This window comes from Rhodoferax sp. RT5P35, from assembly GCF_056521385.1.
The window spans coordinates 110,730-166,280 of record NZ_JBWMAX010000008.1; the positions used below are offsets into that span (position 1 = coordinate 110,730).

The 55,551-nt window shown below is 61.1% G+C and carries 59 protein-coding genes (2 of these 59 running past the window's edge); 36 read left to right on the plus strand and 23 right to left on the minus strand.

Annotated features, from left to right (window positions below; all coding sequences use genetic code 11):
- The 12 genes from AC097L_RS14315 to AC097L_RS14370 all read left to right on the plus strand — a co-directional run.
- Positions 1 to 564: the final stretch of a PilT/PilU family type 4a pilus ATPase gene (locus AC097L_RS14315; RefSeq protein ID WP_479587095.1), read on the plus strand. Its footprint begins 591 nt before the window's first position; the window shows 564 of its 1,155 coding nt (coding positions 592–1,155); the start codon falls outside the window, past its left edge; the stop codon is at positions 562 to 564.
- A gap of 28 nt (positions 565 to 592) precedes the next feature.
- Positions 593 to 1,786 (plus strand): succinyl-diaminopimelate desuccinylase, encoded by a 1,194-nt coding sequence (gene dapE / locus AC097L_RS14320; protein ID WP_479587096.1) that lies wholly within the window; start codon positions 593 to 595, stop codon positions 1,784 to 1,786.
- Positions 1,783 to 2,649, plus strand: coding sequence for a 50S ribosomal protein L3 N(5)-glutamine methyltransferase (prmB, locus tag AC097L_RS14325; RefSeq protein ID WP_479587097.1), 867 nt, complete (start codon positions 1,783 to 1,785; stop codon positions 2,647 to 2,649). Before dapE ends, prmB begins: the two co-directional genes overlap by 4 nt.
- Positions 2,650 to 2,829: 180 nt before the next feature.
- Positions 2,830 to 4,773: an ABC-F family ATP-binding cassette domain-containing protein gene (locus AC097L_RS14330; protein ID WP_479587333.1), complete on the plus strand. Its 1,944-nt coding sequence runs from the start codon at positions 2,830 to 2,832 to the stop codon at positions 4,771 to 4,773.
- 53 nt (positions 4,774 to 4,826) lie between these two features.
- Positions 4,827 to 5,075 (plus strand): GlsB/YeaQ/YmgE family stress response membrane protein, encoded by a 249-nt coding sequence (locus AC097L_RS14335; RefSeq protein WP_315226500.1) that lies wholly within the window; start codon positions 4,827 to 4,829, stop codon positions 5,073 to 5,075.
- A 204-nt stretch (positions 5,076 to 5,279) separates the two neighbouring features.
- A complete protein-coding gene (locus AC097L_RS14340) occupies positions 5,280 to 6,071 on the plus strand; it encodes a transporter substrate-binding domain-containing protein (protein WP_479587098.1) in 792 nt (263 codons plus the stop codon).
- A gap of 18 nt (positions 6,072 to 6,089) precedes the next feature.
- Positions 6,090 to 6,761 (plus strand): amino acid ABC transporter permease, encoded by a 672-nt coding sequence (locus AC097L_RS14345; RefSeq protein WP_479587099.1) that lies wholly within the window; start codon positions 6,090 to 6,092, stop codon positions 6,759 to 6,761.
- 8 nt (positions 6,762 to 6,769) lie between these two features.
- Positions 6,770 to 7,504 (plus strand): amino acid ABC transporter ATP-binding protein, encoded by a 735-nt coding sequence (locus tag AC097L_RS14350; RefSeq protein ID WP_479587100.1) that lies wholly within the window; start codon positions 6,770 to 6,772, stop codon positions 7,502 to 7,504.
- A gap of 8 nt (positions 7,505 to 7,512) precedes the next feature.
- Positions 7,513 to 8,745 (plus strand): cysteine desulfurase-like protein, encoded by a 1,233-nt coding sequence (locus AC097L_RS14355; protein WP_479587101.1) that lies wholly within the window; start codon positions 7,513 to 7,515, stop codon positions 8,743 to 8,745.
- Positions 8,742 to 10,154, plus strand: coding sequence for a dihydropyrimidinase (gene hydA / locus AC097L_RS14360; protein WP_479587102.1), 1,413 nt, complete (start codon positions 8,742 to 8,744; stop codon positions 10,152 to 10,154). Before AC097L_RS14355 ends, hydA begins: the two co-directional genes overlap by 4 nt.
- A 147-nt stretch (positions 10,155 to 10,301) precedes the next feature.
- Positions 10,302 to 11,186: a MurR/RpiR family transcriptional regulator gene (locus tag AC097L_RS14365; RefSeq protein WP_479587103.1), complete on the plus strand. Its 885-nt coding sequence runs from the start codon at positions 10,302 to 10,304 to the stop codon at positions 11,184 to 11,186.
- A 1-nt stretch (position 11,187) separates the two neighbouring features.
- A complete protein-coding gene (locus AC097L_RS14370; protein ID WP_479587104.1) occupies positions 11,188 to 11,691 on the plus strand; it encodes an ureidoglycolate lyase in 504 nt (167 codons plus the stop codon).
- Here the strand turns inward: AC097L_RS14370 and AC097L_RS14375 are convergent.
- Positions 11,681 to 12,577: a polysaccharide deacetylase family protein gene (locus AC097L_RS14375; protein WP_479587105.1), complete on the minus strand. Its 897-nt coding sequence runs from the start codon at positions 12,575 to 12,577 to the stop codon at positions 11,681 to 11,683. The genes AC097L_RS14370 and AC097L_RS14375 overlap by 11 nt on opposite strands.
- Before the next feature lie 32 nt (positions 12,578 to 12,609).
- The gene (locus AC097L_RS14380) at positions 12,610 to 13,947 is read right to left on the minus strand and encodes an MFS transporter (protein WP_479587334.1); all 1,338 of its coding nucleotides are present in this window, start codon (positions 13,945 to 13,947) and stop codon (positions 12,610 to 12,612) included.
- A gap of 157 nt (positions 13,948 to 14,104) precedes the next feature.
- Between AC097L_RS14380 and cyoA the strand changes: the two genes are divergently transcribed.
- From cyoA to AC097L_RS14415, 7 genes are all read left to right on the plus strand, one after another.
- Positions 14,105 to 15,175 carry a ubiquinol oxidase subunit II gene (gene cyoA, locus AC097L_RS14385; protein ID WP_479587106.1) on the plus strand — a complete coding sequence of 357 codons (1,071 nt, stop codon included), beginning with the start codon at positions 14,105 to 14,107 and terminating at the stop codon, positions 15,173 to 15,175.
- Between the two features lie 87 nt (positions 15,176 to 15,262).
- A complete protein-coding gene (gene cyoB / locus AC097L_RS14390) occupies positions 15,263 to 17,266 on the plus strand; it encodes a cytochrome o ubiquinol oxidase subunit I (protein WP_479587107.1) in 2,004 nt (667 codons plus the stop codon).
- Positions 17,259 to 17,897 carry a cytochrome o ubiquinol oxidase subunit III gene (cyoC, locus tag AC097L_RS14395; protein ID WP_479587108.1) on the plus strand — a complete coding sequence of 213 codons (639 nt, stop codon included), beginning with the start codon at positions 17,259 to 17,261 and terminating at the stop codon, positions 17,895 to 17,897. Before cyoB ends, cyoC begins: the two co-directional genes overlap by 8 nt.
- Positions 17,897 to 18,304, plus strand: coding sequence for a cytochrome o ubiquinol oxidase subunit IV (cyoD, locus tag AC097L_RS14400; RefSeq protein ID WP_479587109.1), 408 nt, complete (start codon positions 17,897 to 17,899; stop codon positions 18,302 to 18,304). The genes cyoC and cyoD overlap by 1 nt, the downstream gene beginning before the upstream one ends.
- Positions 18,305 to 18,375: 71 nt before the next feature.
- On the plus strand, positions 18,376 to 19,119 hold the full coding sequence (locus tag AC097L_RS14405; protein WP_479587110.1) for an SURF1 family protein: 744 nt from the start codon (positions 18,376 to 18,378) through the stop codon (positions 19,117 to 19,119).
- Positions 19,103 to 20,428: an ATP-binding protein gene (locus AC097L_RS14410; RefSeq protein ID WP_479587111.1), complete on the plus strand. Its 1,326-nt coding sequence runs from the start codon at positions 19,103 to 19,105 to the stop codon at positions 20,426 to 20,428. The genes AC097L_RS14405 and AC097L_RS14410 overlap by 17 nt, the downstream gene beginning before the upstream one ends.
- Positions 20,418 to 20,954, plus strand: a complete 537-nt coding sequence (locus AC097L_RS14415; protein ID WP_479587112.1) for a response regulator transcription factor — start codon at positions 20,418 to 20,420, stop codon at positions 20,952 to 20,954. Before AC097L_RS14410 ends, AC097L_RS14415 begins: the two co-directional genes overlap by 11 nt.
- A gap of 82 nt (positions 20,955 to 21,036) precedes the next feature.
- Here the strand turns inward: AC097L_RS14415 and AC097L_RS14420 are convergent, their stop codons facing one another.
- Together AC097L_RS14420 and AC097L_RS14425 are read right to left on the minus strand one after the other, a co-directional pair.
- Positions 21,037 to 21,723 (minus strand): flagellar brake protein, encoded by a 687-nt coding sequence (locus AC097L_RS14420; protein WP_479587113.1) that lies wholly within the window; start codon positions 21,721 to 21,723, stop codon positions 21,037 to 21,039.
- Positions 21,724 to 21,834: 111 nt separating this feature from the next.
- The gene (locus tag AC097L_RS14425; protein ID WP_479587114.1) at positions 21,835 to 22,764 is read right to left on the minus strand and encodes an FHA domain-containing protein; all 930 of its coding nucleotides are present in this window, start codon (positions 22,762 to 22,764) and stop codon (positions 21,835 to 21,837) included.
- Between the two features lie 316 nt (positions 22,765 to 23,080).
- Between AC097L_RS14425 and AC097L_RS14430 the strand changes: the two genes are divergently transcribed.
- Positions 23,081 to 23,425 carry a hypothetical protein gene (locus tag AC097L_RS14430; RefSeq protein WP_479587116.1) on the plus strand — a complete coding sequence of 115 codons (345 nt, stop codon included), beginning with the start codon at positions 23,081 to 23,083 and terminating at the stop codon, positions 23,423 to 23,425.
- 15 nt (positions 23,426 to 23,440) lie between these two features.
- On the opposite strand, the gene AC097L_RS14435 is transcribed toward AC097L_RS14430, so the two are convergent.
- From AC097L_RS14435 to AC097L_RS14450, 4 genes are all read right to left on the minus strand, one after another.
- Positions 23,441 to 24,460, minus strand: a complete 1,020-nt coding sequence (locus AC097L_RS14435) for an LD-carboxypeptidase (protein ID WP_479587118.1) — start codon at positions 24,458 to 24,460, stop codon at positions 23,441 to 23,443.
- A gap of 29 nt (positions 24,461 to 24,489) precedes the next feature.
- Positions 24,490 to 25,596: a YeiH family protein gene (locus AC097L_RS14440; protein ID WP_479587119.1), complete on the minus strand. Its 1,107-nt coding sequence runs from the start codon at positions 25,594 to 25,596 to the stop codon at positions 24,490 to 24,492.
- Between the two features lie 93 nt (positions 25,597 to 25,689).
- Positions 25,690 to 26,931 carry a tRNA adenosine(34) deaminase TadA gene (gene tadA / locus AC097L_RS14445; protein ID WP_479587120.1) on the minus strand — a complete coding sequence of 414 codons (1,242 nt, stop codon included), beginning with the start codon at positions 26,929 to 26,931 and terminating at the stop codon, positions 25,690 to 25,692.
- A 66-nt stretch (positions 26,932 to 26,997) separates the two neighbouring features.
- Entirely contained in the window at positions 26,998 to 27,204 is a 207-nt protein-coding gene (locus tag AC097L_RS14450; RefSeq protein WP_479587122.1) for a hypothetical protein, read from the minus strand.
- A gap of 401 nt (positions 27,205 to 27,605) precedes the next feature.
- Here AC097L_RS14450 and AC097L_RS14455 point away from each other — a divergent pair, with 401 nt between their 5' ends.
- Entirely contained in the window at positions 27,606 to 28,184 is a 579-nt protein-coding gene (locus AC097L_RS14455; RefSeq protein ID WP_479587123.1) for a DNA-3-methyladenine glycosylase I, read from the plus strand.
- A gap of 13 nt (positions 28,185 to 28,197) precedes the next feature.
- The gene (locus AC097L_RS14460; RefSeq protein ID WP_479587124.1) at positions 28,198 to 29,274 is read left to right on the plus strand and encodes a DUF72 domain-containing protein; all 1,077 of its coding nucleotides are present in this window, start codon (positions 28,198 to 28,200) and stop codon (positions 29,272 to 29,274) included.
- 87 nt (positions 29,275 to 29,361) lie between these two features.
- On the opposite strand, the gene guaA is transcribed toward AC097L_RS14460, so the two are convergent.
- Positions 29,362 to 30,972: a glutamine-hydrolyzing GMP synthase gene (guaA, locus tag AC097L_RS14465; protein WP_479587125.1), complete on the minus strand. Its 1,611-nt coding sequence runs from the start codon at positions 30,970 to 30,972 to the stop codon at positions 29,362 to 29,364.
- A 136-nt stretch (positions 30,973 to 31,108) separates the two neighbouring features.
- The gene (guaB, locus tag AC097L_RS14470; protein ID WP_479587126.1) at positions 31,109 to 32,578 is read right to left on the minus strand and encodes an IMP dehydrogenase; all 1,470 of its coding nucleotides are present in this window, start codon (positions 32,576 to 32,578) and stop codon (positions 31,109 to 31,111) included.
- Between the two features lie 171 nt (positions 32,579 to 32,749).
- On the opposite strand from guaB, the gene AC097L_RS14475 reads away from it, so the two are divergent.
- Positions 32,750 to 33,196 (plus strand): DUF4124 domain-containing protein, encoded by a 447-nt coding sequence (locus AC097L_RS14475; protein WP_479587127.1) that lies wholly within the window; start codon positions 32,750 to 32,752, stop codon positions 33,194 to 33,196.
- A 15-nt stretch (positions 33,197 to 33,211) separates the two neighbouring features.
- On the opposite strand, the gene AC097L_RS14480 is transcribed toward AC097L_RS14475, so the two are convergent.
- Together AC097L_RS14480 and AC097L_RS14485 are read right to left on the minus strand one after the other, a co-directional pair.
- Entirely contained in the window at positions 33,212 to 33,556 is a 345-nt protein-coding gene (locus AC097L_RS14480; protein ID WP_479587128.1) for an RnfH family protein, read from the minus strand.
- Positions 33,549 to 33,998 (minus strand): type II toxin-antitoxin system RatA family toxin, encoded by a 450-nt coding sequence (locus AC097L_RS14485; protein WP_479587129.1) that lies wholly within the window; start codon positions 33,996 to 33,998, stop codon positions 33,549 to 33,551. Before AC097L_RS14485 ends, AC097L_RS14480 begins: the two co-directional genes overlap by 8 nt.
- A 61-nt stretch (positions 33,999 to 34,059) precedes the next feature.
- On the opposite strand from AC097L_RS14485, the gene smpB reads away from it, so the two are divergent.
- From smpB to AC097L_RS14525, 8 genes are all read left to right on the plus strand, one after another.
- Positions 34,060 to 34,533 carry an SsrA-binding protein SmpB gene (smpB, locus tag AC097L_RS14490; RefSeq protein ID WP_479587130.1) on the plus strand — a complete coding sequence of 158 codons (474 nt, stop codon included), beginning with the start codon at positions 34,060 to 34,062 and terminating at the stop codon, positions 34,531 to 34,533.
- 135 nt (positions 34,534 to 34,668) lie between these two features.
- Positions 34,669 to 36,261, plus strand: coding sequence for a methyl-accepting chemotaxis protein (locus AC097L_RS14495; protein WP_479587131.1), 1,593 nt, complete (start codon positions 34,669 to 34,671; stop codon positions 36,259 to 36,261).
- Between the two features lie 36 nt (positions 36,262 to 36,297).
- Positions 36,298 to 36,705 (plus strand): hypothetical protein, encoded by a 408-nt coding sequence (locus tag AC097L_RS14500; RefSeq protein WP_479587132.1) that lies wholly within the window; start codon positions 36,298 to 36,300, stop codon positions 36,703 to 36,705.
- Between the two features lie 80 nt (positions 36,706 to 36,785).
- Positions 36,786 to 37,055, plus strand: a complete 270-nt coding sequence (locus AC097L_RS14505; protein ID WP_479587133.1) for a hypothetical protein — start codon at positions 36,786 to 36,788, stop codon at positions 37,053 to 37,055.
- Positions 37,052 to 38,458, plus strand: a complete 1,407-nt coding sequence (locus tag AC097L_RS14510) for a TolC family protein (protein WP_479587134.1) — start codon at positions 37,052 to 37,054, stop codon at positions 38,456 to 38,458. The genes AC097L_RS14505 and AC097L_RS14510 overlap by 4 nt, the downstream gene beginning before the upstream one ends.
- Position 38,459: 1 nt before the next feature.
- On the plus strand, positions 38,460 to 39,824 hold the full coding sequence (locus tag AC097L_RS14515; RefSeq protein WP_479587135.1) for a multicopper oxidase family protein: 1,365 nt from the start codon (positions 38,460 to 38,462) through the stop codon (positions 39,822 to 39,824).
- Between the two features lie 90 nt (positions 39,825 to 39,914).
- A complete protein-coding gene (locus AC097L_RS14520) occupies positions 39,915 to 40,403 on the plus strand; it encodes a cupredoxin domain-containing protein (RefSeq protein WP_479587136.1) in 489 nt (162 codons plus the stop codon).
- Positions 40,404 to 40,418: 15 nt separating this feature from the next.
- A complete protein-coding gene (locus AC097L_RS14525; RefSeq protein WP_479587137.1) occupies positions 40,419 to 40,718 on the plus strand; it encodes a copper-binding protein in 300 nt (99 codons plus the stop codon).
- A 51-nt stretch (positions 40,719 to 40,769) separates the two neighbouring features.
- Here AC097L_RS14525 and AC097L_RS14530 read toward each other — a convergent pair whose 3' ends face one another.
- Positions 40,770 to 41,183, minus strand: coding sequence for a MerR family transcriptional regulator (locus tag AC097L_RS14530; protein WP_479587139.1), 414 nt, complete (start codon positions 41,181 to 41,183; stop codon positions 40,770 to 40,772).
- 57 nt (positions 41,184 to 41,240) lie between these two features.
- Here AC097L_RS14530 and AC097L_RS14535 point away from each other — a divergent pair, with 57 nt between their 5' ends.
- Together AC097L_RS14535 and AC097L_RS14540 are read left to right on the plus strand one after the other, a co-directional pair.
- The gene (locus tag AC097L_RS14535; RefSeq protein ID WP_479587335.1) at positions 41,241 to 43,541 is read left to right on the plus strand and encodes a heavy metal translocating P-type ATPase; all 2,301 of its coding nucleotides are present in this window, start codon (positions 41,241 to 41,243) and stop codon (positions 43,539 to 43,541) included.
- A 20-nt stretch (positions 43,542 to 43,561) separates the two neighbouring features.
- Complete coding sequence (locus AC097L_RS14540) at positions 43,562 to 44,254, plus strand: heavy-metal-associated domain-containing protein (RefSeq protein ID WP_479587141.1); 693 nt, start codon at positions 43,562 to 43,564, stop codon at positions 44,252 to 44,254.
- A 22-nt stretch (positions 44,255 to 44,276) separates the two neighbouring features.
- Here the strand turns inward: AC097L_RS14540 and AC097L_RS14545 are convergent, their stop codons facing one another.
- From AC097L_RS14545 to mltG, 6 genes are read right to left on the minus strand one after another with little or no spacing between them, the layout of a single operon-like run.
- Positions 44,277 to 44,894: an ankyrin repeat domain-containing protein gene (locus AC097L_RS14545; protein WP_479587142.1), complete on the minus strand. Its 618-nt coding sequence runs from the start codon at positions 44,892 to 44,894 to the stop codon at positions 44,277 to 44,279.
- A gap of 38 nt (positions 44,895 to 44,932) precedes the next feature.
- Complete coding sequence (locus tag AC097L_RS14550; protein WP_479587143.1) at positions 44,933 to 45,727, minus strand: TatD family hydrolase; 795 nt, start codon at positions 45,725 to 45,727, stop codon at positions 44,933 to 44,935.
- Between the two features lie 39 nt (positions 45,728 to 45,766).
- The gene (locus AC097L_RS14555) at positions 45,767 to 46,126 is read right to left on the minus strand and encodes a PilZ domain-containing protein (protein ID WP_479587144.1); all 360 of its coding nucleotides are present in this window, start codon (positions 46,124 to 46,126) and stop codon (positions 45,767 to 45,769) included.
- A complete protein-coding gene (locus AC097L_RS14560) occupies positions 46,123 to 47,124 on the minus strand; it encodes a DNA polymerase III subunit delta' (RefSeq protein ID WP_479587145.1) in 1,002 nt (333 codons plus the stop codon). The genes AC097L_RS14555 and AC097L_RS14560 overlap by 4 nt, the downstream gene beginning before the upstream one ends.
- Complete coding sequence (gene tmk, locus AC097L_RS14565) at positions 47,121 to 47,774, minus strand: dTMP kinase (RefSeq protein ID WP_479587146.1); 654 nt, start codon at positions 47,772 to 47,774, stop codon at positions 47,121 to 47,123. The genes AC097L_RS14560 and tmk overlap by 4 nt, the downstream gene beginning before the upstream one ends.
- On the minus strand, positions 47,771 to 48,766 hold the full coding sequence (mltG, locus tag AC097L_RS14570; protein WP_479587148.1) for an endolytic transglycosylase MltG: 996 nt from the start codon (positions 48,764 to 48,766) through the stop codon (positions 47,771 to 47,773). Before mltG ends, tmk begins: the two co-directional genes overlap by 4 nt.
- A gap of 47 nt (positions 48,767 to 48,813) precedes the next feature.
- Between mltG and ygfZ the strand changes: the two genes are divergently transcribed.
- Positions 48,814 to 49,713: a CAF17-like 4Fe-4S cluster assembly/insertion protein YgfZ gene (ygfZ, locus tag AC097L_RS14575; protein ID WP_479587150.1), complete on the plus strand. Its 900-nt coding sequence runs from the start codon at positions 48,814 to 48,816 to the stop codon at positions 49,711 to 49,713.
- Here ygfZ and AC097L_RS14580 read toward each other — a convergent pair.
- Positions 49,696 to 50,160 carry a GNAT family N-acetyltransferase gene (locus AC097L_RS14580; RefSeq protein WP_479587152.1) on the minus strand — a complete coding sequence of 155 codons (465 nt, stop codon included), beginning with the start codon at positions 50,158 to 50,160 and terminating at the stop codon, positions 49,696 to 49,698. The genes ygfZ and AC097L_RS14580 overlap by 18 nt on opposite strands.
- 234 nt (positions 50,161 to 50,394) lie before the next feature.
- Positions 50,395 to 51,321, minus strand: a complete 927-nt coding sequence (locus AC097L_RS14585) for an alpha/beta hydrolase (protein WP_479587154.1) — start codon at positions 51,319 to 51,321, stop codon at positions 50,395 to 50,397.
- An 83-nt stretch (positions 51,322 to 51,404) separates the two neighbouring features.
- On the opposite strand from AC097L_RS14585, the gene trhA reads away from it, so the two are divergent.
- Together trhA and AC097L_RS14595 are read left to right on the plus strand one after the other, a co-directional pair.
- A complete protein-coding gene (gene trhA, locus AC097L_RS14590) occupies positions 51,405 to 52,028 on the plus strand; it encodes a PAQR family membrane homeostasis protein TrhA (RefSeq protein WP_479587156.1) in 624 nt (207 codons plus the stop codon).
- A gap of 89 nt (positions 52,029 to 52,117) precedes the next feature.
- Positions 52,118 to 52,402 (plus strand): hypothetical protein, encoded by a 285-nt coding sequence (locus AC097L_RS14595; RefSeq protein ID WP_479587158.1) that lies wholly within the window; start codon positions 52,118 to 52,120, stop codon positions 52,400 to 52,402.
- A gap of 87 nt (positions 52,403 to 52,489) precedes the next feature.
- Here the strand turns inward: AC097L_RS14595 and AC097L_RS14600 are convergent, their stop codons facing one another.
- Complete coding sequence (locus tag AC097L_RS14600) at positions 52,490 to 53,314, minus strand: HDOD domain-containing protein (protein WP_479587336.1); 825 nt, start codon at positions 53,312 to 53,314, stop codon at positions 52,490 to 52,492.
- A 69-nt stretch (positions 53,315 to 53,383) separates the two neighbouring features.
- Positions 53,384 to 55,551 carry the 3' portion of a Tex family protein gene (locus AC097L_RS14605; protein WP_479587160.1) on the minus strand. Its footprint extends 190 nt past the window's final position, so only the last 2,168 of its 2,358 coding nucleotides appear in the window; its start codon lies off the right edge, out of view — the gene reads right to left on this strand; its stop codon occupies positions 53,384 to 53,386.

Genomic DNA, 55,551 nt, shown 5'->3' on the forward strand with positions numbered 1-55,551 from the left:
CCCGACGTGATTTTGATCGGCGAAATCCGCGACCGCGAAACCATGTCGGCGGCGATTGCCTACGCCCAGACCGGCCATTTGTGCATGGCCACCCTGCACGCCAACAACTCCTACCAGGCGCTAAACCGCATCGTCAACTTCTACCCCGTGGAAGTGCGTGCCACCATGCAGGCCGACTTGTCGGTGGCGCTGAACGCCATCGTCTCGCAGCGCCTGGTGCGCACGCCGTCGGGCGAACGCGTACCGGCGGTGGAGATCATGCTCAACACCTTGCTGGTGGCCGACATGATCGAAAAAGGCGATATTGGCGGTGTCAAGGATGCCATGGAGAAGTCGCTGGCCGAGGGCTCGCAAACCTTTGAGAGCGACCTGGCCCGCCTGATCACCAACGGCACCATCGACCGCAAGGAAGGATTGGCCAACGCCGATTCGGCCACCAACCTGATGTGGCGGCTGCAAAACGACTTTGCCCGCGCCAGCCAGAAGGCCGAGGTTGCCGTGTTGCAGGCCGAGGCCGACGACGAACCCAGTTTTACCGACTTCACGTTGGATGTTCGGCCATAAGCTTTGCGGCCTTAATTTCCCCTCATTTATGTCCCAAACCCTGTATCTGGCCGAGCAACTGATTGCCCAGCCCTCCGTCACCCCGGACGACGCGCAATGCCAGCCCCTGATCGCCGAGCGCCTGGCCCCGCTGGGCTTTGTGTGCGAAACCATCCGCAGCGGCCCCGAGAACTCCCGCGTCACCAACCTGTGGGCGATCCGGCATAGCATTTTCAAGGGTTTTAGCCCTCTAGCGCAGGTAGTATCTGCGCCAGCAGCTAGCAAACTCATAGCATTCGCAGGCCACACCGATGTGGTACCTACCGGGCCGCTGGCACAGTGGAGCAGCGACCCCTTCACCCCCACGCACCGCGACGGCCGTCTGTTTGGCCGGGGCGCGAGCGACATGAAAACCTCGATCGCCGCCTTTGTGGTGGCGGTGGAAGAGTTCCTGGCGGCCCAGCCCGAGACCCCACTGTCTATCGCCCTGCTGCTGACCAGCGACGAAGAAGGTCCCTCAGTCGATGGCACGGTGGTGGTCTGCAAGCTGCTCAAAGAGCGCGGCGTGCAGATGGACTACTGCATCGTCGGCGAACCCACGGCTGTGGAGCGCACCGGCGACATGGTCAAAAACGGCCGCCGCGGCAGCATGAGCGGCAAGCTCACCATCCGCGGCGTGCAAGGCCACATCGCATACCCGCAACTGGCCAAAAACCCGATCCACCTGGCCATGCCTGCCCTGGCCGAGCTGGTAGCTACCCAGTGGGACGGCGGCAACGCCTTTTTCCAGCCCACCAGCTGGCAGATGAGCAACATCCACGCGGGAACCGGTGCCAACAACGTTATTCCCGGCACCGTGGTGGTGGACTTCAACTTCCGCTTCTGTACCGAATCCACACCGGACGGCTTGCAAAAACGCGTCCACGAGGTGCTGGACCGCCACGGCCTGGGCTACGACATCGCTTGGACTGTCGGTGGCCTGCCGTTCCTGACCACACCCGGCACGCTGGTGGACGCGGTACGCGCAGCCATCCTGGCCGAGACCGGCATCAGCACCGAGCTGTCCACCACCGGCGGCACCAGCGACGCGCGCTTCATCGCCCAGATCTGCCCGCAAGTGATTGAGTGCGGTCCGCCCAACGCCACCATCCACCAGATCGACGAGCACATCGTGGTGGCCGACATCGAGCCGCTGAAAAACATTTACCGCCGTACGCTCGAAATTTTGTCCCGCCAGCCATGAACGTCCTCACCCTCATCGAGCAATCCGCCGCCCAGCTCGCCGCCGCAGGCGTGTCCTTCGGCCACGGCACCACCAACGCATTCGACGAAGCCGCCTGGTTGGTGATGTGGAAACTGGGGCTCCCGCTGGACGATCTGGATTCTGTAGAAAATCAGCCTGTAGCGCAGGAGCAGCTTAAGCAAGTAGCTACACTTTTGGAAGCACGCATCCTCAGCCGCAAGCCCGCTGCCTACCTCACGCAAGAGGCCTGGCTGCAGGGCGTGCCGTTTTACGTGGACGGGCGTGCCATCGTGCCACGCAGCTTCATCGCTGAGCTGCTGGTGGACGGCGGCATCGACTACTGGCTGCTGGAGACCACCCACCGCGTGCTCGATCTGTGCACTGGCAACGGCAGCCTGGCCGTGCTGGCGGCCATGGTCTACCCCGACGTGCAGGTCACCGCCGCCGACATCAGCGGCGATGCCCTGGCCGTGGCCCGCATCAACGTGGACAAACACAGCCTGCAGGCGCGCATCACCCTGGTGGAATCGGACGGCCTGGCCCAGGTGGGTGGCCCGTTTGACCTCATTGTGTGCAACCCGCCCTACGTCAACAGCCAGAGCATGGCCGCCCTGCCCGCCGAGTACCAAGCCGAGCCCGCGCTGGCACTGGAGGGCGGGAAAGACGGTATGGACTTTGTTCGCAAACTGTTGCATGGGGTTTCTGCGAAAATGGCCCCTCTCGCGGTGCTGGTTTTGGAAATCGGCAACGAGCGCGAACACTTTGAAGCCGCGTTCCCCGCGCTCGAAGTGGTGTGGTTAGACACCAGCGCAGGCGAAGACCAGGTTTTGCTCGTAACACGCGAAGCCCTCGAAGCGCTTTAACGCTCACCCCCAGGCTACAGCGCTACGCGTCTTTCGCCAACCCCCTTGCAGGGGGCAATGCCAGTGGCCCGGCAAAGCCGGTTCCACGGCATTTCTGGAAGGCGTGCGTTCTGGCTGTTTACGGGGTTGAGGCTTTATTTTTTTATTTTTTGATCATCACCCGTGGTGATCACGCTCACCATGATCACCCTGAAAAATGTCGTTCTGCGCCGCAGCGCCAAGGTCCTGCTAGACAGCGCTAATGTCACCATCAACCCCGGCGAAAAAGTCGGCCTGGTAGGCCGCAACGGCGCGGGCAAATCCACCCTGTTTGCGCTGCTTAACGGCACGCTGCACGAAGACGGCGGCGACTTCTACGTGCCGTCGCAGTGGCGGCTGGCCCAGGTGGCCCAGGACATGCCTGAGACCGACCAAAGCGCCACCGACTTTGTGGTCGAGGGCGACACCAACCTGCTGGCCGCCCAGCAGGAAGTCGATGCATCCGAGCTGACCGAAGACGGCGAACGCATGGCCAACGCCTACATGGCCCTGTACGACGCGGGCTCTGGCGACGCACAGGCCCGGGCGCAGGCCTTGATTTTGGGCCTGGGCTTCAAAACCACCGAACTGGACAACCCGGTGAACAGCTTCTCGGGTGGCTGGCGCATGCGCCTGCAGTTAGCACGCGCGCTGATGTGCCCGTCCGACCTGATGCTGCTCGACGAGCCGACCAACCACTTGGACTTGGACGCACTGGTGTGGCTGGAAGCCTGGCTTAAGCGCTACACCGGCACCATGCTGGTCATCAGCCATGACCGCGAATTCCTGGATGCCATCACCGACGTGACGGTGCACATCGAGACCGCCAAACTCAACCGCTACGGCGGCAACTACAGCAAGTTTGAAGACATGCGCGCCGAGAAGATGGAGCAGCAGTCGGCATCGTTCAGCAAGCAGCAGGACAAGATTGCCCACCTGCAGAAATTCATCTCGCGCTTCAAGGCCCAGGCCAGCAAGGCCAAGCAGGCGCAAAGCCGGGTCAAGGCCCTGGACCGCATGGAAAAGATTGCGCCGCTGCTGGCCGAAGCCGAATTCACCTTCGAGTTCAAAGAACCCGCCAACCTGCCCAACCCGATGCTGTCGATGTCGGATGCCACCTTTGGCTACCCGCCTGCCGAGGACGCGCCCGAGGGTACCGGCCCCACCGTCATCGTGCAAAAGGTCAACAAATCGGTATTGGCAGGCCAGCGCATCGGCATTCTGGGTGCCAACGGCCAGGGCAAATCCACCCTGGTGAAAACCGTGGCCCGGGCGCTCACGCCCATCCACGGCGAAATTCTGGAAGGCAAGGGCCTGAACATCGGCTACTTTGCCCAGCAGGAACTGGACGTGCTGCGCCCCGCCGACACCCCGCTGGAGCACATGATCCGCCTGGTGAAGGAAACCACCGCCGCGGGCAAACTGGCCGGCCAGGGCACGCGTGAGCAAGACCTGCGCAGCTTTCTGGGCACCTTCAACTTCAGCGGCGACATGGTCAAGCAGGCAGTGGGCAGCATGAGCGGCGGCGAAAAAGCCCGCCTGGTACTGTGCATGATCGTTTGGCAGCGCCCCAACCTGCTGCTGCTGGATGAGCCGACCAACCATTTGGACCTGGCCACCCGCGAAGCCCTGGCCATGGCGCTGAACGAGTTCGAAGGCACCGTGATGCTGGTCAGCCACGATCGCGCTCTGCTGCGCTCGGTGTGCGACGAGTTCTGGATGGTGTCGCGCGGCGGTGTCGAGCCGTTTGACGGCGACCTGGACGACTACCAGCGCTACCTGCTGGACGAAGCCAAGCGCATGCGCGAAGCGGCCAAGGAAGCCGGTAAAGCTGCCACACCTGCGCCAGCGCCTGTAGTGGTGGCAGCGCCGGTCGTCAATACCAAGACGCTACAGCGTGACCTGGACAAGATCGACCTTGAAATGGCCGCCCTGCAGCTGGAAAAAGACGGCCTGGACGAAAAACTGGCAGCGGCCAAAAATCCGTTTGAGATCGGCCAGGCCAGCAAGCGCCTTAAAAAGGTCACCGCCGACATGGCTGCGCTGGAAGTGCGCTGGATGGCGCTATCTGAGCAGCTGGAATCCGCGGGTGCCATGGCGAGTTAACAAAGACAAGGTACAGTTGTACTTCTTGCAAACTTTGTATACGGAGATTTTCTATGTTTTCTTTGATCGGCACCATCATCGTAGGTTTGATCGTGGGTTTGATCGCAAGGGCCGTGAAGCCCGGTGACGACAAGCTGGGCTTCATCATGACCGCGATTTTGGGTATTGCAGGTTCGTTCGGCGCCAGCTACATAGGCCAAAGCATGGGCTGGTACGCGCCCGGTGCAGCGGCAGGCTGGATTGCATCGGTAGTAGGAGCCATCGTCTTGCTGGTGATTTACGGCATGGTGGCCAAAAAGTAATTCCGCACTTGGTGCAAAAAAAAGAGGGGTTTGCGCCAAACGGGTGCAAGCCCCTTTTCTTTGCACCGTTTTGGATCAAATAATTCATTTTAATTTTTATTGATTTATTTGATTCAATTTGCTATCTTTGTGGCTCCAGACATTTGCAATGCACACCGCTGTCGGAAATGCATTTTTCAACCCGTTTCTTCAGGAGTAGCCCGCATGAAACTCACATCTCTTGCAGCCACCGTCGCATTGACCGTGGCCACATTCACCGCCGCCACCTCGGCCCTCGCAGCCGACTGGACCGTCGGCGCCAACATCGGCAACGTGCCCTGGGAATTCCAGGACGCGACTGGCAAGTTTGTCGGCTTCGAGATCGACCTGGTCAACGAGGTCGCCAAACGGGCAGGCAAGTCGGTGCAAATCGAGAACATTCCGTTCAACGGCCTGTTCCCCGCCGTGCAGTCGGGCCGCATCCAGATCGCGGTGTCCAGCATCACCATCACGCCCAAGCGCCTGGAGTCGCTGGCCTTTGCCCAGCCCTACTACGACAGCGACCAGTCCCTGTCGGTGCTGAAATCTACCAAGATCGACAAACTGGAAGACTTGGCTGGCAAAACGGTGGGCGTGGACACCGCCTCTACCGGCGACATCTACGCCACGCAAAACACCGCCAAGCTGAAGATCGCCACCATTTCCCGATACGAAGGCCTGGCCCCCGCCATGCTGGACCTGGCCTCGGGCCGCATCGACGGCTACATCAGCGACATCCCGGCCGTGGAGTACTACATCAAGGACAAACCGCAGTACCGCATTGCTGCCCGCATTCCCACCAACGAACGCTATTCCTTCATGTTTGCCAAAAACTTCGCCGATGCCGCCAAGGTGAACGAGATCCTGACCACGCTAAAGAAAGAGGGATTTGTCTCTGCCACGCACAAGAAGTGGTTTGGCACCACGCCGCCCGATACATCGTCCAGCGTGATGGTGATGGACGTACCGAAACTGTAAACACTTGACGGCCCCCGCATGGATCTGCTCGACACCTTCTTCAACTGGCCGGTTTTCCGGGATGCACTTCCCTTGCTGCTGCAGGGGCTGTGGACCACGATTATTCTGGGGGCCGTGAGCATTCTGCTGGGCTTTGTGGGCGGCTTGGTGCTAGCGCTGGTTCGGCTGTACGGCCCGGCCTGGCTGCGCACCGTGGCCCGCATCTACATCGACGTGTTCCGCTCGATTCCGCTGCTGGTCTTGCTGGTGCTGGTGTACTACGCCCTGCCCTTTGTGGGCATACGGCTGACATCATTTGCCGCTGCCACGGCGGCACTGTCGCTGGTGTCGTGCGCTTACACGGCCGAGATCATGCGGGCGGGCATCGAGGCGATTCCCAAAGGCCAGTTCGAGGCGGCCGATGCGATCGGCCTGGGCTTTTTCAGCAGCATGCGCGACGTGGTGCTGCCCCAGGCGCTGCGCATCGTGGTGCCACCGCTGACCAGCAACTGCATCAATGTGCTCAAAGACACGGCCCTGGCTTCGGTGGTGGCCATGCCCGATCTGCTGAAGCAGGCCACCCAGGCCCAGGCCCTGGCCGCCAACCCCACGCCATTGATTGGCGCGGCAGTGCTGTACTTGCTGCTGTTGCTGCCCCTGGTGCGGCTGGTGGGCTTTTTTGAAGCGCGGCACCGTGCTGCCACACGCTGAAGAACGATATGACGACTCTTATCCAAATACGCGGGCTGTGCAAGTCCTACGGCGCATTCCAAGCCCTGCATGGCATCGACCTCGACGTGAGTACCGGGGAGGTGGTGGTGGTGATCGGGCCGTCGGGCTCGGGCAAATCCACGCTGATCCGTTGCATCAACCTGCTGGAGGATTACCAGGGGGGCGAGATTCTGGTAGACGGCGAAAAAGTAGTGCGCGGCAAGGCTCTGGCCAAGGTGCGCGCCGAGGTCGGCATGGTGTTCCAGAGCTTCAACCTGTTTCCGCACCTCACGGCCCTGGCCAATGTGGCGCTGGGCCCGCTGCGGGTGCGCCACATGCCCAAGCGCGAGGCCGAAGCCCGCGCTCTGGCGCTGCTGGACAAGGTGGGCCTGGCCGCGCACGCGCACAAGCTGCCGGGCCAGTTGTCGGGAGGCCAGCAACAACGGGTGGCGATTGCGCGGGCGCTGGCCATGGAGCCCAAGGTGCTGCTGTTTGACGAGCCCACCTCGGCCCTGGACCCGGAAATGGTGGGCGAGGTGCTGGACGTGATGCAAGCCCTGGCCCGCACCGGCGTGACCATGGTGATCGTGACCCACGAGATGGGCTTTGCCCGCCGCGTGGCCGACCGGGTGATTTTTATGGAAGCCGGGCGAGTAATAGAACAAGCCCCGCCCGCTGAATTTTTCAGTGCGCCCCGCGAGGAGCGCACCCAGGCCTTTCTGCAAGCCATTCTTCAACATTGATGTCTCCTATGCCGAACGCACTCAACCTAGACCACATCCGCGCCGAGTTTCCGGCCCTGCACAACGACTGTGCCTACCTGGACAACGCCGGTGGCTCCCAAGTGCTGCGCCGCGTGGCGGACAGGGTGCGCGACTACCTGCTGACCAGCAGCGTGCAGCTGGGTGCCAGCTACGCCCAGTCGCAGGACGCGGGGGCCAAGGTGCTGGCCGCGCGCCGCGCGGTTGCCGAGCTGATCAACGCCCCGTTTGACGACGAAGTGGTAATGGGCGGCTCCACCACCTCGCTGATGTTCCAGGTGACGCAGGCCATCCAGTTGGGCATCCGTCCCGGCGACGAGGTCATCGTCAGCAACACCGACCACGAGGCCAATATCGGCGGCTGGATGCGGCTGACGGCAGCGGGCGCGGTGGTCAAGGTGTGGGAGGTGAACCCCGAAACCCTGGCGCTGGACCTGGCCGACCTGGACCGCCTGCTGTCGCCCTGCACAAAATGGGTGGCGGTGACGCATGCCTCTAACATTCTGGGCACTATCAATCCGGTGGCCGAGATTGCCCGCCGTGTCCACGCCGTGGGCGCGCGCCTGTGCGTGGATGCAGTGGCCTACGCGCCGCACCGACTGGTGGACGTGCAGGCCAGCGGGGCGGACATGGTCGTGTTCAGCTTCTACAAGGTGTTTGGCCCGCATTACGCCGTGCTGTGGGTGCAGCGCGAGTTGCTGCTGTCGCTGCCCAGCCTGAACCACTATTTCATCGGCGCCGACGTGCTGCCCTATAAGCTGCAGCCGGGCAATGTGAACTACGAACTGTCGTACGGCTGCATGGGGATTAATGACTACTTGGTGGCGGTGGGCAGCCAGCTTGGCTCTACCGGCACCGCACGGCAAAAGATGCAGTGCGCCTTCGATGCGTTTGAGCAGCATGAGGACGCGCTGGCCGAGCGGCTGCTGGCATATCTACGCGGCAAAAAGTCGGTGCGCACCATCGGCATGGACAGCGCCGCCCAGGGTGGCCGGGTGCCCACCATCAGCTTTATGGTGGCCGGGCAGATGTCGGAATCCATCGTGCGCCATACCGACCGGTTTGGCATCGGCATCCGCTTTGGCGACTTCTACGCCAAGCGCCTGGTGGAGTCGCTGGGTCTGCACACCCAGGGTGGCGTGGTGCGCGTGTCCATCGCCCACTACAACACCTTTGCCGAGATCGACAGACTGATTCAACATCTGGACGAGGTGATTGCATGAGCACAACGTTAATTCGCAATGGCCGCATCATCACGGCCACCGACGACTACGTGGCCGATGTGCTGATGCAAGACGGTGTGATCCACACCATTGGCCGCAACATCCAGGTGGGCGAAGACGTAGCCATCGTCGATGCCACCGGCCTGTATGTGCTGCCCGGCGGCGTAGACACCCATGTGCACCTGGAAAACGTGATCGGCCCCACGATCACCTGCGACACCTTCGCCAGCGGCACCAAGGCCGCGGCCTTTGGCGGCACCACCACCATCGTGGACTTTGCGCTGCAAACGGCCACCGATTCGCCCCTGGCGGCCATTGCCCGCGCCCAGCGTAGCGCCGAATCGCAGGTGGCGGTGGACTTCAGCTTCCACGTCATCATTACCCGGGTGGACGAGCAGGTGCTGCAGGACGTGCGCTACGCCATGCGCCACGAGGGCGTGACCAGCTTCAAGATGTTCATGGCCTACCCCGGCGTGATGATGGCCGACGATGCCGCCATCTTCCGCATGCTGCGCCAGGTGGGTGCCGACGGCGGCATGGTGGCCCTGCACGCCGAAAACGGCACCGTCATCGACCTGCTGATCAAGGAGGCGCTGGATGCTGGTCACACCTCACCACGCTACCACGCACTGACCCGCCCGGCCATCATGGAAGGCGAAGCCACGCACCGGGGCATCCGCCTGGCCGAGCTGGCGAACGCGCCCATCTACTTCGTACACGTCTCCAGCAACCAGGCCTTGAAGCACATCGTGGCTGCCCGCGCAGAAGGCATTCCGGTGTTTGCTGAAACCTGCCCACATTACCTGCTGTTTGACGACTCGGTCTACAACACCGACGACGTAGAGATCGCCAAATACGTGATGACCCCGCCCCTGCGCACGCCCGACGACCAAAAGCACCTGTGGCGCGCCCTGCGCTATGACGACCTGCAGGTCATTGCCACCGACCACTGCCCGTTTTGCATGAAGGAAGGCCACCTGGGCTATCGCATGCAGAAAATGCGCGGCAAGGATGACTTCTCGCTGATTCCCAACGGCGCTCCAGGCATCGAAACACGCCTGGTCAGCCTGTTCGACATCGGCGTGATGCAGGGCAAGTTGTCGCTGAACCGATTTGTGGAGCTGACCTCCACCACCCCTGCCAAGCTGTTCGGTCTGTTCCCCAAAAAGGGCACGATTGCCGTGGGCAGCGATGCCGACGTGGTGCTGTTCGACCCTGCCGCCAACCAGATCATCTACGCCAAAGACCTGCACGGCAACTGCGACTACACCTTGCTCGAAGGCCGCACCTTGCGCGGCCAGGTGAAAAAAGTGTTTTTGCGCGGCACATTGATTGTGGATGGCCCGCAGTGGCTAGGGCGCGAAGGCATGGGCCAGTTTGTGCCGCGTGGTGAGGTGCGGGCGTTCTAGGCCTTGCTATTGTATTTAAGTACTATTTTGATAGCATATTGTGTAGACATAATATACGCCAGAGGCCAATTTAATGCATAAAAAATGGCTTGAATATGCCAAAACCTATTCTGTGGCGGCACCCTGCCAACACCGTATGATTGCTATATGGATAATAGCAAACCAAGCAATCTAGATGCGCTGCGGGACCTGATTGGGCGTGAAAGCGAGCGCCTCACGCCGCGCATGCGCGACGCGGCCCGCTACGCGGTGGACCACCCCAACGACATCGCACTAAACCCGGTCGCCACGGTGGCCGCAGTGGCCAAAATCGCACCCGCCGCCTTCATCCGTATGGCCAAGGCACTGGGGTTTGACGGCTATTCGGATCTGCAGCGGCTGTTCCGCGCACCGCTGCAGCATGCGGTCAAACCCACCTTTCGCGAACGCATCCGCCACTTTGGCGGCGAACAAACACTGGACAACCCCGACGACCCAGCCGAAGTGCTGCGCGCCTTCAGCCAAGCCAATATCGTGTCGCTAGAGCATTTGCAAGACGATGCCGCGAGCCTCCCGCTACAGGAGGCGATTGCCTTGATCCAGAACGCCCGCATCGTGCATGTGCTGGGCCTGCGCCGCTCGTACGCGGTGGCGGCCTACCTGGCCTACGCGCTGAACCGGGTGGGCCAGCCCGCCGTGCAGATCACGGGCCTGGGCGGTGCCATCGCCGAGCAGGCCAGCACCGCCAGCCCGCAAGACCTGCTGATCGCCATCAGCTTCCCGCCCTACGCGGCCGACACCCTGCAGGTCTGCGAGCAGGTGCGCCTGAGCGGTGCCAAGCGGCTGGCCATTACCGATGCCTTCATGAGTCCGGTGGCCAAGGGCGCCGACCTGGTGCTGGAGGTGAACGATGCCAAGCTGCTGGGTTTCCGCTCGCTGACATCGGCCATGTGCCTAGCCCAAACCCTTGCGATGGGCCTGGCCTTCGCCAAACGCAACAAGCGGTCCAAAAAAACGCAGCTGGTGGCAGACCTGGACGACATCGACTGCTGATATGTTCACCCTCGCCATGGAACCCCTGACCGCCGAAGCCTTCCGCCCCTTTGGTGACGTGATAGCGACCAGCAACAGCGCGCGGCACTTCTCCATCAACGACGGCTTTGCAGAGCGCTACCACGATCTGGCGCAGATCGACGTGACCAGCGGCGGCGGGCACGCCATTCTGAGTATCTTCAAGGCGCTGCCCCGCATCCTACCGATGCAACTGGTGCTGCTGGAGCGGCATCCGCTGGGCAGCCAGGCGTTCATGCCACTGTCCAACCTGCCGTATCTGGTAGTGGTGGCCCAGGCCGGACCGGTGCCAGATCGGGCTCAGATCCGTTGCTTTCGCGCCGCGCCAGGCCAGGGAGTGAATTACGCCCGGGGCACCTGGCACCACCCGCTGATCGCCCTGCAAGCACCCAGCGACTTTTTGGTAGTGGACCGTGGCGGCAAGCCAGGGGACGCGAACTGCGACGAATACCCGCTAACGGGTGAGGCGATCTGTATCAACGCGTAGGCAGCGCATCCATCGCGTTGGCAATGGCACCGGGCGTGGTGAACCAAATGTCGCTGCGGTGCCTGGCAATATGCTGCAAAGCCCGGCGCAGATGCCGCAAGCGGTAAGGCTGGCCGATGATGTAGGGGTGCAGCGCAATGCCCATCACCAGCGGCTGGGTCTGGGACTGCAGCAACATTTCGTCGAAATTGTCGATGACCATCTGGGCAAAGTCTTTGGCATCCATCTGGCGGCCCATGACCATCGGAATGTCGTTGAGCTCTTGCGGGTACGGTATGGACCAGATCGGGCCGCTGCTCGTCTGCATGGCTACCGGCTGGTCGTCATGGCACCAGTTCAGGGTGTAGCGGTAGCCAGTCTCAACCAGCAAATCGGCAGTCAGCGCGGTTTCGGCAATCCAAGGTGACAGCCAACCTTGGGTCACCACACCACTGTGCTGCAGCATCAGATTGCGACACGACTGAAGTAAATCCCGCTCCAGAGCCTCGTCCATGCCGTTTTGCCGCTCGGCGTTGGTGTGGCCGTGGCCAATCAGCTCGTCACCGCGCGCTACACAGGCGGCGATGACTTCGGGGCAGTGGTCATACAAGGCGGTGTTGATCAGCGCACCGGTAGGCAAATTCAGCGCGTCAAACAGCTCCAGGCAGCGCCACACTCCCACCCGGTTGCCATATTCGCGCCAACTGTAGTTCAGCACATCCGGCTGCGGCGAAACCGGCCCCAGGTTGGCGCCCAAGCCTTCGCCGAAAGCGAAATGTTCGATGTTGAAACCCAGGTACACCGCCAGCCGTGCCCCATTCGGCCACCGGTAGTCCGGCCGTTGGTGGATGGCTGAGTAAGCGAAACGGCCATGGCCGGGAATTGCGCCGTAGCGGTCAGATGCCATGGTTACAGCTTAGGCATGGGAGAAGCGCGAACTCAGTCGCGCAGCTCCAGGGCCCGATTGACCCGCAGCGCGATCAAAGTACAGACCGCTCCCGAAAACAGGTAAATACTGACGTAAGCCAATCCAAAATTGGCGGATAAACCCAGGGCCACCAGCGGTGCAAACGCAGCACCAATCAACCACGCCAAGTCAGACGTTAAAGCCGCACCGGTGTACCGGTACTGGGACTCGAAGTTGGAGCTCACAGCGCCAGCAGCCTGGCCGTAGGACAGGCCCAGCAAAGCAAATCCCACCAGAATAAATACGTCTTGGCGGAAAGGCTCGCCGTCGAGCAGCATAGGCGCAAAAAGACTGAAAATGGCAATCAACACAGCCAAAGTGCCCAGTGTTTTGCGCCGACCAATGCGGTCCGCAATCACCCCGGAGGCAATGATGCCTAGCATTGCAATGGCCGCGCCGATCATCTGGATGATCAAAACGTCACTCACGGGCTGCGTGGCATACAAAGTTATCCAAGATAGCGGGAAAACCGTGACCAAATGGAATAACGCGTAACTCGCCAGCGCTGCAAAAGCGCCGATGATCAGGTTGCTACCCTGGGCCCGCACCAACTCGCCCACCGGGCTAGGCTCTAGCTTATGCTCATTGAGCAGATGGTCGTATTCGTCAGTCACGACCAGGCGCAGGCGGGCAAACAGTGCGACCACGTTGATCGCAAAAGCCACATAAAACGGATAGCGCCAGCCCCAGTCCATGAAGTCTACCGGCCTCAAACTAGAATGCAAAAACAGGAACAAACCGCTGGCCACAATGAAACCAATGGGTGCGCCCAATTGGGGGATCATGGCGTACCAGCCACGTTGGCTCTTGGGGGCATTCAGCGCCAACAGCGACGGCAGGCCATCCCACGATCCGCCCAGCGCAATCCCTTGCAAGAAACGCAGGACCGACAAAAACACGATGGCCGTAAACCCCAAGCTGGCATATCCCGGCAAGAAAGCTATACCCACCGTGGCAATACCCAGCAAAAACAGTGATCCAGTCAGTTTGGCCCCACGCCCCCAACGGCGCTGTATCGCCATGAACGCGATGGTTCCAATAGGCCGGGCAATAAAGGCGAACGAGAAAATCACGAACGACAGCAAGGTTCCGTCCAGGCGGCTTTCAAACGGAAAAAATATCTCGGGAAATACCAACACCGAGGCAATCCCATAGACAAAGTAGTCAAAGTACTCAGATGCGCGTCCGATGATCACGCCGATAGCGATTTCACCTGGAGCAATCTTGGAATGGTCTGCAACGCTGGCCCTGGCGTCGCGCTCAAAGGTGGGCGGCGCAACTGCGGTGTGCTCATGATTAATGCTTGACATCATGCTTACTCGTAATTTGGAGGTTGTAATATACAGACGCTGCAGGACTACACAGCTAAGAGAATGATGCCATAGGACAAAACGTCCTACCCCCATCGCCCACGAATAAACGTAAATTTCATACACTATGCGTTCACGTAATCTCACTCTGTCCAGCATGCCATTCTTCAAAAACCTACGCGGATTGCTTCTGTTTCCGGCCACCGTTTTACTGGCTGGATGTAACGCGGTACTGATGAATCCGTCAGGCGACGTGGCACTGCAACAACGCGACCTGATCATTGTGTCCACCGCGCTGATGTTGCTGATCATCGTGCCGGTGATTGCCTTGACCTTATGGTTTGCTTGGCGCTACCGCAAGTCCAACACTGCGGCCACTTACGACCCAGAATGGCACCACTCCACCCAGTTGGAGCTGGTCATTTGGGCCGCACCTCTTTTGATCATCATCGCCCTCGGCGCTATCACCTGGATCAGTACCCACACCTTGGACCCGTACCGACCTCTCCAGCGGATTGACGCTGAACGAGACGTGATTCCGGGCACTGCACCACTCGTGGTGGAAGTGGTCGCACTGGACTGGAAATGGCTGTTTATTTACCCAGAGCTGGGCATCGCCACCGTCAACGAATTGGTGGCCCCGGTAGACCGGCCCATTGCGTTCAAGATCACCGCTTCATCAGTTATGAACTCATTTTTCATTCCGACGTTGGCAGGACAAATTTACGCAATGCCTGGCATGGAAACCAAGTTGCACGCTGTGATAAACAAAGCGGGCGAATATGAAGGCTTCTCGGCTAACTACAGTGGCGCTGGTTTCTCGGGTATGCGCTTCAAGTTCCATGGCATGAGCACTGAAAACTTTGATGCCTGGGCCAAAACTACCAAGTCGAGCGGGGGTGAGTTGAGCCGCGATAGCTACATCCAGTTGTCCCAGCCCAGCGAACGCGATCCGGTCCGTCGCTACGCTTCGGTAGCGCCTGATTTGTACGATGCCATTTTGAACCGCTGCGTGGAGCAAAACCGTATGTGTATGAAAGACATGATGGCTATTGATTCCAGTGGTGGCCAGGGCAAGATCGGTGCATACAACATCGCATCTCTGGATACAGCAACCCGTAAGCGACTGGGTATCGACAACGCGCCCGTACGCAACTATGTAGGTGCCATGTGCACCGTCAGCAACCCTACCGGTGCAGTTTTGGCATCTGGTGTCCAGCCCATTTAAGTTTCTGGCCAAACAACCCCTTTAATCCGCGCCGCTCACTACGGCATTTCGGCCTGCGCCGCATTACTTTTGGCATCCGGAATAACAATGTTCGACAACCTCGATCTTACGAAGCTCATTTTTGGCCGTCTCACATGGGACGCGATTCCATTCCACGAACCGATTCTGCTGGCTACCTTTATCGCAGTTGCGATTGGTGGCATAGCGGTGTTGGGGGCGCTGACTTACTTCAAACTATGGGGCTACCTGTGGAGCGAATGGTTCACCAGCATCGACCACAAAAAAATCGGCATCATGTACATCATCCTTGGCTTGGTGATGATGCTTCGTGGCTTCGCCGATGCAGTGATGATGCGCATACAACAGTCACTGTCCTTTGGTGACTCTACCGGCTTTCTACCGCCACACCATTACGACCAGGTGTTTACGGCGCATGGCGTGATCATGATCTTCTTTGTGGCCATGCCCTTTGTCACCGGGCTGATGAACTATGTGCTGCCGCTCCAAATTGGTGCCCGTGACGTTGCATTTCCTTTCCTGAATAACTTCAGCTTCTGGATGACGGTGGGTGGTGCAGGTTTGACCATGGCATCCTTGTTTGTGGGTGAATTTGCCCGCACTGGCTGGCTGGCTTACCCCCCTCTGTCGGGCATCCTCTACAGCCCCGACCCGGGGGTGGATTACTACATTTGGTCGTTGCAAATTGCAGGTGTTGGCACCTTGTTGTCGGGTATCAACTTGCTTGTAACGATCATCAAGATGCGGGCTCCTGGCATGGGACTGATGAAGATGCCAATCTTTGTATGGACCGCTTTGTGCACCAATGTGCTGATTGTCATGGCCTTCCCTGTGCTGACGGCAGTGTTGGGGTTGCTGTCGATGGACCGGTATGTCGGCACCAACTTTTTCACCAATGATTTTGGCGGTAACGCCATGATGTATGTGAACTTGATCTGGATCTGGGGCCACCCCGAGGTCTACATTTTGATTCTGCCGCTGTTCGGTGTGTATTCGGAGGTGGTTGCCACGTTCTGCAGCAAGCGCCTATTTGGTTACGCATCCATGGTCTATGCGACCATCGTGATCACGATTTTGTCGTACCTTGTGTGGCTGCACCACTTCTTTACCATGGGCTCAGGTGCCAGCGTCAACTCGTTCTTTGGCATTACTACCATGATCATCTCCATCCCTACTGGGGCGAAGATTTTCAACTGGCTATTCACCATGTACCGGGGTCGGATTCGGTTTGATGTACCAATGCTTTGGACAATGGGGTTCATGGTCACCTTCACCATCGGTGGCATGACCGGTGTGCTGCTAGCGGTGCCCCCTGCAGATTTCGTGTTGCATAACAGTCTGTTCCTGATTGCACACTTTCACAACGTGATCATTGGTGGCGTGGTGTTCGGCACATTTGCCGGTATCACCTACTGGTTCCCCAAGGCATTTGGCTACAGGCTGGACCCGTTCTGGGGCAAATGTTCTTTCTGGTTCTGGTGCATTGGCTTCTACTTTGCATTCATGCCGCTGTACGTGCTGGGCCTGATGGGCGTGACCCGCCGGATGAGCCATTTTGAAGACCCTTCTTTGCAGATTTGGTTCGTGATTGCCGCATTTGGTGCAGTCTTGATCGCCATTGGCATTGCTTGCTTCCTGATGCAGTTTGTGGTGAGCTATATTCGCCGCGACTCCTTGCGTGACAACACCGGTGACCCATGGGATGGCCGTACGCTGGAATGGTCAACCTCCTCACCTCCACCGGCTTACAACTTTGCCTTTACGCCCCGCGTCCACGACCATGATGCTTGGTGGGACATGAAGAAAAACGGCTACGTGCGCCCACTTGCAGGTTTTATTCCGATCCACATGCCCAAGAACACGGCGGCGGGTATCGTTATTGCAGGCATCAGTACAGTCGTGGGTTTCACGTTGATCTGGCACATGTGGCTACTGGCAGGCATCTCTTTCGTTGCTTTGCTGGTTGCCTGCATTGCACATACCTTTAACTACAAACGCGACTACCACATCCCTGCCGTTGATGTCGTGCGCATTGAAGCTGCCCGTACCCAACTGCTCGCCAGCCATGTCTGAAATGACCGTCAACCCCTCTCACGGCACAGCCAACGTGCCGAGCACTATGCAGTTCTACGAAACCACTGAGCAGCACCCTGAAAACGGCACATTGCTGGGTTTCTGGTTTTATTTGATGAGTGACTGCCTCATCTTTGCATGCTTGTTTGCCGTCTATGCCGTGGTGGGACGCAGCTATGCGGCCGGGCCATCCGGTGCTGATCTGTTCGACCTGCCTCTGGTCGCCTTGAACACTTCCATGCTCTTACTGTCATCCATCACCTACGGTTTTGCGATGCTGGAGATGCAAAGAAAACGCCTCAAACCAACCATGGCTTGGCTGGTTGTGACCGGGCTTTTGGGAGCTGTGTTCATTGGCCTGGAGCTGTATGAGTTCACCCACCTGATCCATGAAGGCGCAGGTCCACAGCGCAGCGCATTCTTGTCGGCCTTCTTTACGCTCGTGGGTACACACGGTTTGCACGTCACTTTCGGCATCATCTGGCTCATCACGCTGCTCTTCCAGTTGGGCAAACACGGTTTAACCCCTGAAAACCGTCGCCGCCTGATGTGTCTGTCCATGTTCTGGCACTTCCTGGATGTGGTCTGGATCGGCGTATTTACCTTTGTCTACCTCATGGGAGTGCTGTAATGGGCGCGCATACTGAAAACCAACACCACGCTGGCCACAGCGACCACAGTGACGTTCACGACCACGGTGACTCTGGTGGCCACAGCACCTTAAAAGGGTACGTCACGGGCTTCGTTCTGGCCGTGATTTTGACGGTGATTCCCTTTTGGTTGGTGATGGGTAAGGTGTTTGACAAACCCCACATCACGGCCATCGTCATTTTGGCTATTGCAGCAGTGCAAATTGTGGTGCACATGATTTACTTTTTGCACATGAACAGCAAGCTGGAAGGCGGATGGTCTTTGCTGGCACTGATCTTCACTCTGATGCTGTTGGTAATTATGTTGAGTGGTTCTATCTGGGTGATGTACCACCTCAATACCAACATGATGCCGGTTTCGGCGCACGACATGAAGAATATGCCTTGACCGTGTTTTCACCCAAGCCATCGGCAGTAAATTCAGGCCCACACCATGTGGGCCTTTTACTTTTTTTCGCCGTGTTGATTTTTGCCATCTTTGCTGCGTTGGGAACCTGGCAAATACAGCGCCTTTTCTGGAAACTGGACCTGATAGCCCGCGTCGATCAGCGTGTACATGCCAAAGAGGTTACGGTCCCTTCGCCTGACCAGTGGCCGCAACTCAATGCGTCCAACGATGAGTACCGGCGTATCCGTGTCGAAGGTACATTTACCCCCGAGCACGACACCTTGGTACAGGCTGTCACAGTGCTTGGCAGTGGTTTCTGGGTACTCACGCCGCTTCGTTTGGCCGACGGCACAGTGGTCATGGTGAATCGCGGCTTCATACCTCCCGAAGCCACCCAAGCTATTGCACCACCCCCAATACCAGCAAACAACCTATCCACCGTGACAGGCTTGCTGCGTATGACCCAGCCCGGTGGTGCGTTTTTGCGGGATAACGATCCAGGTAAAGGCCGATGGTATTCACGGGATGTGAAAGCCATCGCTGCGGCCAGTGGCCTGGTCCATGTAGCGCCCTACTTTGTGGATGCGGATGCACTCCCGTCCACCGTTAGCGACACATCCAAAACAGGCGCACGCAGCACGCCGGTGGGCGGCCTGACCGTTATTGTTTTTCATAACAACCACTTGGTTTACGCACTCACTTGGTACACGCTTGCGGCGATGGTAGCCGGTGCCATGGGGTACTTTTTACGTACGGAGCGGCGCTTACAGAGTCGCAAGATGGCCAAGGAGGTCGACCGTGCAACAGACAACTAACCTGCAACCGACCGCCACTGGCGCGCGCCTCGACGATGCCACTGGTCGCAAAAATATGCAGCAACTGGTGGAGTTGCGGTGGATCGCCGTCGTCGGACAGATTGCCACGATTCTGATCGTGCATTTCGGTTTTGGAATTCGCCTGCCCCTGGGCACTATGCTTGTGCTGCTGGGCTTTTTGGCGCTGTTCAATGCCGCAAGTTTGCTACGTGCCAAGATGTACCACGAGGTCAGCAATGGCGAGCTGTTCTTCGCGTTGCTGGTGGATGTCGGCATGCTCACGGCCCAGCTCTATCTCAGTGGTGGAGCCACCAATCCCTTCGTTTTTCTTTATTTGCTGCAAGTCACTCTGGGTGCTGTGCTACTGCGGGCGTGGTCTACCTGGAGCATGGTGGCGGTCACGGCGGCCTGTTTTGCAGGACTGGCATTCTTCGGCAAGCCACTGGCCTTACCGCTAGACCACGGCCGCGGACTCTACAGCCCGTACATCCAGGGCATGCTGATTTGTTTCATTCTCAACGCCGCGCTGCTGGTGATCTTCATCACGCGCATCAGCCGCAACCTGCGTGACCGTGATGGACATTTGGCCGACTTGCGCCAGCGCGCAGTCGAAGAAGAGCATATCGTCCGCATGGGGCTGTTGGCTTCGGGTGCGGCCCATGAACTTGGTACACCCCTGGCCACGCTGGCAGTTATCTTGGGCGACTGGCGGCACATGGCACCCTTCACGCATGACCCCGAACTGCTGCAAGAAATTGACGAAATGCAGACCCAGCTAACGCGCTGCAAAGCCATAGTGAGTAATACGCTGTTATCTGCCGGTGAAGCCCGTGGCGAATCCCCCGTAAAAACCTCCATCAGTACATTTCTTGGGGATTTAGTAGACGAATGGCGCGCCACAAGGCCTGTGTACGCCTTTACCTATAAAAATGCATTCGGCCAAGATTTGCCCATGGTCTCCGATTCCGCACTGAAGCAAATGGTCTGCAATGTGCTGGACAATGCACTAGAGGCATCGCCGCTCTGGATTCAGCTTGAAGCCACGCGCGATGTGGATGCCCTGAAACTTACCGTCATAGACGAAGGGCCGGGCTTCACGCCGCTGATTCTGGCGCATTTTGGCAAGCCCTTTCAGTCTAGTAAAGGACGCTCTGGGGGAGGACTGGGGTTGTACCTTGTGCTCAACGTGGCACGTACTCTCGGTGGCAGCGTCGCAGCGCGCAACCGCCCCGAAGGCGGTGCCATTGTCACGATCACGCTGCCCCTGGCAGCTATTACCATGGATGAAGACCTTGCCCATGCCCGCTGAACGGTTACTGCTTATCGTTGAGGACGACGCCGCCTTTGCACGCACCCTGGGCCGCTCTTTCGAACGCCGTGGCTACACCGTACTACTGGCCGCCAGTCTGGATGCGGTGACCACACTTTTGCAAAAGCAAACTCCCAGTTATGCCGTTGTGGATCTCAAGTTGAACGGTGATGCATCTGGGCTTGCCTGTGTCCAGGCGATGCATGCGCGCGCGCCCGACATGCTGATCGTTGTCCTCACCGGTTTCGCCAGCATTGCCACGGCTGTCGAGTCGATCAAACTGGGTGCTTGCCACTATTTGGCCAAGCCATCCAATACCGACGATATAGAAGCAGCCTTTGGCCGTGCCTCAGGCAACGCCGAAGTACAGCTGACCAACCGCCCCTCATCCATCAAAACATTGGAATGGGAGCACATCCATGAAACACTGGCTGAAACCGGATTCAATATTTCAGAGACAGCACGCAGGCTGGGCATGCACCGGCGTACCCTGGCCCGCAAACTGGAAAAACAACAGGTTAAATAAATGCACTGGGTCGCCATGCCGCTGCAAGTCTGCCCAGTCCATGCAGGCCTTCGCCTTGCTGAAACAGCCCCAGCCGCACAGATCAAGTGCGGTGGATCAGCAAAGTCTCGTAAACAAAATTTTGCAGAATCACCTGGTCAGCCCCATCGATGTCGTGGAAATTGATTCCGTGCGAGTACACCGTGTGAAAGGTGGCACCATCCGCCGTACTGCCCGCCGACTGCTGCACGCTGCGGATAGATGCCGTGGTAGTGATCGTGACATCCCGGTCGGAGGCCTGGTCGCGCAGCGAGAATTCGATGTCGATCATGTCCCCCGCAGTACCTAAAGGCCGGGCGGTAGACACCAGTGCGCCACTCAAACTGATGTCCGACAGAACGGCCATTTTGAAGTTTTTAGGGTCTTGTGCACTTTTTATCTTGACTGGCAAATTCGCCTTGACCCGCACCGCCTTGCGCAAGCCCACCTTTTGGATCGCACTGGGAAACGCCAGCAGCATGAAAGCACGCGGCGCAGTGACCACCGACTCGATCTTGCTGCTAAAGGTGAACACCGACACGCCGGAGAACACCCGGATGATCACGCTTTCCCCCTGTTGCATGGCACTGCTTTCTTGGGGAATTTTCAGCAGCAAATATTCGCCCGACACAAAACCAATCAGCGTGGTGTAGTGCACCGTGGGATTTGCCGACTGGCTGGGCATGATTTGCAAACGCACGCCGACCTGCAGGTTCATGTCTTCAAATTCAATGGTCGATTTTTTAGTCATGGCGGTAGTGGGCCGGGTTATTCATAGGTTGCACAGAATCGCAGGGTTTCTGGCGCTGTATGCAAATTCTAGCCCTCACCGCCCTCGCCCATGCTGCGCCTAAGTTATCGCTCAATAAAACGAAGGGGGCGGCTGCGAAAAGCTGAAGTGCACCGTCGGTCCGCTAATGTCATTGAACGGCATGCCCAAAGCAATTTCCCCGGTGGCGTGCAGTTGGCAATCGTCGCGGCGCAAGGGCACGTCGGTGTCGCTGCCGGTAAACCGAACCCAGGTGCCAAAGCTGCTCAAGTCGGTGATAAAAAACGCGCCATTGCGCCATTCAATCCTGGCGTGCAGGCGTGATACGCGCGGGTCGTTGATAAAAAACTCGGCCTGTTCGGCACGCCCCAGATGCACGGGCATTTGCGAGGAAGTAAAACTGTGGCTGGTGTCCAGGTACGCCAGATGGATGCATCCTGGCGGATTGGCCCCTGGCCGCTCGATGTCGGCCAGGTTGGCCTGCATGGTGACAAATTCGGTCAGGGCATCTTCTTGCCACTCAATTTTGTACAGCGGCACGGCCTCATTGCGGCCGCGCAGATTCACGGGCCCCAGGCTCAAAAAGCGCAGCCCCAGCGCGTCATCCACCTCGGCTACCACCGACTCAGTCGCCCAAATCTGGTTGCCTCCCGACAAGTCGCTCAGCCGCGACGCCACATTCACCGCATCGCCGTAGCAATCACCACCCACTTCGACCACCTCGCCCCGGGCGATACCGGCCTTGATTTCCATGCGGATGGCATCGGGCCACTTCAGCAGACGCTGCTGGTGACCGCGCTGGATGGCAATCACCGCGTTGGCGGCATTGCCTGCATCGGCAAACACGGCCAGCACCCCATCGCCCAGCTTTTTTACCACCCGGCCCTGGTGGGCCTCGCACACTTCACCAATCCATTGGGTGATGCGGGTCACCGCACGCGTGGCTTTTTCGTTGCCCAGCGCCACGTAGAAGGCAGTGCTCCCGGTGAGATCGGCAAATACGACGGTGGCCTGTACGCCCATGCTTGAGACTTTATGACTGGTCGGTGGTTGGGTGAATGCAGTTTAGTGCAGCAGGTGAAAAACTATCGGATTGCATGCGCTTTACAAGACAAATTATGGGGTGGAAATGGCCCGGGTGCAGTGTCTTTCCCGTTAATCCACTCAGGGCACCAGCCAAAACCCGGGGTTTCTGGAGCAGTTCGAGGGTTTTCGCCTACGCACAGTTACGAAAAATCAAATACTGACAAAAATTTGCAAGTGATTTGTTATATGGTAGTGTGAAATTTGTCACAAATTCAGCGTCTAATTCTTTCTTCCACACACCCGTGCACACGCTATGGCCTGGGACACCACCTCCATCAAAAACAGCCTCTACAGCATCTTTGGCGTGGATACCACGCGCCAGGACGAAGGGCGGGCTCAGCAGTTGGACCAACTGCGGGCCGACATGCTGGCGTGTTTGGGTGAAGTCGTTACCCACGAAGCCCCGGCGCTGCAGCGGCGCATGGCGTATGCCAAAGACGTGCAAACGCTGTGGTATCTGCGCGCAGACCTGATGGGGGTATTGGCCAGCCGCGACGGCGAAACTGCGGCACGGGCCCAATTGGACCGTATCACCCTGCAATTTCAGGGCTTGTTGCCCAAAGGCCTCATAGCCCGGTCAAGTCCCTTGCGAAACTAAGAAACTGCCGCTTTATCAGTGATGATGGTGATGATGCTCGTGGGTGTGGTCATGGTGGTGCGCCCCACTACTGTGCGATACATGGCCCCAGACCACCAACGCCTCACGGCCCTGCAGCGCCAATTCCACCGTGGCACCCACGGGCAGCAGCACCTTGGTCTGCACATGGCCAAAAGGCAAATTGGTCAGCACCGGCACCTTGAGCTGGCTGCGCAACCAGGCCACCACGGTGGCCAGCCGGAACGTGCCGTCGTGCGGCACCTTGGTAAATTCGGTGAACTGGCCCAGCACAATGGCCTTTTGGCGCGCCAGCACGCCGCTGTAGAGCAACTGGGTCAGCATCCGTTCGATACGGTACGGGTGTTCGCCCACATCTTCCAAAAACAAAATACCGCCCTGGATGTGCGGAAAATACGGCGTTCCCAGCTGGGACACCAGCACGGACAGGTTGCCGCCCCACAAAACCGCATCTTTTAAATAAAAATCGCCTTCTGCGCTTATTTCATCTGCGCTGTTAGCTACGGAATCCATAGCAAGCTGGGCGTCTTCACGCCCCAGCCGCCAGCCGGTGCCTTCGCCTTGCCCACCCACCAAGTCGTCAAAGCAGGCTTCCATGATGTCGTCCGGCGTACCTTCTACGCCAAAACCCTCGCCCAAAGCCGGGCCGGCCCAGGTGATGGCTCCGGTTTGCGCCAGCACGGCGTTTTGCAGTGCGGTGAAGTCGCTGTAGCCTACAAACTGGGTGCCTTTTTCAATGGCCTTGGCCACGGCTGGGTAGTCAATACTGCCCAGAATACGGGTCAGGCCGTAGCCGCCGCGGGTAGTGAGCGCTATGTCGGCACCGCTGGCGGCCGCCCGGTGGATGGCGGCCACGCGGGTGGCATCGTCACCGGCAAAGCGCATATGGCTTTTGAGCGCATCGGGGTCGATCTCGACCGCGTAGCCCAGGGTTTTGAGCCGGGCCACGCCGCGTTTGAAAGCGGCTTTGTCACGCACCGCGCCAGAGGGGGAATAGATGTAGATATGTTTTGTCACGCGCCTAGTATCCCATTGCGGGCATGCTTTTAGCCCAGCACAACGGGAACCCAGCGGTTGATCAACGCCCCCCCAGCGATCAGCCAACCAAACAGCATGGCCGCAAGCAGCAGCGGTTTGGTACCGGCTTTGCGGATGGCCCCCAGAGAGGTTGCCAGGCCCAGGGCAGCCATGGCCATGGCGAGCAGCGCGGTGTCTACTTCGGCGACAACAGCCAGCACCGGTGCGGGCAGCCAGTGCAGCGAATTGAACAGCACCACCGCGACGAACCCAAACGCAAACCAGGGCATCGCCCATTTGGTAGGGACGCTGGCAGAGGTCTTGCCCGCCCGGGCCGCGTCCCGTGCCAGCCAGGCAGACAGCAGCACCAAAAACGGTGCCAGCATCATCACCCGGACCATCTTGGCGATCACCGCGGCATCGGCGGCATCGGGGCCTATGGCGCGGGCGGCGGCCACCACCTGGGCCACCTCGTGGATGGTGGAGCCTGCATACAGGCCAAAGGCCTGCGCGCCGCCTGGAATCAGTTGCCAGTGCTGGTTCAGCGCAAACAGCAGCGGATACCCCAAGATGGCCAGGGTGCCAAATACCACCACCGTAGCCACCGCCACCGCCACCTGTTCATCCCGGGCGCGCAGCACCGGCTCGGTGGCCATCACGGCAGCGGCACCGCAAATGGCGCTGCCTGCGCCGATCAGCATGGCGGTGGTGCGGTCCAGGCCCAACCAGCGGATACCGGTCCAGCAGGCCAAGCCAAAGGTGGAACCCAACACCAGCGCATCGATCACCACACCCGCCAGCCCTACATGGCCCACGTCTTGTACCGTTAGCCGCAGGCCGTACAACACAATGCCCAGGCGCAGCAGGGTTTGCTTGGACAGCTGCACACCCGGCCCCACCGCGTGATCCATTTGGGGAAGCAGCGGCAACACCGCATTGCCCACCACCATGCCCAGCACGATGGCCAGGGTGAGCGCGCTCAAGCCGTGTTGTTGCAGCCAGCCAATGCGGCCCAGCACCATCGCTGCGGCGGCCAGGGCTCCGCTCAGAGCCAGGCCGGGCAACCACTGCGGTAGCCCGTTGCACCGTGCAGCTTGCAGGCCCTGGGGACCGGGGGTCAGAAGCGCGAAAGCCATTTTTCCTCCAACAGACAAGCCTTGTAAAGGCGATGGAGGGACTGTAGATTCCAAGCGACTACGCGTCAAACGGGTTATTTATCTGATATATATCTACTCAATGGGTAGATGACCACCACTGAAAAACGCCAATACCAGGTCGGCAATGGCCGCATCCGGCTCCTGCTCCGATGCAAGCAGCGTGCGCTGCGTGCAGCCTTGAAACATACCGGCCGGGTCTGCGCCATGGGCGGCATCTGCCACCCGCAGCACCCGGCCCTGCCCCAGGCTTTGTATACATGCGCGCACGGCCTGGTTGCTGAGGTCCTTATCCGCCCCCGCCAGCATGGCCGGGAATGCCCGCAGACCTGCCTGGCTGCCTTTGTCGGGAAAGGGCGCGCGGTCGGCCGCGCTTGGGCGCGCCGCACAGGCGAGGACCAGCACGCCCGCCATCCGCTGCGGCTGGGCCATGGCCACCGCCAGGCCCAGCCGGGCGCTGTCGGCGGGTAACACCAACACCACCTGCTGCAGATCGCGCTGCGCCATGAATTCCTGCAGTATCTGCTGGTGGGTGGCGAAGCGGTGGAAGCTTTCTTTTTTAGGCTTGTCGCTTTTGCCAAATCCCACCAGGTCGGGGACCACGGCGCGGTGCCCGGCGTGCAGCACCGCCGCAAACAGGGTGCGGTAGCCGTGGCTCCAGCTCTGGGGGCCGTGCAGAAAAAGGTAGGTCAACGGGCGCGCTGCCGCAGTGGCCGGGCGTTCATCCCCGTAATGCATGCGCAGGCCGCCGAGTGTGGGCAGGTCGCTGGTGAAACGCGATGCCCAAGGGGCGGCGGGCAAGCCTTCAAAAGCGGCCTCCGGGGTGCGCAAAGCGTCTTCCCGCAGCGGGTGGTGGGTGCGCTTGTGGTCGGCACGGCGCTGCTGGAAAAAGTCTTGCAGCAGACCCGCGCATGCTTCGGCCTGTACCCCGCCCAACACTTGCGTCTGGTGGTTCAACTGCGGCTGGGCAAACACGTTGATCACCGAGCCGGCCGCGCCGGTTTTGGCATCCGCAGCACCAAACACCACGCGCTGCAGCCGCGCGTGCAGCATGGCGCCACTGCACATGGTGCAGGGCTCCAGGGTGACGAACAGCTCGCAGCCGTCCAGCCGGTAGTTGCCCAGTACCTGGGCTGCTGCGCGCAGGGCGTTGATTTCGGCATGTGCCGTGGGGTCGTGCCCGTCGATGGGGGCGTTACGGCCGGTGGCGATGAGCACACCATCTTTCAGGATGACGGCCCCCACTGGCACCTCACCCGCTGCCGCCGCCAGGCGCGCCTGGGCCAGGGCAAATTGCATGGCATCGGAATCGGTCATCAGGTAATTGCTATATTTATAATAGCTACCAACGCAGGTGGAATATGCGCCAGAAGCCTAAAAGGCTTAAGGTTTTTCATCCGGCACGTCGCGCGGTGTTTGCAGCGCGGCATCCACCGCCTGCTTGACTTGTTGCGGAAGTTGCTTCTGAAGTTGCTGGGCCGATGCCGGGCCTTGCGGTGTGGCCACGAAGGGCGCAATTTGCTTCTTGGCCAGCAGGCTGACAACCACCACCACAAGCAACAAACCCAAAACACTGAAGACGGCGCGCATTACAGTCCCCGGTGGTGAACAAGGTCGTATTTTACGGGCTGCCCGGCACCATTTCGGCTGTCGCTATGGACAGCTACAGACCAATCGGGTGCCATCTCCAATACTTGCGGCATGGATTTTTAAGGAGCCCACCATGTCCCTCGCCACCACTTTTTGCGCCACCGCCCTGCGCGGCCTGGCCGCCTGCCTGCCATCGTCGCCACCCCCAGTTCGGTGGCGCTGGCGTGCTGCAAGGTGTTGGAAATGCTTTCTTGCAGGATGCTCAGCACGTGTAGGGTGCTGCGCGGGTCCAGCCAGGTGAGCGGTGGGTGTGCTGTCTTTGAACAAATAGTCGCTGGGCCCAGCTCCGTGGACACAGCCTTACACTCATTTTCCCCTAGCTCCGCACAGGAAACCACCCGATGACCACCCCACTCTGCCGCTGTGCCTGGGCCGACAGCAGCCCGCTGATGGCCACCTACCACGACGAAGAATGGGGTGTGCCCGAGCATGACAGCCGCGAGTTGTGGGAGAAGTTGGTGCTCGACAGCTTCCAGGCCGGGCTGTCGTGGGCCATCATCCTGCGCAAGCGCGAGGGTTTCCGCGCCGCCTTCGCCCAGTTCGACCCGGTGGCCGTCGCCCGCTTTACCCCCGCCGATGTTGATCGGCTGATGCAAGACCCCGGCATCGTCCGCTCCCGCGCCAAGATCGAGGCCACCATTGGCAACGCCCAGGCCTACTTGGCGATGCAGGCGGCGGGCGTGGACTTCTCCGACTGGCTGTGGGGCATGGTGGGCGGCGCGCCGATCAAGGGCAACGGCACGGTGCCGACCCAGTCGCCCTTGTCGGGCGACATCTCCAAAGCCCTTAAACAAGGCGGTTTCAAGTTTGTCGGCGCAGTGACCATCTACGCCTGGATGCAGGCCGTGGGCATGGTGGACGACCACAGCGCCTTCTGCTTCCGCTACCCGCACACGCTGATGGCGGGGCCCAGCGCTTAACGGACAATCCCCCATGGCGCAACAACCCCCGCTTCAACCCCCGCTTTTTCCCGAATTTAGCGATAGCAACGGCAACGAGCGGCCGCCAGCTTCCATAGTACGCGCGTTGGCCAAAGCCACCACGTCGATGTCGGTGCGTCCGCAGCCGCCCGACCCGGCCTGGACCGCGCTGGCCCAAACCCTGCCACGCCACCTGCGGATGGGCACCTCGTCATGGACCTATCCCGGTTGGGCAGGCTTGCTATGGGATGGCGATTACGCCGACACCATACTCTCCAAACACGGCCTGGCTGCCTACGCCCAGCACCCGCTGTTTCGCACCGTGAGCGTGGACCGCAACTTCTACCGCGCCCTCAGCGCCAGCCAATACGCAGCGTACGCCGCCCAGGTACCCGACGACTTTCGCTTCGTGGTGAAAGCGCCTAGCCTGGTCACCGATGCCCTGGTGCGTGCCGAAAACGGGCGCGGGCAACAGACCAACATCGCCTTCCTGGATGCCGACCTGGCCGTGCAGGATTTCGTATTGCCTGCGCTGGAGGGCCTGGGCCACAAAGTGGGCGCGCTGGTGTTCCAACTCAGCCCTCTGCCACCGCAGTTATTGGCCCGGATGCCAGAAGTGCTGGCGCGGCTAGGCCGGATGCTGGCCGCCCTGCCCGCCCTACAACCCACCGCGCCTGACGGAGTGGTTGCGGTGGAAGTGCGCGACCCGGCCTTCCTCACGCCTGATTTCATCACCGTGCTGCGCAGCGTCGGTGCCACCTATTGCCTAGGCCTGCACCCCAAGCTGCCACCCATCGGCGAACAACTCGGCATGCTGCGTGCCCTCTGGCCCGGTCCGCTGGTCTGCCGCTGGAACCTGAACCGCCTGCACGGTGCCTACGGATACGAAGATGCGCGTGATTTGTACGCCCCGTTCAATGCCATCGTGGACCCCGACCCGGATACCCGCCTGGCCCTGGCCAAAGCCGTGGCGGGCACCATCGGTCGGGGACAGAATGCTTTCGTCACCATCAGCAACAAAGCCGAAGGCTCAGCACCACTCACCGTGTGGGCACTGGCGCAGGATGTGCTGGCTGCACAGCAGCGTTAAAACTTAAGAGAAACAGGCCGCTAGCGCATGTTCCACTTGCACGGCCAGCTACTTATTTGATAGTAGCTGCCCGTGCTTTACGCGTCTTTACTCCCACTCGATGGTGGCAGGCGGCTTGCTCGATACGTCGTAGGTCACGCGGTTGATGCCGCGCACTTCGTTGATGATGCGGCCCGACACTTTTTTCAGCAGCGCGTAGGGCAGCTCGGCCCAGTCGGCGGTCATGAAATCGCTGGTCTGCACGGCACGCAGGGCTACCACGTAGTCGTAGGTTCGGCCATCGCCCATCACGCCCACGCTCTTAACTGGCAGGAACACGGTGAAGGCCTGGCTGGTGAGCTGGTACCAGGTTTTGCCGGTGGCAACGTCGGTGAAGTTATGCAGTTCTTCGATGAAGATAGCATCGGCACGGCGCAGCAAGTCGGCGTATTCTTTTTTGACTTCGCCCAGAATCCGCACGCCCAAGCCGGGGCCTGGAAACGGGTGGCGGTAGACCATCTCAACCGGCAGGCCGAGGGCCACGCCGAGTTCGCGCACTTCGTCCTTGAACAGTTCGCGCAGGGGTTCCAGCAGCGTCAGACCCAGTTCGGCAGGCAAGCCGCCGACGTTGTGGTGGCTCTTGATGGTGACGGCTTTTTTGCTTTTGGCGCCGCCGGACTCGATCACATCGGGGTAAATCGTTCCCTGGGCCAGCCACTTGGCACCTTTGGCACCGTTGCCTTTGAGCTTGGCGGCTTCTTGCTTGAAGATGGTGACGAACTCGCCGCCGATGATTTTGCGCTTGGCTTCGGGATCGGTCACGCCTGCCAGTTTGCCTAGGAACAGCTCGCTGGCATCGGCACGTATCACCTTGGCGTGCAGCTTGCCCACGAACATGTCCATCACCATGTCGCCCTCGTTCAGGCGCAGCAGGCCGTGGTCTACAAACACGCAGGTAAGCTGGTCGCCAATGGCGCGGTGGATCAGGGCGGCGGCCACGGACGAGTCAACACCGCCGGACAGGCCCAAAATCACTTCTTCGTCGCCCACCTGTGCACGGATGGCCGCCACAGCTTCGCTGATGTAGTCGCCCATGATCCAGTCGGGCCGGGTGCCGCAGATGCCGAGCACAAAGCGGTTCAGCAGCGCCTGGCCTTGCACGGTATGGGTGACTTCGGGGTGAAACTGCACGGCGTAGAAATGGCGGGATTCGTCGGCCATACCGGCGATGGGGCAACCATCGGTGCTGGCCATCAACTTGAAGCCGGGTGGCAGCTCGGTGACCTTGTCGCCGTGGCTCATCCACACGTTGAGCATGCCCTCGCCCTCGGGCGTGGTGAAGTCGGCAATGTCTTTGAGCAGCGCAGTGTGGCCGCGGGCGCGTACCGAGGCAAAGCCAAATTCACGGGTGTGGCCGGTTTCCACCTTGCCACCCAGTTGCTGTGCCATGGTTTGCATGCCGTAGCAAATGCCCAACACCGGCACGCCCAAATCGAATACGGACTGGGGCGCGCGATCGGTGGTGTCCTCGGTCACGCTGGCATGGCTGCCTGAGAGGATGATGCCCTTCAGGTTGCCATCGGCGGCGTAAGCGCGCATCCATTCGTCTGTCACATCGCAGGGATGGACTTCGCAAAACACATGGGCATCGCGCACGCGGCGGGCGATGAGCTGGGTCACTTGCGAACCGAAGTCGAGGATAAGGATTTTTTGGTGCATGGGCGCAATTCAAATTAAACGGAGCTATTTCCAACCGGGAACACCGCAAAACTGGCTTTGCCAGGCCGCTGGTGTTGCCCCCTGCAAGGGAATAGGAGAAGCGACACGCAGTGCGCGCAGCCTGGGGGTGTTCAATTCACTCCGAGCGGTAGTTGGGGGCTTCTTTGGTGATCTGCACGTCGTGCACGTGGCTTTCGCGGATGCCGGCCGAGGTGATTTCCACAAATTCGGCTTTGTTTTTCATGTCCTCGATGGTGGCGCAACCGCAGTAGCCCATGCTGGCACGGACGCCGCCCGCCATTTGGAAAATGATGGAGACCATAGAGCCCTTGTACGGGACCCGGCCTTCGATGCCTTCAGGAACCAGCTTGTCGGCGTTGGGGTTCTCGGTGCTGACTTCCTGGAAGTAACGGTCGGCACTGCCCTGCTGCATGGCACCAATGCTGCCCATGCCGCGGTAGCTCTTGTAGCTGCGGCCCTGGAACAGCACCACTTCGCCTGGCGCTTCTTCGGTACCGGCAAACATGCCACCCATCATCACCGTGCTGGCACCGGCGGCGATGGCTTTGGCTATGTCGCCGCTGTAGCGGATGCCACCGTCGGCAATCAAAGGCACGCCGCTGCCCAGCAAGGCGGTGGCCACGTTGTCGATGGCCATGATTTGCGGTACGCCCACGCCCGCCACGATGCGGGTGGTGCAAATGCTGCCAGGGCCGATGCCGACCTTGACCGCATCCGCACCGGCTTCGGCCAGAGCCAGAGCAGCTGCGCCGGTGGCGATATTGCCGCCAATCACATCGATGTGGGGGTAGTTTTGCTTGATCCAGCGTACGCGGTCGATCACGCCCTTGCTGTGGCCGTGGGCCGTGTCGACCACGATGGCATCCACACCGGCACGCACCAGTGCTTCAACGCGCTCTTCGGTTCCGTCGCCCACGCCCACCGCTGCGCCTACACGCAACTGGCCACGGGCATCGCGCGCCGCGTTGGGAAAGCTGGTTTGCTTGGTGATGTCTTTGACGGTGATCAGGCCCTTGAGCTCGAACGCGTCGTTGATGACCAGCAGGCGCTCCAGCTTGGACTTGTTCAGCAAGGCCTTGGCTTCGGCCAACGATGCGCCTTCCATGACCGTGACCAGCTTTTCACGCGGGGTCATGATCTGGCTCACGGGCACGTCGTAGCGGGTTTCAAAGCGCAGGTCTCGGCTGGTGACGATGCCGACCACTTTGCCGCCGTCGCACACCGGAAAACCGGAAATACCCAGCTGCGCCGACATGTCGATCACTTGGCGAACGGTGTGGCTCGGGGTAATGATGACGGGATCGCGCAGCACACCGGATTCGTAGCGCTTGACCTTGAGCACTTCGGCAGCTTGCTGCTTGGGTGTAAAGTTTTTGTGCACGATACCCATGCCGCCTTCCTGGGCCATGGCGATGGCCAAGCGGGCTTCGGTGACGGTGTCCATGGCGGCAGACACCAGGGGCAGATTCAGGGTGATGTTGCGGGAGAGGCGGGTCGCAAGAGACGTGTCCTTGGGCAGGACTTGGGAGAACGCTGGCACTAGCAACACATCGTCGAAAGTGAGCGCTTTTCCTAGCAGACGCATATAGAAAGCTCCAAAAGCCAGATTGTACTAGCCCGCAAGGGCCCCTATTTCTATCTCAAGCCCCGCCGAATTGCCTCTAGGCCTGTGCAAAGCCTGTAAAACAACATCACCCAGAGCTAAACTGCGGGCATGAAACTGCACAAATCGCTTGTTCTTGTCATTGGATGTGCCTTGTCATGGGGGACTGCCGCCCAGTGGCAGTGGATTGACAACAGCGGCAGCAAAGTGTTCAGCGACCGGGGGCCGCCGCCCGATATTCCGGCCAAAAATATTTTGAGGCAGCCGGGTGGCATGCCTAAAAGCCTGGCAGCGGCCCCGGCCACCGTGCCCGCATCCGCACCTGCTCCGCCCAAGGTCAGTGGCATCGACAAGGCGCTGGAAGAAAAGAAGAAGCAGGCCGAAGATGCCGAAGCAGCCAAAAAGAAAATTGAGTCTGACAAACTGGCCGCCACCCGTATCGATAACTGCGCGCGCGCCAAGCAATCACAGGCTACTTTTGACTCTGGAATTCGAATTGCCCGCGTCAACGAAAAAGGCGAGCGCGAGATCCTGGACGACGCGGCCCGCACATCCGAACTCAAGCGCGTGCAGGAAGTGATCACCTCCGAATGCAAATAACGGCCGTGTCTGGTTTTAGTACCCGGCCTTCGCTCCAGCCCGCTTCTTGGTAAACAAGCCTGCGCGTCCTGCCCCCTGGCGGGTGAATCGTGTGCGTCGGGCGACTTTCGGGTCTACGGTAAGCGGACGGTACAACTCCACCCGGTCCAGATCCACCAGCAGCTGCGTGTGTGCCGCCAATTTACCCCATACCCCCGTGTCCAAGCCGTGTACATCTAGGCCGGCAAAAGCGGCCAGCACGCTGCTGGCACGCAATGCATCGGCCACGCAAGCACCATGGGGCAGATCGACCTGCACCTCAACGACTTGGCCCGGCGCTAAGGCGCACACCACGGTGATGTGCAACGCGGTATCAACCATAGACCTGCTCTGCACGCTTCACAAAAGCATCGACCATGCTGCCTGCGATGCGGTCAAACACCGGACCCACCAGGGCCGACAGCGCCATATTGTCAAACCCATAGTTGAGTTGCAGATCGACCCGGCATGCCCGTTGGCTACCGTCGCCCACTGGGGTGAAGCTCCAGGTACCGTCCAAGTTAGAGAACGGGCCTTTGACGAGTTTCATCAGCACCTGACGGCTTGCCTGGCTGGTGACGTGGGTGTTGTGCGTGACAAATTTTTGGTGGATGCCACCAAAAGCGATGCCGACTTCGGCGGTCATGCCGCTGGCATCTTCGCTGAGCACGGCGGCCTGGTCGCACCAGGGCAAAAACTGCGGATACAGCGCAACCTGGGTGACCAGAGCGAACATTTCTTCGGCGCTGTACCAGATGAGGACGGACTTGTGGACGTTTTTCATAGAATGGAGGGCTGCGCGGGATTGTAGAACCAGCTCCCTCCCTCCTCTCATCTAGAAGCTAATGGCCAAAAAACCCGATCCTACTGCCCGCATTGCCGACAACAAAAAGGCCGCTTTCAACTACTTCTTCGAGGAGCGCATCGAGTGCGGCCTGGTGCTGGAAGGCTGGGAAGTCAAATCGCTGCGCGAAGGCAAGGTACAGCTCACCGACGGCTACGTGGTGGTGCGCGGTGGCGAGCTATTCCTCATCGGCTGCCAGATCCATCCCTTGAATTCGGCTTCGACCCACATCAGCCCTGACAAAGTTCGAACCAAAAAACTACTGCTACACAAAGAACAAATCAAAAAGCTGATTGTCAAGGTGGAGCAAAAAGGCTATACCTTGGTGCCATTGAACCTGCACTGGAAGGCCGGCAAGATCAAATGCGAAATCGCCTTGGCCAAGGGTAAGGCTGAGCACGACAAGCGCGACACCATCAAAGACCGGGAAGGCAAGCGCGAGGTGGAGCGCGCGATGAAATCTCGCCAGAGGTAGATGTCAAGCAAGGCCTCGCTTTCAAGCTAACTGTGTTTAGATGCCTGCCGCGAGCTTTACAAACCAGGTTTTCATCCAGGTCCAGTGTAGGCTCATACTAAGTTACATTTCGATGCAATTTAACCTGGAAAAGCCATGCCATCTTTCATCTCCAACCTGTCTGTCGCCAAGCGACTCGGCCTAGGCTTTGCCCTCGTTTTGGCACTGTCGTTTGCCATCATTGTGGTCAGCATTGCGCGGCTGAACGCAGTCGCGGAAGCAGCGCAATACATGGTGGCCAGCCCCGTGAAAACCGAGCGTATCGTCAGCGACTGGTACCGCAACATCCACACGGGCGTGCGCCGCACCGGGGCGATTGCCAAGAGCAACGACCCGGCAGTCGCCACCTTTTTTGCAGAAGACCAGGCAGCATCCTCCAAAACCTCGGCCGAATACCAAAAAATGGTGGAGTCCTTGATGGACACTGAGCAGGAAAAAACCCTCCTCAGGCAAATCCTCGAAGAGCGCAAAGCCTATGTCGCGGTGCGCGATGCCATCCTGGCCCTTAAAAAAGAAGGCAAGACGGATGAAGCCGGCCAGTTGCTCGACCAAAAATTTATCCCCGCATCCAAAACTTACATGGCCAAGATGGAAGAGTTGCTGAACAACCAACGCCAGGATATCGACAAACAAGCCACTATCATCCAGGACAACTTTGCCGCCAGCCGCAACCTGATGGTGCTGCTGGGGGCCATCAGCCTGGCATTGAGTGCCACCATTGCGTGGCTGCTGTCGGGTTCCATCACCGGGCCGTTGGCCCAGGCCAGCGCAGTGGCACGGCAAGTGGCCTCGGGCGACCTGACCGCCCGCATTGACAACCAGCGCACTGACGAACTCGGCGAACTGCTGTCAAGCCTGCAAAGCATGCAAACCAACCTGGTCCAGGTGGTGTCGAATGTGCGCTCCGGCTCGGAAAGCGTATCTACAGCCAGTGCCGAGATTGCCGAAGGCAACAACGACCTGAGTGCCCGCACCGAAAGCCAGGCCAGCGCCCTAGAGCAAACTGCGGCATCTATGGAAGAGCTCAGCTCCACCGTCAAGCAAAACGCCGACAACGCCCGCCAAGCCAACCAGCTGGCCATGAGCGCCTCCAGCGTCGCCATCCAGGGCGGCCAGGTCGTGGGCCAGGTGGTCGAGACTATGAAGGGCATCAACGAATCCTCGCGCAAGATCTCGGACATCATCCAGGTGATCGACGGTATTGCCTTCCAGACCAACATCCTCGCGCTGAATGCTGCGGTGGAAGCCGCCCGAGCGGGCGAACAGGGCCGCGGGTTTGCCGTGGTGGCCAGTGAAGTGCGCAGCCTGGCCGGACGCTCGGCCCAGGCCGCCAAGGAAATCAAGAGCCTGATCGGTGCCAGCGTGGAGCGCGTCGAACAAGGCAGCTTGCTGGTGGACCAGGCAGGTGTGACCATGACCGAAGTGGTCAGCTCCATCCGCCGGGTAACTGACATCATGGGCGAGATCAGCGCCGCCAGCAACGAGCAATCCCTGGGTGTGGCCCAGATCGGCGAAGCCGTGACCCAGATGGACCAGGCTACCCAGCAAAATGCCGCCCTGGTCGAGGAAATGGCCGCAGCCGCCAGCAGCCTGCGCAACCAGGCCCATGACCTGGTGCAGGTCGTCGCCGTGTTCAACCTGGGCTCACAAGGGGCTCAGCAGCATTTGCCATTGGGCATGCGCCGATAAGCAGGAACCTTTCCACGCTGCCGGTATCATCTTCCTATGCGCCGTTTTTTCCTGGTCCTCATGATCGCCCTGCTGCCTTTGCGCGGCTGGGTGGGCGAGGCGATGGCCATGGAAATGTTGGCGCAGTATTCAAATGCTATTCAAAATATAGCTACCAGCGTAGATAAGGTAAGCGCCAGCAGCCCATTTGATACAGAAATGAAAGCCGACCACGCGCCCTGTCCTGGGCATGCCGAGTCTGCTGAACACGCCGAGCATGGTGCCGACTCCAGTACACCCCACTGCGGCACCTGCCCGCTGTGCCAGATGTGCCACACCGTGGCGGCTCCGGCCCCATGGGTTGTGCCCTCGTCCCTGTGGCTGGGCCATATCCAACCCGCTACCGGCCACGCCCGGTTCGCCAATGCGCCCGCTGCGTTTGCGCTGAAACCACCCATTTCCTGAACGTCCTAGCCGTAGTCCGTCCGCAATCTGCCTGAACCGGCCAGCTTGCGGATACCGCTTGAGTCGTTCAGGAGACCATTTTGAAAGCTATTTTTATAAGCGCCAGTGCGCTGCTGTGTGCAGCCGCGTGGGCGCAAACCCCATTGTCCCCTTCAGACCCGTTGGTCCGCGTGCCTACCGTAGCCTACCGCTCGGTGTTTGCCGACACTCCTACCGGAATTGAAACCAGATCACTGGACTGGAAGCGCGCCAATGCCGATGTTTCCCAGTTCCCGCGCGGCCATACAGATGTGTTGAAGTGGGAGCAGGCCACCGCGCGCGCCGCCCAAAAGCCGCAGGCCGCCCAATGAGCCGCCGCTTTCGAACCACCGGCATGACGTTGACCGTGCTGGCCTTGACGGGGTGCGCCACCCTTTCGCCCGACGGCGACTTGGACGCGGTACTGCAGCTCACCCAAGGCAAAACCGCAGGAGTCAATGCAGCGCTGGCCCCTAGCCCGCAAGCGATCGCCGCGCTACTGGCCCAGCCGCTCAGCGCCGAAGCCGCCGTGCGCATCGCTTTACTGAACAGCCCGCAAATGCAGGGAGCGTTTGCCAACTTGGGGGTGAGCGACGCGGAGAGGGTGCAAATGGGTCGCCTGCCCAACCCGCGCTTCGCCATTGGCCGCTTCACCGAAGGCGACACGCGCGAGATCGAACGCATGCTCAGCTTCAACGTGCTCGGGTTGCTAGCCCTGCCCTGGCGCGCCCAATGGCAAGGGCAACAGCACGCACTCGCCCAACTGCAGGCCGCGCAGGAGGTAGTGCGGCTGGCCGCAGACACACGCAAGGCCTGGATCACCGCGGTGGCCGCCCAGCAAACCGCTCTGTACCTACGTGACGTGAAAGAAGCCGCCGAGGCCGGGGCCGAGCTGGCCCGGCGCATGGCCAGGGTAGGCAACTGGAGTCGCCTGGAGCAGGCCCGCGAACAGCTGCTACTGGCAGATGCCACGGCGCAGCTCGCCCGCGCCCAGAACATCGCTTTTAGCTCCCGCGAAAAGCTCATCCGCCTAATGGGCCTATGGGGCGCACAAACCGGCTTTGTGCTCGCCGACCGCCTGCCCGACCTGCCCAAGGTGGCTACCGAGATGACCGACATCGAAGCCCAGGCCCTGCGCGAGCGGCTGGACGTACGCACCGCCGTAGCACGCACTCGCTATATCGCCCAGCAGGAAGGCTTTGACAAAGTGGAGGGCTATTTCGACGGTCTGGCACTCGGCTATACCCGCAACACCACGTTCGACAACGCCAACGGCAGCAAATCCGCCAAGCGCGGCTGGGAGCTGGAGCTGCCTTTGCCTCTGTTCGACTGGGGCGGTGCCCGCAACGCCCGCGCCAAGGCCACGGTCCTGCAATCGACGGCCCAGGTGCGCGCCGTGGCCATCCAGGCCCGCTCCGAGGCGCGTGAGGCTTACTTTGGCTACCGCACGGCTTTCGACCTGGCCGTGCACTACCGCGACGAGATCGTGCCGCTGCGCAAGTTCATCCTGGATGAACTGGTGCTGCGCTACAGCGGCATGCTGGCCAGTGTGTGGGAACTGCTGGTCGAGACCCGGCAGCAAACCATGGCCGTAAACAGCGCCATCGAAGCCCAACGCGACTTCTGGCTGGCCGAGGCCGATCTACAGACTGCCCTGACGGGTACCTCGCCTGGCGCATTGGCATCCCTGGCAAGTGGCGCAATTGCCGAAGCCGCAACTTCACAAGGACATTGATATGGACCGCAGAACCTTTTTCGGCAGCGCGGTGCTGGCCGCCGGTGTGGGCAAAGTCGCCCTGGCCGCCTTGCCCGAGCCAGTGATCGCCACCACAGCAGCCACCGCCCCGCCACTCATACCGACGACAGGCCGCCCGTATAACCCGGTGGTTACCCTCAACGGCTGGACCTGCCCCTGGCGCATGCACGCAGGGGTGAAAGAATTTCACCTGGTGGCCGAGCCCGTGGTGCGCGAGATCGCCCCCGGCATGCAGGCCACGCTGTGGGGTTACAACGGCCAGTCGCCCGGCCCCACCATCGAGGTAGTGGAGGGCGACCGCGTGCGCATCTTCGTCACCAACCGTCTGCCCGAGCACACCACCATCCACTGGCACGGCCAGCGCCTGCCCAACGGCATGGACGGCGTGGGCGGCCTCACGCAGCCGCAGATCCCGGTGGGCAAAACCTTTGTCTACGAATTCGAGGCGCGCCGTCCCGGCACCTTCATGTACCACCCGCACGCCGACGAAATGGTGCAAATGGCCATGGGCATGATGGGCTTTTGGGTGACGCACCCCAAAACCAAAACCCCGTTTATTGCCGAAGTGCAGCGCGACTTCTGCTTTTTACTGAACGCCTACGACATCGACCCCGGCAGCAGCACACCCAAGCCCAACACCATGCTGGACCAGAACCTGTGGACCTGGAACAGCCGCGCCTTCCCCGGCATCGACACGCTTAACGTGCGCCAGGGCGACCAGGTGCGCATCCGCGTGGGCAACCTCACCATGACCAACCACCCCATCCACCTGCACGGCCATGAATTTGTGGTCACCGGCACCGACGGCGGCCCGGTGCCCCCCAGTGCCCGCTGGCCCGAGGTGACCACCGACATCGCGGTGGGCCAGATGCGGCAGATCGAATTTCTGGCCGATGAGCCCGGCGACTGGGCCCTGCACTGCCACAAAAGCCACCACACCATGAATCCCATGGGCCACACCGTGCCCAACATGATCGGCGTGGACCACCGCGGCCTGGTGCAAAAAATCCAGAAGCTGGTGCCTGATTACATGCTGATGGGCGAGCGCGGCATGGCCGACATGGGCGAAATGCAGATGCCCATCCCCGACAACACCCTGCCCATGATGACCGGCACCGGACCGTACGGCCCCGTCGAGATGGGGGGTATGTTCACCACCCTCAAGGTGCGCAAGGAGCAAAAACCGGGCGACTACCGCGACCCTGGAGCGTACCCACAGCCAACCGGCACCCGTGCATATGAATGGACGGGGAAATTGACAGAACCCGCCCGGCTCCCCGCTGCTGCACCCGCCAATACCCTGCAAGTACGCAAACCCGGCGCAGGTGCACACAACAACCACTGAAACCAGTAGCTCCTAAAACCATAGCTACCAGCGCATACAACGCCTGCGCTAGAGCCCTATTTTCTTTAAATTCAAGCAAACACAAACACCATGCAAAAACAAACTCTGATCGCCACCCTTTTTGCCACCACCTGCGCCCTGGCTTTGGCCCACGGCGACGAAACCCACGCCAAAGCCGCGGGCCCCGCCAAGATGGAACAAAAAGCCTGGGGTATTGCAGGCGACATCAAAAAAGTTAGCCGTACCGTCACATTGACCATGACAGATGCGATGCGCTTTGACCCCAGCCAGATCAATGTCAAGCAGGGTGAAACCATCCAATTCGTGGTCAAAAACAGTGGTGCGGTATTGCATGAAATGGTGATCGGCACCCCCAAAGACCTGGACGAACACGCCGCATTGATGCTCAAGTTTCCCAACATGGAACATGACGAACCCTACATGGCACACGTGGGCGCAGGCAAAACCAGCGAAATCATCTGGCACTTCAACCAAACCGGCAGCTTCGACTTTGCCTGCCTGATCGCTGGGCATTACCAAGCAGGCATGCGCGGCAAGATCACGGTCGCGGCCAAATAAACCCCAGGAAACACCATGCGTACCCTCACCATCACCCTGAAAATCCTGGCTATCGCCACTATCAGCACTGCGGCCCTGGCCCAGTCCACCCTGCCCTTCACCGACGGCGAAGTCCGCAAAGTGGACCTATTGACCCAGAAAATCACCTTGAAACACGGCGAAATCAAGAACCTGGACATGCCGCCCATGAGCATGGTGTTCCAGGTCAAAAACCCGGCGCTGCTGGCGAACGTGAAGGCCGGGGACAAGGTGAAGTTCGTCGCCGAGCAGATCGGTGGTGCGCTGGTGGTAACCGACCTCCAACCCGCTCCTTAACGGGAAATAGCTTTCATGGCTAGGAGTGCGCTGCACCCGAGTCCATGCAAGTCAGTGCAAATCCGCCGCCAGCGTTTCAATGATGGGGCACGGCAGCTCCTTGCCCGTGTGTTCGCAGGCATCTATCAAATGCGATAGCGCCAGTTGCATGCGCTGCAGGTCGGCCAGCCGGGTGCGGATCTCGTCCAGCCGCTGGCCCGCAATCTGGCGGATAGCGATGCGGTCCTGGCCATCCTCCAGCGACAACAGCTCGGCCACCTCGTCCAGTGAAAAGCCCAGCTCCTGAGCCCGCTTGATGAAACGGATGCGCTGGCCCATCGCTACCGGGTAGTGGCGGTAGGCCCCACGCGACTCGGGCACGGGCAGCAGGCCGCGCTGCTGGTAGTAGCGGATGGTTTCCACTCCGACCCCGGCGGCTTGGGCCAGCTTGCCAATGGTCAGGGTGGCGGTAGGGGTTATATCCATAAAGACCTTTAAAAAACGCTTGACTCTGGGGTTGACTACGGAGTTTATGCTTAGCGCATTGAGTTTGCAAAGGAGCCCTCCATGAAAGACCCAGTCTGTGGCATGACTGTGACCGAACAGTCTGCCCACGCTCATCCCTACTTGGGTCATAGCTATTATTTCTGTAGTGCAGGATGCAAAACCAAATTTGCTGCCAACCCGCAGAAGTACCTCACCCCGCCGGCACCGAGCCCGGCGGTGGCCGGGGCCGTCTACACCTGCCCCATGCACCCTGAGGTGCGGCAAGACCATCCTGGCAGCTGCCCGCACTGCGGCATGGCGTTAGAGCCGGAAATGCCCAGCCTGGACGAGGCCGAAAATCCCGAGCTGGTGGACTTTCGCCGCCGCTTCTGGTGGACTCTGCCGCTCAGCGTGGCGGTGATGCTGCTGGCCATGCTGGGGCACCGCCTGCAGTGGTTCGACATGCAGGTGCAAAGCTGGGTCGAGCTGGCATTAAGCCTGCCGGTGGTGCTATGGGCAGGCGCACCATTTTTTGTGCGTGGCTGGCAATCGCTGCGTAACCGCAGCCCAAACATGTGGACCCTGATCAGCCTGGGCACGGGAGCGGCTTTTGTCTACAGCCTGGTGGCCACGCTGGCACCGCAGGTGTTTCCGGCAACCTTCATGTCCATGGGCCGGGTGGCGGTGTACTTTGAGGCGGCGGCTGTGATCATTTCGCTCACGCTCTTGGGCCAGTTGCTGGAGCTCAAGGCGCGGTCACAAACCTCGGCGGCCATCAAATCCCTGCTCGGCCTGGCGCCCAAAACCGCCCGCCGCATCGCCGACGACGGCAGCGAAACCGACATTCCGCTCACCCACGTGCACATCGGCGACCGCCTGCGCGTGCGCCCCGGCGAAAAAGTGCCGGTGGACGGTATGGTCCTGGACGGCAGCAGCGCAGTGGACGAATCGATGTTGACGGGAGAACCCATGCCTGTCACCAAGCGCAGCGGCGACAAGCTGATCGGTGCCACGCTCAACACCAGCGGCGCGCTCACCATGCGGGCCGAGCGGGTGGGCTCGGGCACCATGCTGTCGCAGATCGTGCAAATGGTGGTGCAGGCGCAGCGCTCCAAAGCGCCGATGCAGCGCATGGCCGATTCGGTGGCGGGCTACTTTGTGTTTGGCGTGGTGTCCATCGCCGTGTTGACCCTGTTCGCCTGGGGCCTCTTTGGCCCCGCGCCCAGCTGGAGCTACGGCCTGATCAACGCAGTCGCCGTGCTCATCATCGCCTGCCCGTGTGCGTTGGGGCTGGCCACGCCCATGTCCATCATGGTGGCCACCGGGCGCGGTGCCACCCAGGGCGTGCTGTTCCGCGATGCCGCCGCGATTGAGAACTTTCGCAAGATCGACACCCTGATTGTCGATAAAACCGGCACGCTGACCGAAGGCAAGCCGGTATTCCACAGTGCGCTGGCCCTGCCAGGCTTCGATACCGACAGCGTGCTGCGCCTGGCCGCCAGCCTGGACCAGGGCAGCGAGCATCCGCTGGCCGATGCCATCGTCCGCGCAGCCCGCGAACGTGGTCTGGCCCTGGCCCCGGTCGAGGCCTTTACATCGGCCAGCGGCATTGGCGTGCAAGGCCAGGTGGAAGGGCATGCGCTGGCGCTGGGCAACACCGGGCTACTGCAGCAAAGGGGGGTGTCGGTGGCAGAGTTGGAAGTGCAGGCCGAAGCCTTGCGCAAAGAGGGTGCCAGCGTCATTTACCTGGCGGTGGATGGCCACCTGGCCGGGATGCTGGCCGTGGCCGACCCTATCAAAGCCAGCACTGCCGAAGCCTTGGCCACGCTGACGGCAGCGGGCATCCGCATCGTGATGGCCACCGGCGACGGTGTGGGCACCGCGCAGGCCGTAGCCCAAAAACTCGGCATTACCGAGGTGCATGGCGAAGTCCAACCCGCCGACAAGCTGGCCCTGGTGGTGCGGCTACAAAAAGAAGGCCGTAAAGTGGCCATGGCGGGCGATGGCATCAACGATGCCCCGGCGCTGGCACAGGCCGATGTGGGCATCGCCATGGGTACCGGCACCGACGTGGCGATGCACAGCGCCCAGGTGACCTTGGTCAAAGGCGATCTGCGCGGCATTGCCACGGCGCGGACCTTGTCCCAGGCCACCATGGCCAATATGCGGCAGAACCTGGGTTTTGCCTTTGTTTACAACGCGCTGGGCGTGCCGCTGGCCGCGGGCGTGCTGTTTCCATGGACCGGCTGGCTGCTGTCGCCCATGGTGGCGGCCCTGGCCATGAGCCTGAGCTCGGCCTCGGTTATCACCAATGCCCTGCGCCTGCGCCATGCCAAACTGAAAACCGATACCCTTTAGACATCTGGAGTGAACCGACCATGACTACCTTTGAAATCACCGGCATGACCTGTGGCGGCTGCGTCAAGCGCGTGCAGGCCAAGCTGGAAGCCGTCGCCCCCGGCGTGCAAGTTCAGTTGACACCGCCACAAGCCACGGTGCCGGGCGCACAGGATGTAAACACCTTGCAAGCCGCGCTGGCGGGCAGCCACTACAGCCTCATCGCACCGGCCGTGGTGGCACCACCGCCCGATGCCGCTCCCAGTTGGTTCGCCACCTACCGCCCCTTGCTGCTGATAGCGGCCTACATCCTGGGCGCCAGCCTGCTGGTGCAAGGCGCGCAGCTTAGCGCCATGGAAACCATGCGCTACTTTATGGCCGGGTTCTTTGTGGTGTTTTCGTTCTTCAAGCTGCTGGACGTGGCCGCGTTTGCCGATGCATATGCGGGCTACGACCTGCTGGCGCGGCACTGGCGGCCCTGGGGCTTTATCTACCCGTTTGTGGAACTGGCGCTGGGCATGGCCTACCTGGCCAACGTGCAGCCGGTACTGACCAACACGGTGACGCTGGTGGTGATGGGCTTCTCGGCCATCGGCGTGATGGGCGCGGTGCTGGACAAGCGCAGCATCCGCTGTGCCTGCCTTGGCACGGTGTTCCAGTTGCCCATGTCCACCGTCACCATCATCGAAGACGTGGGCATGGTGGCCATGGCGGCTATCGCCCTGGCGATGTAATTACCAGGTGCTAACCAAATTTTTACCAGGTGCCCTTAGGCTTACGGGCTCGCACCGCGCTGGACACCATCTCCACCGTGGCCGGGCGATTAGCCTTCTGGGCGAAATCAATGGCGGTGAGTTCTTTTTGGTTCTTCAGCAGTGGGTCGGCGCCTTCGTCCAGCAGCAGCTTGACGGCATCGTCGCTGCCGTACTGCGCGGCCATCATCAGCGGAGTGCTGCCGTTGGGCGAGGCCGCGTCGATGTAGGCGTAGTTCTCCAGCAGCAGACGCATTACGTCGAGGTGGCCCCGGGTGGCGGCGTAGTGCAGCGGGGTCCAGCCGGTCTTGTTGACATCGGCACCCTTGGCGATGAGCTGGGTGCAAACGTCCAACTCGCCCTGCAGCGCGGCAATCATCAGCGGGCTTTCGTCTTGGGCATTGCGGGTTTCGGCCTTGATCTTGGGCCAGGCCAGCAAGGCTTTGGCGGCGTTGAAGTTCTCGCCCTTCAGCGCCAGGTACAGGCCCGAGCGGCCTTGCGCATCGGTGGTGTTGCCGTCAAACCCACGTTTCAGCAGCGACTGGATGCTGCTGGCGTTGTCGCGCTGGATGGCGGTAAAAAAGTCGTCAAACGAACCCGCTTGCGCAGCGGTAAACCCCATTAAAACAACAAGGTAGATAGCTTTCTTAAAGTGCTTTATCACGACAAAACTCCGCTGAACAGGCGGTCGAAATTGGCACTGGTGGTGTGCGCCACCTCTTCGACCGAGAGCTTCTTGATGTCCGCCACCTGCTTGGCCACATAGGGCACGTAGGCGGGCGTATTGGTCTTGCCCCGGAACGGCATGGGCGCGAGGTAGGGGCTGTCGGTCTCGATCAGCAGGCGGTCCATGGGCACAAACGCGGCCACATCGCGGATGTCCTGGGCGGTCTTGAAGGTCAAAATGCCCGAAAAAGAAATGTAGAACCCCAGGTCCAGCGCCGCGCGGGCCACGGCCTGGGTTTCGGTGAAGCAGTGGAACACGCCGCCCGCGCTGCCCGCCGATCCATCCTCGCCCTCCTCGCGCAGGATGGCGATGGTGTCGTCGGACGCGCTGCGGGTGTGGATTACCAGCGGTTTGGCCACCTGGCGGGCGGCGCGGATGTGGGTGCGAAAGCGCGCGCGCTGCCACTCCATATCGGCCACGCTGCGTTCGCCCAGGCGGTAGTAGTCCAACCCGGTCTCACCAATGCCCACCACGCGGGGCAAGGCCGAGCGTTGCAGCAAATCCTCCAGCGTGGGCTCTTGCACGTCGTCGTTGTCGGGGTGCACGCCCACCGTGGCCCAAAAGTTATCAAAGCCGGTGGCCAGGGCGTGCACATCGGCAAATTCTTCGAGCGTGGTGCAGATGCACAAGGCGCGGGTGACCTGGGCTTCGGCCATGGCGGTGCGGATGGCAGGGAGCTGCACGGCCAAATTGGGCATGCTGAGGTGGCAGTGGGAATCTGTGAACATCGGGTAAACACAACCGCGCGTGTAAGCGCAGAGAAAAAACTAAATCGTTTGGGTAGGCCGGTCCGAGGCCAAGTGCGCCCCCAAGATCTCTTCAATCTTGATCTTCAGGAGGCGGGCCTTTTCCTCTTTGGGGAACTGGATGCCCACGCCCTGGGTGCGGTTGCCTGCCGCGCGGGCAGGCGTGACCCAGGCTACGCGCCCGGCGATGGGGTAGCGCTGCGGGTCGTCCGGCAGGGACAGCAACACATACACGTCGTCGCCCAGCTGGTAGTCGCGGGCGGTGGCGATGAACAGGCCGCCTTCGGTGAACATCGGGATGTAGGCCGCGTGCAGCGCGCCTTTTTCCTTGATGGCCAATTGGATGACGCTAGGGCGGGGCGAGGAATGGTTGCTACTCATGGCCGCGAGTTTAGGACGTTTTGGGCCCTGCCCACCAGCGATTCCAGCAGCAGCCCTGCATTAAACGGGTGCTCCACCACACGGGCGGTGGCGTTCAGGTCTTTGGACCATTGGGTGAGCACGGTCACCGAGGGTGCGGCAGGCAAATCGCTGGCCGCAAAAAACCTCGGCACGGCCCCCACGCGGGCCAGCAGCAGGTCGTGGCAAAGCTTTTGCAAGGCATCGACCACCTGGGCCGGAGTCCAGTCGGAAAACACGGTCAATACGCCCTGCCCCACAGCGCGGGGAATGGCCGACCAGCTTTGCGCTGTGCGCCCGGCTCGGGCCCATTGCAGGGCATCTTCCGGGCGGCTTCCGGCTGCGGCCAGCAGCACCGGGGCATCGGCGACAGGCACGCCCTGCGCCTGCAGCCAGGCGGTGGACACGTCTTTTTCAGGCCAGACCATGTTGTGGCCCATGCAGCGGCTGCGGATGGTGGGCAACAATTGGTGGGCGGCCCCCGTGGCCAGCACAAACTTCACGTCACCCGGCGGCTCTTCCAGGGTTTTGAGCAGAGCGTTGGCCGTAATGTGGTTCATGCGCTCGGCCGGGTACACCAGCACCGCCTTGCCCCGGCCCCGGCCGCTGGTGCGCTGCGAGAACTCGACCGCATCGCGCATGGCGTCCACGCGGATTTCCTTGCTGGCCTTGCGCTTCTTGTCGTCGATGTCGGACTGGGCCTTTTCGCTCAGCGGCCAACCGAGCTCGACCATCATGGCTTCGGGCATCAGCAGGCACAGGTCAGCATGGGCGTGTACGTCAATGGCGTGGCAGCTGGGGCACTGGCCGCAGGCACCTTGTGCGGTGGGCACATCGCACAGCCAGGCGCGCACCAGCTCCATCGCCAGGCTGTACTGGCCCAGGCCGCTGGGGCCTTGCAGCAGCCAGGCGTGGCCGCGCTGGGCCAGCAGGCTGTCGCGCTGCTGGGCCACCCAAGGGGGTAAAAGGGGGTTGCTCACACCGCCTCCAGCCAACCACGGCCCACCAGCACAGCATGGATCTGCTGCCACACCGCATCGCGCTCCACGTCAGCTGCTATGCGGGCAAACCGTGCCGGGGCCTGGGCGGCGCGCTGGGCATAGCCGTCGGCCACGCGGGCAAAAAAGGCGGCGGGTTGGGACTCGAAACGGTCGGGCACACGGGCTCCGGCCAAGCGCTCGGCGGCCACGGCGGGTGGCAGGTCAAACCACAGCGTAAGGTCAGGATTTCGAATGAAATTAGCACCTAGCGCAGGTACTGCTTGCACGTATAGCTCTAAATTTGATAGCACACTGAGATCGAAGCCCCGACCACCGCCCTGGTAGGCAAAGGTTGCGTCGGTAAAACGGTCGCAGACCAGCACCTCGCCCCGCGCCAAGGCGGGTTCGATCACGTTTTGCAGATGGTCGCGCCGGGCAGCGAAGACCAGTAGCGCCTCGGTTAGCGGGTCCATGGGGTCGCCCAAAACCATGGCCCGCAGCTTCTCGGCCAGCGGCGTGCCTCCGGGTTCGCGGGTCAGCGTGACCACCCTTCCCTGCGCTTCAAAGGCAGCGGCGACAGTGGCAATATGGCTGGACTTGCCCGCGCCGTCTATGCCTTCAAAGCTGATAAAGATGCCGGATGGGTTCATTTTTTGCGTTGAAACTTGTTGACGGCAGTGTTGTGCTCGTCGAGATTGCTGCTGAACTGGCTGGTGCCATCGCCGCGCGCCACAAAGTACAGGGCCGTGGTGGCGGCGGGCTGCACCGCTGCCAAGAGCGACTGCGTGCCGGGCATGGCAATCGGTGTGGGCGGCAGGCCCCGGCGCAGGTAGGTGTTGTAAGGCGTGTCGGTTTGCAAGTCGCGCTTACGCAGGTTGCCGTCAAAGTCGGCACCCAGGCCGTAGATCACGGTAGGGTCGGTTTGCAGCGGCATGCCAATGCGCAGCCGGTTGTTGAACACGCCCGCCACCAGTGTGCGGTCGCCCGACTGGCCGGTTTCTTTCTCGATGATGCTGGCCAGGGTCAGGGCCTGTTCCGGGGTTTTGGCTTCGCTGCTGGGCTGGCGCAGCGCCCAGGCGGCGGCCAGCTTTTTGTCCATGGCGTGCAGAGCCCGCTTGAGCACCGCAAAGTCGCTGCTGCCCTTGGAGTAGGTATAAGTGTCAGGGAAGAAACGGCCCTCGGGATGCACGCCCGGGCGGCCCAGCGCGGCCATGATGGACGCATCGCCCAGCGCTTGGCTGTCGGGCTTGAGCTGCTCTGCTTTGGATAGCGCGGCACGCACCTGGGTGAAGTTCCAGCCCTCCACCAGCGTCACCGAGCGCAACGCCTCGTCGCCGCGTACCAGCTTGCCCAGCAGACTGATGGGCGTGGTGCCGGTGGTGATTTCATAGCTGCCGGCCTTGATCTGGCGGGAGTTGCCCGAGGCGCGGAACCAGGCGTAGAGCAGCACCGGTGACGTCTGCACGCCCGCGTCCACCGCCGCCTGCGCCACACCCCGCGCGCCCGTGCCAGGCTCGATGGACACATCCAACGACGGCGCGGCCAGGGCCAGCGGCTGGTGTAACCACCACCATGCTGCACCGCCGCCCACACCCGCTACCAAGAGCAAGAGAAAGAGCAAAACCAAGATCAGACGACGCACAGCCTTACAAGCCTTATAGATAACAAGGGGCGATGATAATTCAGCCCATGACCTATCCCCTCAACGGCTCCGCCCCCCTCACCCACCTGGGTGTCATCCGCGCCGAAGGTGCCGATGCCGCCAAATTTCTGCACGGCCAGCTGACGCAAGACTTCGCGCTGCTAGGCCAGAGCGAAGCCCGCCTGGCCGCGTTTTGCAACGCCAAGGGCCGCATGCAGGCCAGCTTCATCGGCTTCAAACGCAGCGCTACCGAGATATTGCTCATCTGCCACCGCGATCTGCTGGCCGCCACGCTCAAGCGTCTGAGCATGTTCGTGATGCGCGCGCAGGCCAAGTTGACGGACGCAACGGCAGACTTTGCGTTGTACGGGGTGGTCGGCAGCGTACTTGATGCCCCAATCCCGCCAGCGTGGACCACCGCGACAGTGGACGGCACCACCACCATCGCCCTCTACCCCGCCGACGGCCAGCCGCGCACGATGGTCATTGCCCCCGCAGGCACACCGCCCCCCGCAGGCCCGGCGCTGGGCCTGGATTTGTGGCTGTGGAGCGAAATCCGCAGTGGCATCGCCACGGTCTCCACCCCGATTTTTGAGGCCCTGGTGCCACAAATGCTGAATTTTGAGTCGGTGGGCGGTGTGAACTTTAAAAAAGGCTGCTACCCCGGCCAGGAAATCGTGGCCCGCAGCCAGTTCCGCGGCACCCTGAAGCGCCGCGCCGCCATCGTGCATGCGGCAGTGCCGATGGCCGCAGGGCAAGAGGTGTTTCACAGCGCCGACGCCGAGCAGCCGTGTGGCATTGTGGTGCAAGCCGCCGCTGCCCCTGAAGGCGGCTGGGACGCGATTGTGTCCTTGCAGCTTGCGACGATGCTGGACGGGACTTTGACGGTGGATGGAGCGGCTTTGACCCTGCTGCCCCTGCCCTACGCGCTACTGGCGGATATCTAAAAACATCTCGATGTGCGGAATGCCCACTTCCGCATAAATCTCGCCCCGCGGCGTGAACCCCAGCTGCTGGTAAAAACCTTGGGCGCTGGTCTGGGCGTGCAGGCATACCTCCACGTCGCCACGCTTTCGCGCGGCCAGCACCAGGGCCTCCAGCACCTGCTGGCCCAGGCCGCTACCGCGCAGGCGGGACAACACCGCCATGCGCCCGATCCGCCCGATGCCCGGTGCGTGCACCAGCAAGCGGCCGGTGGCGACGGGTTCGCCCTGGGCATCGCAAATGATGGCATGCACAGCGGTCTGGTCAGCCACGTCCCATTCCATCTCGACGGGGATTTGTTGTTCATGGACGAACACGGCAGTGCGGACTTGCGAGGCCTGGGTCCCGAGCTGGCTCCAGGGGCCGATGGTGAGCCCGGTGGGGTCAAGCCTGGTGGGGTCAGATCCCAATTGCGCGCTCCATCATGGCGGTGACAGAACCCGCAAAACCCGCATTTGGGCTCTGACCCCTCCTGGCGGTTCTCCGTGACAGACGGTGCAGCTTTGGCCGCTTGTTACCTCCAATCCGCCAATAGGGGTCAGAACCCCAATGCGGGTGGTGACCCGTCGCCAATGTACCGCTCGGCGCGCAATGGGGGTCTGACCCCCATTGGCTAGAAGCCGTAAGTCCGATAGTCAAACTTTTCATAAATTAAATGCCTTTCGAAGAGCCCGTGCGGCCGCCTGGTGCGCTAATTTTGCTTCCGGAATCGCGCGGCCTATTTTGATGAATTCGTGGGTTACGCCCCGGTAGATGTCCAGATCGACAGGCACCCCGGCCAGGCGCAGTTTGTCGGCGTAGAGCACGCCCTCGTCCACCAGCGGGTCGCATTCGGCCAGACCGAACCAGGCGGCGGCCACGCCGTCTACATCGGGGGCTTCCAGCGGAGCGAAGCGCCAGTCTTCATAGTCAGCGGGGGCGCGCAGGTACTGGTTGAAAAAGAAGTGGATGTGCTCGCGCTCCAGCAGCAGGCCGTTTGCGAAGCGGGTATGCGAGGGCGTGTCGGCATGGGCTGCGCAGCCGGGGTAGAACAGCAGTTGCAGGGCCAGCGGCAACTGCGCATCGCGGGCCAGAATGGCGCACACCGCTGCCAGCGTGCCACCTGCGCTGTCGCCGCCCACGGCCAGTCCGGTGGTGTCGGGCTGGGTGGCCAGCCAGGCCAGCGCGTCCCAGGCATCCTCCACGGCAGTGGGAAAGCGGTGCTCGGGGGCCATGCGGTAGCCCAGCGAGACCACGGCGCAGCCACTGAGGCGGCTGAGTTCGCGGCACAGGATGTCGTGGGTGTTGACACTGCCCACCATGAAGCCGCCGCCGTGCAGGTAAAGCAAGGTAGGCAAGGGTTCAAAGGAGGGTGCGTAACGCCGGGCGGGCAAGGAAACGCCGTCGCGGGCTGCAATGGTGAAGTTGTCTACCCGCGCCAGATGGGCTTTGGGCACTTCCAGCATGGCCGCGCCGATTTCATAGGCATCGCGGGCTTGCTGGGGCGTGAGCAAGTGCATAGGCGTGCGGCGCGCACGGGCCATGCGTTGCAGGACACCGGCCATGGCTGGAGTGAGTAGGGCTTTGTGCATTGGGCAATATCGTAACGGCCCCATGTCACGGTTTTGCCACCGAAAGTTTGTTTACTACGGGTTTTATCGAAGGTCCCCAACCCATGCCCATCCAGGAGCGCCCGCAAAGCAGGGGCGAAGAAATCGCCAACACCCTGAGCCACGGCATTGCGCTGGCGGCGGTGTTGGTGGGCGTGCTGTTTCTGCTGCTGGCCACGGGCCCGCTGCGGCTGGGCACCGGCGTGTTCGCGGCGACCATGCTGCTGCTCTACCTGTCGTCCACGCTGTACCACGCGCTGCCTGCGGGCCGGGCCAAACAACTGTGGCTGCGGGTGGACTACGGGGCAATTTACTTCTTCATTGCAGGCAGCTACACGCCGTTTGCACTCGGTGCGGTGTCGGGCGTATGGGATTGGACGCTGTTTGCGCTGGTCTGGCTGCTGGCCATCGTGGGCACGGCCTTGAAGGTGCTGGGCCGCTTATCGCACCCCTGGCTGTCTACCGGGCTGTATGTGGCCATGGGCTGGCTGGTGCTGTTGGCCGCTGTGCCGCTGGTGGGCCAGTTGTCGCCCTCGGGCCAGGCCTGGCTGGTGGCGGGCGGCGTGGCCTATACCGCCGGGGTGGTGTTTTTTGCGCTGGACGGGCGCTGGCGGTATGCGCATGCGGTGTGGCACGGCTTTGTGGTGCTGGGCAGCGCCTGCCATGCCTGCGCAGTGCTGTCACCATAAGGTCACATTCTTGAAATCAAACGGTCATGGTGTGAGGGGTTGCATCAGGTCCAATACGGGGTTTCCCCTGCCATCCAAAGGACTACCCCATGAACGCCATCAAAGAAGCCCAGAAATTCATCGCCAAACACCCCGGAACCGAGGCTGCCCGCACCCTGGCCCAGCTGGTGTTGACGCTGGAATCGACCGAGCCGTTTCCGTTGGAAAAACTCTATGCCCTGGACCTGGACCGGTTTGACCTGGCGCTGGACATCCTGAAAGAATGGCGGCTGGACCGCTACATTGCGGGCAAATCCAAGCTGTACGACCTGTCACTGCAAATCCAGGAGCAAGGCCCACAAGACCGCACCTCGCAGTTTGGCGACCTCACCTGAGCGCTATGCGCCGACTGTAAATTAAAGCTTTTTAAGCCTCTGGCGCATATTCCACATACGCCATTAGCTACTATTTAAATAGCAAGCCTAGACAAAGGCCACCAAATCGGTTTTGGCCGACCAGTCCACAGGGTCTTGCTGCAGCACCATGTCGATATCCAACCCCAGCGCCAAGCCAACCTCGCCGGGGTAGCTGACGGCCAGGGCGTTTTCATCCAGTTCCGCTTCTTTGGCGCGGGCCCGCCAGGCGGCCAAATGCACCACGCCCGCCAGCGGCTCATACACGCCGTTGTCAAACGGCGCGATCTGGGACTGCAGGGCATCCACGATGCGGTCGGGAAACTGCCATTTGCGGGCAAAGCCCGCACCCACGTCGGCGTAGCAAAAACCCAGGCGGCGGGTTTCCATGCGGGCGCGGCGCAGGTCCAACGGCAACAGTTGTTGGTTCAAGGCCGCCATCTCCACGGGTAGCCCCATGTGCATCACCAGCTCGCCCACAGCATGCACCAGCCCGGCCGTGAATGCAGTCGCCGGGTTGTGCCGCACCGCACCGGCCAGGGCCCTTGCCAGCTTGGCCACGTTCAGGCTGTAACGCCAAAACTGCTGCAAATTGACCCCCGGCACCGCCCGAAAGCTCAGGCCCAGTGCCGCAGCCTGGGCCAGGCTGCGCAAGTGGTCGATGCCCAAAATCGCCAATGCTTCGGGGATGCTGCTGACCTTGCGCGAGAGCTGGAACATGGCCGAATTGGCCAACGTCAGCAGCCGGGTGGTCAGGGCCGGGTCGGTGCCGATCAACTGGCCCAGCTTGCGCAGATCGGGCTCGGGGCGCGCCAGTTCGCTGAGCAGCAGCGCCACCGCTTTGGGGATGCTGGGGAGGGCCGCTTCGGAGACTAGCAGTTCGTTTAACTCCATGGGGGCGGGTTCCTGGCGTGGTGGATGGTGGATGGTAAGGGATTCAGCCATTCCCACGCCGGTGCTTTGCTACCTTCCACCCTGCAACTTCGCAAAAGCCGAGGCCATAGCCGACTGGGCGGGCGGGCCGTCATTGCGCCGAGGCTGTTGCTGGCCGCGCGCTGCGCCTTCAAAGCGGTTGTCGCGGGGTGCATCGCGGCGGGCCGGGGCTTCGCCCAGCTTCATGCTCAGGGCGATGCGCTTGCGGGCCACGTCCACCTCGACCACGCGCACTTTTACGATGTCGCCGGTTTTGACGACTTCGCGGGCATCGGTGGTGAACTTGTGGCTGAGCTGGCTCACATGGACCAGGCCGTCCTGGTGCACGCCCAGGTCCACAAACGCGCCGAAGGCGGCCACGTTGCTCACCGTGCCCTCCAAAACCATGCCCTCGACCAGGTCCTTGATGTCTTCTACACCGTCATTGAAGCGGGCCACCTTGAAGTCAGGGCGCGGGTCGCGGCCGGGCTTTTCCAGCTCGGCAATGATGTCCTTGACGGTGATCACGCCAAACTTTTCATTGGCAAACAGCTCGGGCCGCAGGGTTTTGAGCATGTCGGCGCGGCCCATCAGCTCGGTGACCGGCTTGGCCGTGACCTTGATGATGTCTTGCACCAGCGGATAGGTTTCGGGGTGCACGCCGGTCATGTCCAGCGGGTTGTCGCCGCCGCGGATGCGCAAGAAGCCCGCACTCTGCTCAAAGGTCTTGGCACCCAAGCCGCTGACTTCCATGAGCTGCTTGCGGTTTTTGAACGCGCCATTGGCCTCGCGCCAGCGCACCACCGCCTTGGCCACCGTGGCCGATAGGCCGGACACCCGCGTCAGCAAGGGCACGCTGGCGGTGTTCAGGTCCACACCCACCGAGTTCACACAGTCTTCCACCACCGCCTCCAGGCTGCGAGCCAAGTCGTTTTGGCTCACATCGTGCTGGTACTGGCCTACGCCGATGGACTTGGGGTCGATCTTCACCAGCTCGGCCAGCGGGTCTTGCAGGCGGCGTGCGATGCTGGCGGCACCCCGCAGGCTCACGTCCACATCGGGCATTTCCTGGGATGCGAATTCGCTGGCGGAATACACCGACGCGCCCGCTTCGCTGACCACCACGCGCTGCATGGCAGTTTGGGGCGCGCCGCTGGGGTCCACGTGCTTCTCCAGCAGCTTCATCAAATCAGCAGCCAGCTTGTCGGTTTCGCGGCTGGCCGTGCCGTTGCCGATGGCGATCAGGTTCACGCCGTGCTTAGTGCACAGCTTGGCCAGGGTGTGCAGCGAGCCCTCCCAGTCCTTGCGCGGCTCGTGGGGGAAGACGGTGGCGGTTTCCACCAGCTTGCCGGTGGTATCGACCACGGCGACTTTCACGCCGGTGCGGATGCCGGGGTCCAAGCCCAGCACCACGCGCGGCCCGGCGGGCGCGGCCAGCAGCAGGTCGCGCAGGTTGTCGGCAAACACCTTGATGGCGACCTTTTCGGCTTCTTCGCGCAGCTTGGCGAACAGGTCGCGCTCGGTGGACAGGCTGAGCTTTACGCGCCAGGTCCAGGCCACGCATTTGCGGATCAGGTCGTCGGCTGGGCGGGCCTGGTGGCTCCAACCCAGGTGGATGGCGATGCGGCCTTCGGCCAGGGAGGGCTTGCCGGGTTCGGGTTCGACGGGAAGCACCAGCTTGGCATCCAGAAATTCCAGCGCCCGCCCCCGGAACACGGCCAGCGCGCGGTGCGAGGGCACGCGACCCATGGGCTCGTCGTAGTCGAAGTAGTCGCGGAACTTGGCGATGTCTGGGTGGTTTTCGTCCTTGCCTGCGGCCAGTTTGCTGCGAAAAAGGCCTTCGTTCCAGAGCCAGCCGCGCAGGTTCTGGACCAGGCCTGCGTCTTCGGCCCAACGCTCGCTGAGGATGTCGCGCACGCCGTCCAGCACAGCCTGCACAGTCGTAAAGTCGTCGCCGTTTTCACCCTTCTCGGCTTTGACGAAGGGCTGAGCGGCCTCCAAGGGCACCAGCAGCGGGTTGGCAAACAGCAGGTCGGCCAGCGGCTCGATGCCGGACTCACGGGCAATCTGGCCCTTGGTGCGGCGCTTGGTTTTGAACGGCAGGTACAGGTCTTCCAGCTCTTGTTTGGTGCTGGCCGTGAACAGAGCAGCGCGCAGTGCGTCAGTCATCTTGCCCTGCTCTTCGATGCTTTTCACAATCGCTTCGCGCCGGTCTTCGA

Bases quoted from the DNA above. Each gene is read 5' to 3' on its own strand.
- AC097L_RS14340 (WP_479587098.1), top strand. From the start codon at position 5,280: ATGAAACTCACATCTCTTGCAGCCACCGTCGCATTGACCGTGGCCACA.
- dapE (WP_479587096.1), top strand. From the start codon at position 593: ATGTCCCAAACCCTGTATCTGGCCGAGCAACTGATTGCCCAGCCCTCC.
- AC097L_RS14530 (WP_479587139.1), bottom strand. From the start codon at position 41,183: ATGGATATAACCCCTACCGCCACCCTGACCATTGGCAAGCTGGCCCAA.
- AC097L_RS14375 (WP_479587105.1), bottom strand. From the start codon at position 12,577: ATGGCATCTGACCGCTACGGCGCAATTCCCGGCCATGGCCGTTTCGCT.
- AC097L_RS14500 (WP_479587132.1), top strand. From the start codon at position 36,298: ATGCGCCGTTTTTTCCTGGTCCTCATGATCGCCCTGCTGCCTTTGCGC.
- AC097L_RS14545 (WP_479587142.1), bottom strand. From the start codon at position 44,894: ATGGGGTTTACCGCTGCGCAAGCGGGTTCGTTTGACGACTTTTTTACC.
- AC097L_RS14495 (WP_479587131.1), top strand. From the start codon at position 34,669: ATGCCATCTTTCATCTCCAACCTGTCTGTCGCCAAGCGACTCGGCCTA.
- cyoD (WP_479587109.1), top strand. From the start codon at position 17,897: ATGGGCGCGCATACTGAAAACCAACACCACGCTGGCCACAGCGACCAC.
- AC097L_RS14520 (WP_479587136.1), top strand. From the start codon at position 39,915: ATGCAAAAACAAACTCTGATCGCCACCCTTTTTGCCACCACCTGCGCC.
- smpB (WP_479587130.1), top strand. From the start codon at position 34,060: ATGGCCAAAAAACCCGATCCTACTGCCCGCATTGCCGACAACAAAAAG.
- hydA (WP_479587102.1), top strand. From the start codon at position 8,742: ATGAGCACAACGTTAATTCGCAATGGCCGCATCATCACGGCCACCGAC.
- AC097L_RS14450 (WP_479587122.1), bottom strand. From the start codon at position 27,204: ATGCGCGCCGTCTTCAGTGTTTTGGGTTTGTTGCTTGTGGTGGTGGTT.
- AC097L_RS14350 (WP_479587100.1), top strand. From the start codon at position 6,770: ATGACGACTCTTATCCAAATACGCGGGCTGTGCAAGTCCTACGGCGCA.
- AC097L_RS14595 (WP_479587158.1), top strand. From the start codon at position 52,118: ATGAACGCCATCAAAGAAGCCCAGAAATTCATCGCCAAACACCCCGGA.
- AC097L_RS14515 (WP_479587135.1), top strand. From the start codon at position 38,460: ATGGACCGCAGAACCTTTTTCGGCAGCGCGGTGCTGGCCGCCGGTGTG.
- AC097L_RS14440 (WP_479587119.1), bottom strand. From the start codon at position 25,596: ATGGCTTTCGCGCTTCTGACCCCCGGTCCCCAGGGCCTGCAAGCTGCA.
- cyoC (WP_479587108.1), top strand. From the start codon at position 17,259: ATGTCTGAAATGACCGTCAACCCCTCTCACGGCACAGCCAACGTGCCG.
- AC097L_RS14455 (WP_479587123.1), top strand. From the start codon at position 27,606: ATGACCACCCCACTCTGCCGCTGTGCCTGGGCCGACAGCAGCCCGCTG.
- AC097L_RS14380 (WP_479587334.1), bottom strand. From the start codon at position 13,947: ATGTCAAGCATTAATCATGAGCACACCGCAGTTGCGCCGCCCACCTTT.
- trhA (WP_479587156.1), top strand. From the start codon at position 51,405: ATGCCCATCCAGGAGCGCCCGCAAAGCAGGGGCGAAGAAATCGCCAAC.
- cyoA (WP_479587106.1), top strand. From the start codon at position 14,105: ATGCCATTCTTCAAAAACCTACGCGGATTGCTTCTGTTTCCGGCCACC.
- AC097L_RS14430 (WP_479587116.1), top strand. From the start codon at position 23,081: ATGGCCTGGGACACCACCTCCATCAAAAACAGCCTCTACAGCATCTTT.
- AC097L_RS14415 (WP_479587112.1), top strand. From the start codon at position 20,418: ATGCCCGCTGAACGGTTACTGCTTATCGTTGAGGACGACGCCGCCTTT.
- AC097L_RS14370 (WP_479587104.1), top strand. From the start codon at position 11,188: ATGTTCACCCTCGCCATGGAACCCCTGACCGCCGAAGCCTTCCGCCCC.
- AC097L_RS14540 (WP_479587141.1), top strand. From the start codon at position 43,562: ATGACTACCTTTGAAATCACCGGCATGACCTGTGGCGGCTGCGTCAAG.
- ygfZ (WP_479587150.1), top strand. From the start codon at position 48,814: ATGACCTATCCCCTCAACGGCTCCGCCCCCCTCACCCACCTGGGTGTC.
- AC097L_RS14420 (WP_479587113.1), bottom strand. From the start codon at position 21,723: ATGACTAAAAAATCGACCATTGAATTTGAAGACATGAACCTGCAGGTC.
- tmk (WP_479587146.1), bottom strand. From the start codon at position 47,774: ATGAACCCATCCGGCATCTTTATCAGCTTTGAAGGCATAGACGGCGCG.
- tadA (WP_479587120.1), bottom strand. From the start codon at position 26,931: ATGACCGATTCCGATGCCATGCAATTTGCCCTGGCCCAGGCGCGCCTG.
- guaB (WP_479587126.1), bottom strand. From the start codon at position 32,578: ATGCGTCTGCTAGGAAAAGCGCTCACTTTCGACGATGTGTTGCTAGTG.
- AC097L_RS14365 (WP_479587103.1), top strand. From the start codon at position 10,302: ATGGATAATAGCAAACCAAGCAATCTAGATGCGCTGCGGGACCTGATT.
- AC097L_RS14510 (WP_479587134.1), top strand. From the start codon at position 37,052: ATGAGCCGCCGCTTTCGAACCACCGGCATGACGTTGACCGTGCTGGCC.
- AC097L_RS14355 (WP_479587101.1), top strand. From the start codon at position 7,513: ATGCCGAACGCACTCAACCTAGACCACATCCGCGCCGAGTTTCCGGCC.
- AC097L_RS14525 (WP_479587137.1), top strand. From the start codon at position 40,419: ATGCGTACCCTCACCATCACCCTGAAAATCCTGGCTATCGCCACTATC.
- cyoB (WP_479587107.1), top strand. From the start codon at position 15,263: ATGTTCGACAACCTCGATCTTACGAAGCTCATTTTTGGCCGTCTCACA.
- AC097L_RS14585 (WP_479587154.1), bottom strand. From the start codon at position 51,321: ATGCACAAAGCCCTACTCACTCCAGCCATGGCCGGTGTCCTGCAACGC.
- AC097L_RS14550 (WP_479587143.1), bottom strand. From the start codon at position 45,727: ATGTTCACAGATTCCCACTGCCACCTCAGCATGCCCAATTTGGCCGTG.
- AC097L_RS14335 (WP_315226500.1), top strand. From the start codon at position 4,827: ATGTTTTCTTTGATCGGCACCATCATCGTAGGTTTGATCGTGGGTTTG.
- AC097L_RS14425 (WP_479587114.1), bottom strand. From the start codon at position 22,764: ATGGGCGTACAGGCCACCGTCGTATTTGCCGATCTCACCGGGAGCACT.
- prmB (WP_479587097.1), top strand. From the start codon at position 1,783: ATGAACGTCCTCACCCTCATCGAGCAATCCGCCGCCCAGCTCGCCGCC.
- guaA (WP_479587125.1), bottom strand. From the start codon at position 30,972: ATGCACCAAAAAATCCTTATCCTCGACTTCGGTTCGCAAGTGACCCAG.
- AC097L_RS14345 (WP_479587099.1), top strand. From the start codon at position 6,090: ATGGATCTGCTCGACACCTTCTTCAACTGGCCGGTTTTCCGGGATGCA.
- AC097L_RS14485 (WP_479587129.1), bottom strand. From the start codon at position 33,998: ATGAAAAACGTCCACAAGTCCGTCCTCATCTGGTACAGCGCCGAAGAA.
- AC097L_RS14600 (WP_479587336.1), bottom strand. From the start codon at position 53,314: ATGGAGTTAAACGAACTGCTAGTCTCCGAAGCGGCCCTCCCCAGCATC.
- AC097L_RS14460 (WP_479587124.1), top strand. From the start codon at position 28,198: ATGGCGCAACAACCCCCGCTTCAACCCCCGCTTTTTCCCGAATTTAGC.
- AC097L_RS14555 (WP_479587144.1), bottom strand. From the start codon at position 46,126: ATGAGTAGCAACCATTCCTCGCCCCGCCCTAGCGTCATCCAATTGGCC.
- AC097L_RS14330 (WP_479587333.1), top strand. From the start codon at position 2,830: ATGATCACCCTGAAAAATGTCGTTCTGCGCCGCAGCGCCAAGGTCCTG.
- AC097L_RS14480 (WP_479587128.1), bottom strand. From the start codon at position 33,556: ATGGTTGATACCGCGTTGCACATCACCGTGGTGTGCGCCTTAGCGCCG.